52 protein-coding genes, 1 tRNA gene, 1 other RNA gene and 2 pseudogenes (2 of these 56 cut by a window edge) are annotated in these 57,671 nt (G+C 38.2%); 11 read left to right on the forward strand and 45 right to left on the reverse strand.

Translation table 11 applies throughout. From position 1 onward, the window contains the following. Positions 1-668: the start of a DNA helicase PcrA gene (gene pcrA / locus HMPREF2542_RS07370; RefSeq protein ID WP_058670355.1), read on the reverse strand. Its footprint begins 1,615 nt before the window's first position; 668 of the gene's 2,283 nt are visible here — the first part of the coding sequence; it begins with the start codon at positions 666-668; its stop codon lies beyond the left edge, outside the window. 151 nt (positions 669-819) lie between these two features. Between pcrA and HMPREF2542_RS07375 the strand changes: the two genes are divergently transcribed. Then, complete coding sequence (locus tag HMPREF2542_RS07375; protein WP_058670354.1) at positions 820-2,016, forward strand: cation diffusion facilitator family transporter; 1,197 nt, start codon at positions 820-822, stop codon at positions 2,014-2,016. A 31-nt stretch (positions 2,017-2,047) separates the two neighbouring features. On the opposite strand, the gene lepB is transcribed toward HMPREF2542_RS07375, so the two are convergent. The 4 genes from lepB to HMPREF2542_RS07395 all read right to left on the reverse strand — a co-directional run bounded on the left by lepB (position 2,048) and on the right by HMPREF2542_RS07395 (position 8,522). After that, positions 2,048-2,605, reverse strand: a complete 558-nt coding sequence (gene lepB / locus HMPREF2542_RS07380; protein WP_058670353.1) for a signal peptidase I — start codon at positions 2,603-2,605, stop codon at positions 2,048-2,050. A gap of 160 nt (positions 2,606-2,765) precedes the next feature. Further along, the gene (gene pyk, locus HMPREF2542_RS07385) at positions 2,766-4,268 is read right to left on the reverse strand and encodes a pyruvate kinase (RefSeq protein ID WP_003069673.1); all 1,503 of its coding nucleotides are present in this window, start codon (positions 4,266-4,268) and stop codon (positions 2,766-2,768) included. Positions 4,269-4,327: 59 nt separating this feature from the next. Next, complete coding sequence (gene pfkA, locus HMPREF2542_RS07390) at positions 4,328-5,338, reverse strand: 6-phosphofructokinase (RefSeq protein WP_003069674.1); 1,011 nt, start codon at positions 5,336-5,338, stop codon at positions 4,328-4,330. A gap of 82 nt (positions 5,339-5,420) precedes the next feature. Continuing rightward, positions 5,421-8,522 carry a DNA polymerase III subunit alpha gene (locus tag HMPREF2542_RS07395; RefSeq protein ID WP_058670352.1) on the reverse strand — a complete coding sequence of 1,034 codons (3,102 nt, stop codon included), beginning with the start codon at positions 8,520-8,522 and terminating at the stop codon, positions 5,421-5,423. A 151-nt stretch (positions 8,523-8,673) separates the two neighbouring features. Between HMPREF2542_RS07395 and HMPREF2542_RS07400 the strand changes: the two genes are divergently transcribed. From HMPREF2542_RS07400 to HMPREF2542_RS07410, 3 genes are read left to right on the forward strand one after another with little or no spacing between them, the layout of a single operon-like run. Further along, a complete protein-coding gene (locus tag HMPREF2542_RS07400) occupies positions 8,674-9,039 on the forward strand; it encodes a GntR family transcriptional regulator (protein ID WP_003069676.1) in 366 nt (121 codons plus the stop codon). A 3-nt stretch (positions 9,040-9,042) separates the two neighbouring features. After that, entirely contained in the window at positions 9,043-9,738 is a 696-nt protein-coding gene (locus HMPREF2542_RS07405) for an ABC transporter ATP-binding protein (protein ID WP_003069677.1), read from the forward strand. Between the two features lie 21 nt (positions 9,739-9,759). Then, on the forward strand, positions 9,760-10,554 hold the full coding sequence (locus HMPREF2542_RS07410) for an ABC-2 transporter permease (RefSeq protein WP_058670351.1): 795 nt from the start codon (positions 9,760-9,762) through the stop codon (positions 10,552-10,554). A 146-nt stretch (positions 10,555-10,700) separates the two neighbouring features. On the opposite strand, the gene recJ is transcribed toward HMPREF2542_RS07410, so the two are convergent. The 9 genes from recJ to miaA form a co-directional block, all read right to left on the reverse strand. Further along, positions 10,701-12,935 (reverse strand): single-stranded-DNA-specific exonuclease RecJ, encoded by a 2,235-nt coding sequence (gene recJ, locus HMPREF2542_RS07415; protein WP_070484670.1) that lies wholly within the window; start codon positions 12,933-12,935, stop codon positions 10,701-10,703. Between the two features lie 98 nt (positions 12,936-13,033). Further along, on the reverse strand, positions 13,034-13,441 hold the full coding sequence (locus HMPREF2542_RS07420; protein WP_058670349.1) for a GNAT family N-acetyltransferase: 408 nt from the start codon (positions 13,439-13,441) through the stop codon (positions 13,034-13,036). Next, on the reverse strand, positions 13,425-14,156 hold the full coding sequence (locus tag HMPREF2542_RS07425) for a class I SAM-dependent methyltransferase (protein ID WP_058670348.1): 732 nt from the start codon (positions 14,154-14,156) through the stop codon (positions 13,425-13,427). The genes HMPREF2542_RS07420 and HMPREF2542_RS07425 overlap by 17 nt, the downstream gene beginning before the upstream one ends. Positions 14,157-14,165: 9 nt before the next feature. Continuing rightward, positions 14,166-14,921 carry an SDR family NAD(P)-dependent oxidoreductase gene (locus HMPREF2542_RS07430; protein ID WP_058670347.1) on the reverse strand — a complete coding sequence of 252 codons (756 nt, stop codon included), beginning with the start codon at positions 14,919-14,921 and terminating at the stop codon, positions 14,166-14,168. 9 nt (positions 14,922-14,930) lie between these two features. Next, the gene (locus HMPREF2542_RS07435) at positions 14,931-15,539 is read right to left on the reverse strand and encodes a histidine phosphatase family protein (RefSeq protein ID WP_058670346.1); all 609 of its coding nucleotides are present in this window, start codon (positions 15,537-15,539) and stop codon (positions 14,931-14,933) included. Positions 15,540-15,571: 32 nt separating this feature from the next. Continuing rightward, a complete protein-coding gene (gene rnz / locus HMPREF2542_RS07440; RefSeq protein ID WP_058670345.1) occupies positions 15,572-16,501 on the reverse strand; it encodes a ribonuclease Z in 930 nt (309 codons plus the stop codon). Positions 16,502-16,511: 10 nt separating this feature from the next. Further along, positions 16,512-17,141 (reverse strand): hypothetical protein, encoded by a 630-nt coding sequence (locus HMPREF2542_RS07445; RefSeq protein ID WP_058670344.1) that lies wholly within the window; start codon positions 17,139-17,141, stop codon positions 16,512-16,514. Continuing rightward, complete coding sequence (hflX, locus tag HMPREF2542_RS07450) at positions 17,134-18,372, reverse strand: GTPase HflX (RefSeq protein ID WP_003069688.1); 1,239 nt, start codon at positions 18,370-18,372, stop codon at positions 17,134-17,136. Before hflX ends, HMPREF2542_RS07445 begins: the two co-directional genes overlap by 8 nt. Further along, on the reverse strand, positions 18,365-19,249 hold the full coding sequence (miaA, locus tag HMPREF2542_RS07455; protein WP_070484672.1) for a tRNA (adenosine(37)-N6)-dimethylallyltransferase MiaA: 885 nt from the start codon (positions 19,247-19,249) through the stop codon (positions 18,365-18,367). Before miaA ends, hflX begins: the two co-directional genes overlap by 8 nt. Positions 19,250-19,326: 77 nt before the next feature. Here miaA and HMPREF2542_RS07460 point away from each other — a divergent pair, with 77 nt between their 5' ends. Next, positions 19,327-19,497: a DUF3042 family protein gene (locus tag HMPREF2542_RS07460; RefSeq protein WP_003024081.1), complete on the forward strand. Its 171-nt coding sequence runs from the start codon at positions 19,327-19,329 to the stop codon at positions 19,495-19,497. A gap of 107 nt (positions 19,498-19,604) precedes the next feature. Here the strand turns inward: HMPREF2542_RS07460 and HMPREF2542_RS07465 are convergent, their stop codons facing one another. Genes HMPREF2542_RS07465 through HMPREF2542_RS07475 form a run of 3 tightly spaced genes read right to left on the reverse strand, consistent with a single transcriptional unit; the run spans position 19,605 to position 22,706 of the window. Next, positions 19,605-20,882 carry an ABC transporter permease gene (locus HMPREF2542_RS07465; protein ID WP_058670342.1) on the reverse strand — a complete coding sequence of 426 codons (1,278 nt, stop codon included), beginning with the start codon at positions 20,880-20,882 and terminating at the stop codon, positions 19,605-19,607. Continuing rightward, positions 20,882-21,574: an ABC transporter ATP-binding protein gene (locus HMPREF2542_RS07470; RefSeq protein ID WP_049481103.1), complete on the reverse strand. Its 693-nt coding sequence runs from the start codon at positions 21,572-21,574 to the stop codon at positions 20,882-20,884. The genes HMPREF2542_RS07465 and HMPREF2542_RS07470 overlap by 1 nt, the downstream gene beginning before the upstream one ends. Then, positions 21,558-22,706, reverse strand: a complete 1,149-nt coding sequence (locus HMPREF2542_RS07475) for an efflux RND transporter periplasmic adaptor subunit (RefSeq protein ID WP_058670341.1) — start codon at positions 22,704-22,706, stop codon at positions 21,558-21,560. Before HMPREF2542_RS07475 ends, HMPREF2542_RS07470 begins: the two co-directional genes overlap by 17 nt. 269 nt (positions 22,707-22,975) lie before the next feature. Here HMPREF2542_RS07475 and gorA point away from each other — a divergent pair, with 269 nt between their 5' ends. From gorA to HMPREF2542_RS07495, 4 genes are all read left to right on the forward strand, one after another. Continuing rightward, complete coding sequence (gene gorA, locus HMPREF2542_RS07480; protein ID WP_070484674.1) at positions 22,976-24,325, forward strand: glutathione-disulfide reductase; 1,350 nt, start codon at positions 22,976-22,978, stop codon at positions 24,323-24,325. 230 nt (positions 24,326-24,555) lie between these two features. Then, a complete protein-coding gene (locus HMPREF2542_RS07485) occupies positions 24,556-24,855 on the forward strand; it encodes a hypothetical protein (protein WP_127502343.1) in 300 nt (99 codons plus the stop codon). Between the two features lie 114 nt (positions 24,856-24,969). Beyond that, positions 24,970-25,512: a biotin transporter BioY gene (locus tag HMPREF2542_RS07490; RefSeq protein WP_058670339.1), complete on the forward strand. Its 543-nt coding sequence runs from the start codon at positions 24,970-24,972 to the stop codon at positions 25,510-25,512. A 148-nt stretch (positions 25,513-25,660) separates the two neighbouring features. Next, complete coding sequence (locus tag HMPREF2542_RS07495) at positions 25,661-26,134, forward strand: GNAT family N-acetyltransferase (RefSeq protein WP_003069702.1); 474 nt, start codon at positions 25,661-25,663, stop codon at positions 26,132-26,134. Between the two features lie 203 nt (positions 26,135-26,337). Here HMPREF2542_RS07495 and HMPREF2542_RS07500 read toward each other — a convergent pair whose 3' ends face one another. The 12 genes from HMPREF2542_RS07500 to HMPREF2542_RS07555 all read right to left on the reverse strand — a co-directional run bounded on the left by HMPREF2542_RS07500 (position 26,338) and on the right by HMPREF2542_RS07555 (position 42,719). Further along, the gene (locus HMPREF2542_RS07500) at positions 26,338-27,120 is read right to left on the reverse strand and encodes a nucleotidyltransferase domain-containing protein (protein WP_049476670.1); all 783 of its coding nucleotides are present in this window, start codon (positions 27,118-27,120) and stop codon (positions 26,338-26,340) included. A 145-nt stretch (positions 27,121-27,265) separates the two neighbouring features. Then, positions 27,266-29,671, reverse strand: a complete 2,406-nt coding sequence (gene pheT, locus HMPREF2542_RS07505; protein WP_058670337.1) for a phenylalanine--tRNA ligase subunit beta — start codon at positions 29,669-29,671, stop codon at positions 27,266-27,268. 136 nt (positions 29,672-29,807) lie between these two features. Continuing rightward, entirely contained in the window at positions 29,808-30,335 is a 528-nt protein-coding gene (locus tag HMPREF2542_RS07510; protein ID WP_058670336.1) for a GNAT family N-acetyltransferase, read from the reverse strand. Positions 30,336-30,339: 4 nt separating this feature from the next. Then, the gene (gene pheS, locus HMPREF2542_RS07515) at positions 30,340-31,386 is read right to left on the reverse strand and encodes a phenylalanine--tRNA ligase subunit alpha (RefSeq protein ID WP_058670335.1); all 1,047 of its coding nucleotides are present in this window, start codon (positions 31,384-31,386) and stop codon (positions 30,340-30,342) included. 305 nt (positions 31,387-31,691) lie between these two features. Continuing rightward, on the reverse strand, positions 31,692-33,557 hold the full coding sequence (locus tag HMPREF2542_RS07520; RefSeq protein WP_058670334.1) for an ABC-F family ATP-binding cassette domain-containing protein: 1,866 nt from the start codon (positions 33,555-33,557) through the stop codon (positions 31,692-31,694). Continuing rightward, complete coding sequence (locus HMPREF2542_RS07525; protein WP_058670333.1) at positions 33,554-34,753, reverse strand: CCA tRNA nucleotidyltransferase; 1,200 nt, start codon at positions 34,751-34,753, stop codon at positions 33,554-33,556. The genes HMPREF2542_RS07520 and HMPREF2542_RS07525 overlap by 4 nt, the downstream gene beginning before the upstream one ends. 280 nt (positions 34,754-35,033) lie before the next feature. Continuing rightward, positions 35,034-35,882 carry a DegV family protein gene (locus HMPREF2542_RS07530; protein WP_048800074.1) on the reverse strand — a complete coding sequence of 283 codons (849 nt, stop codon included), beginning with the start codon at positions 35,880-35,882 and terminating at the stop codon, positions 35,034-35,036. A 3-nt stretch (positions 35,883-35,885) separates the two neighbouring features. Beyond that, positions 35,886-36,260 (reverse strand): DUF1149 family protein, encoded by a 375-nt coding sequence (locus tag HMPREF2542_RS07535; RefSeq protein ID WP_006267440.1) that lies wholly within the window; start codon positions 36,258-36,260, stop codon positions 35,886-35,888. A gap of 161 nt (positions 36,261-36,421) precedes the next feature. Then, positions 36,422-38,371, reverse strand: a complete 1,950-nt coding sequence (locus HMPREF2542_RS07540; protein ID WP_058670332.1) for a PTS fructose transporter subunit IIABC — start codon at positions 38,369-38,371, stop codon at positions 36,422-36,424. Next, positions 38,368-39,279 carry a 1-phosphofructokinase gene (pfkB, locus tag HMPREF2542_RS07545; RefSeq protein ID WP_058670331.1) on the reverse strand — a complete coding sequence of 304 codons (912 nt, stop codon included), beginning with the start codon at positions 39,277-39,279 and terminating at the stop codon, positions 38,368-38,370. The genes HMPREF2542_RS07540 and pfkB overlap by 4 nt, the downstream gene beginning before the upstream one ends. Beyond that, a complete protein-coding gene (locus HMPREF2542_RS07550) occupies positions 39,276-40,019 on the reverse strand; it encodes a DeoR/GlpR family DNA-binding transcription regulator (protein ID WP_037566155.1) in 744 nt (247 codons plus the stop codon). The genes pfkB and HMPREF2542_RS07550 overlap by 4 nt, the downstream gene beginning before the upstream one ends. Positions 40,020-40,175: 156 nt before the next feature. Continuing rightward, entirely contained in the window at positions 40,176-42,719 is a 2,544-nt protein-coding gene (locus HMPREF2542_RS07555) for a M1 family metallopeptidase (protein WP_058670330.1), read from the reverse strand. A gap of 131 nt (positions 42,720-42,850) precedes the next feature. On the opposite strand from HMPREF2542_RS07555, the gene HMPREF2542_RS07560 reads away from it, so the two are divergent. Further along, on the forward strand, positions 42,851-43,819 hold the full coding sequence (locus HMPREF2542_RS07560) for an NAD(P)/FAD-dependent oxidoreductase (protein ID WP_058670329.1): 969 nt from the start codon (positions 42,851-42,853) through the stop codon (positions 43,817-43,819). A 54-nt stretch (positions 43,820-43,873) separates the two neighbouring features. Here the strand turns inward: HMPREF2542_RS07560 and HMPREF2542_RS07565 are convergent, their stop codons facing one another. From HMPREF2542_RS07565 to ssrA, 9 genes and pseudogenes are all read right to left on the reverse strand, one after another. Further along, a complete protein-coding gene (locus HMPREF2542_RS07565; RefSeq protein ID WP_058670328.1) occupies positions 43,874-45,565 on the reverse strand; it encodes a phospho-sugar mutase in 1,692 nt (563 codons plus the stop codon). 408 nt (positions 45,566-45,973) lie between these two features. Beyond that, positions 45,974-46,648 (reverse strand): DnaD domain-containing protein, encoded by a 675-nt coding sequence (locus HMPREF2542_RS07570; RefSeq protein ID WP_006270564.1) that lies wholly within the window; start codon positions 46,646-46,648, stop codon positions 45,974-45,976. Between the two features lie 8 nt (positions 46,649-46,656). Continuing rightward, a pseudogene (locus tag HMPREF2542_RS10190) lies at positions 46,657-46,791 on the reverse strand (homoserine O-succinyltransferase); the annotation flags it as partial. 25 nt (positions 46,792-46,816) lie between these two features. Further along, positions 46,817-46,927, reverse strand: a pseudogene (locus tag HMPREF2542_RS10295) (homoserine O-succinyltransferase); the annotation flags it as partial. Between the two features lie 35 nt (positions 46,928-46,962). Beyond that, a complete protein-coding gene (locus HMPREF2542_RS07575; protein ID WP_006267445.1) occupies positions 46,963-47,475 on the reverse strand; it encodes an adenine phosphoribosyltransferase in 513 nt (170 codons plus the stop codon). 125 nt (positions 47,476-47,600) lie between these two features. Further along, positions 47,601-48,296 (reverse strand): LrgB family protein, encoded by a 696-nt coding sequence (locus HMPREF2542_RS07580; RefSeq protein ID WP_003040138.1) that lies wholly within the window; start codon positions 48,294-48,296, stop codon positions 47,601-47,603. Continuing rightward, positions 48,289-48,669, reverse strand: coding sequence for a CidA/LrgA family protein (locus tag HMPREF2542_RS07585; protein ID WP_003069732.1), 381 nt, complete (start codon positions 48,667-48,669; stop codon positions 48,289-48,291). Before HMPREF2542_RS07585 ends, HMPREF2542_RS07580 begins: the two co-directional genes overlap by 8 nt. A 144-nt stretch (positions 48,670-48,813) precedes the next feature. Further along, positions 48,814-48,901 (reverse strand) — tRNA-Ser (locus tag HMPREF2542_RS07590). An 8-nt stretch (positions 48,902-48,909) separates the two neighbouring features. Beyond that, positions 48,910-49,259, reverse strand: a transfer-messenger RNA (tmRNA) gene (gene ssrA, locus HMPREF2542_RS07595). A 136-nt stretch (positions 49,260-49,395) separates the two neighbouring features. On the opposite strand from ssrA, the gene HMPREF2542_RS07600 reads away from it, so the two are divergent. Beyond that, positions 49,396-50,397: a YdcF family protein gene (locus tag HMPREF2542_RS07600; RefSeq protein ID WP_058670326.1), complete on the forward strand. Its 1,002-nt coding sequence runs from the start codon at positions 49,396-49,398 to the stop codon at positions 50,395-50,397. A 456-nt stretch (positions 50,398-50,853) separates the two neighbouring features. Here the strand turns inward: HMPREF2542_RS07600 and HMPREF2542_RS07605 are convergent, their stop codons facing one another. The 7 genes from HMPREF2542_RS07605 to HMPREF2542_RS07630 form a co-directional block, all read right to left on the reverse strand. Next, positions 50,854-52,623: an ABC transporter ATP-binding protein gene (locus HMPREF2542_RS07605; RefSeq protein ID WP_058670325.1), complete on the reverse strand. Its 1,770-nt coding sequence runs from the start codon at positions 52,621-52,623 to the stop codon at positions 50,854-50,856. 9 nt (positions 52,624-52,632) lie between these two features. Beyond that, positions 52,633-54,369: an ABC transporter ATP-binding protein gene (locus tag HMPREF2542_RS07610; RefSeq protein ID WP_058670324.1), complete on the reverse strand. Its 1,737-nt coding sequence runs from the start codon at positions 54,367-54,369 to the stop codon at positions 52,633-52,635. Between the two features lie 153 nt (positions 54,370-54,522). Then, positions 54,523-55,374, reverse strand: a complete 852-nt coding sequence (locus tag HMPREF2542_RS07615; RefSeq protein WP_003069740.1) for a DNA/RNA non-specific endonuclease — start codon at positions 55,372-55,374, stop codon at positions 54,523-54,525. Positions 55,375-55,581: 207 nt separating this feature from the next. Continuing rightward, positions 55,582-55,758 carry a DNA-directed RNA polymerase subunit beta gene (locus HMPREF2542_RS07620; RefSeq protein ID WP_049481332.1) on the reverse strand — a complete coding sequence of 59 codons (177 nt, stop codon included), beginning with the start codon at positions 55,756-55,758 and terminating at the stop codon, positions 55,582-55,584. Next, entirely contained in the window at positions 55,751-57,031 is a 1,281-nt protein-coding gene (murA, locus tag HMPREF2542_RS07625; protein ID WP_058670323.1) for a UDP-N-acetylglucosamine 1-carboxyvinyltransferase, read from the reverse strand. The genes HMPREF2542_RS07620 and murA overlap by 8 nt, the downstream gene beginning before the upstream one ends. A gap of 37 nt (positions 57,032-57,068) precedes the next feature. Beyond that, complete coding sequence (locus HMPREF2542_RS09635) at positions 57,069-57,299, reverse strand: DUF1146 family protein (protein ID WP_080983109.1); 231 nt, start codon at positions 57,297-57,299, stop codon at positions 57,069-57,071. 103 nt (positions 57,300-57,402) lie between these two features. After that, on the reverse strand, positions 57,403-57,671 hold the 3' portion of the coding sequence (locus tag HMPREF2542_RS07630) for a F0F1 ATP synthase subunit epsilon (protein ID WP_058670322.1). It continues 151 nt past the right edge of the window; only the last 269 of its 420 coding nucleotides appear in the window; its start codon lies off the right edge, out of view; its stop codon occupies positions 57,403-57,405.

A 57,671-nucleotide genomic window follows, 5' to 3' on the forward strand; every position in this document is an offset into this window, starting at 1 on the left:
GTATCCTGATACTCATCGACATGGATATACTGATAGCGCTGCTGGTAGTAGGTTAAAACATCAGAATTGTTGTCAAAAAGTCGCAGAGTCAGCATGATCAGGTCGTCAAAGTCCATCGCTTCTGACTGACGGAGTTCTTTTTGGTACATCTCATAGCACTTAGCTACAATTTCTGTATACATGTCACCAGCTTGAGCTGCATAAGCAATCTCATCAATCAAATCATTTTTCGCATTGGAAATGGTGCCCAGAATGGCGCGCTCATTCCACTTTTTAGGATCTAGATTGAGGTTTTTGAGAATCCGTTTCATCAGTGTTCGCTGCTCACTAGGATCGACAATCGTAAAATTGCGGTTATAGCCGATATGGTCAGCTTCCCTACGCAAAATCCGCACGCACATCGAGTGAAAAGTCGCAATTAAACAATCTTCTGTTGCGGGATTTAAGGAAAATGCCCGCTCCTTCATTTCTCGAGCAGCCTTATTGGTAAAGGTGATTGCCAAGATATTCCAAGGATTGACTAACTTTTCATCAATCAAATAGGCAATACGGTGGGTTAAAACACGTGTTTTTCCAGACCCAGCTCCTGCCATAATCAGCAAAGGACCTTCCGTTGTTTGAACTGCCTCCATTTGACGGTTATTCATACCTGTTAATAAGGGATTCATCTTTTTTCCTCTTTCAAAGTCAATGGTTCTATTATAACAAAAATAACTCATAAGCTAAACTAGAAAGAGAAGTCTTCATACCATTTCGTCCTATAAAAGTTTGAAAAATCACGTAAAAAGCGTTATAATAAACTTTCTGAAAGGAAAACTCATGAATAATCCAGCAAAAAATCTTAAACTCGCAGAGCGCGGTGCTATTTTAGCTATTGTAACCTACATCATCTTATCAATTGCTAAAATTATTGCTGGCTCTACCTTACAATCCTCCAGTTTGACAGCCGATGGTTTTAACAATGTTTCAGATATTGTGGCTAATATTGCCGTCTTGATTGGACTACGTATGGCACGCAAGCCAGCTGACACTGATCATAAATTTGGCCACTGGAAAATTGAAGACTTGGCTAGTCTTGTCACTTCTCTTATCATGTTTTTTGTTGGCTTTGATGTTCTGATTGATACCGTTCAAAAAATTATCTCTCGCCAAGAAACAATCATTGATCCTTTGGGTGCGTTAGTTGGAATGGTCTCCGCTTTGATTATGACTGGTGTTTACTTTTATAATAAATCCTTAGCAAAAAAAGCACATTCTAAAGCTCTTGATGCTGCTGCCAAAGATAATTTATCTGATGCTATCACTTCTCTTGGTACAACGATTGCAATCATCGCAAGTGCCTTAAATTTCCCGATTGTGGATAAACTTATTGCTATCATTATCACCTTTTTCATTCTTAAAACGGCTTACGAAATTTTTATGGAATCCTCTTTTAGTTTATCAGACGGTTTTGATGAAAATCTTTTAAAAGAATACAAAGAAGCCATTTTAGAAATCCCTAAAATTTCCCGTGTTAAATCTCAAAGAGGTCGTACTTATGGTAGTAACATCTATCTTGACCTCATTTTAGAAATGAATCCCGACTTATCTGTCTATGAAAGTCATGAAATTGCCGATCAAGTTGAATTTATGCTCAAAGATCGATTTGGAGTTTTTGATATTGACATCCACATTGAGCCCGCACCTATCCCAGAGGATGAAATTTTGGACAATGTTTATCGAAAATTATTTATGAGAGAACAATTAGTCGAGCAGGGAAGCCAATTAGAGGACTTACTAGCTCCTGAATTTGTTTACATTTCCCAAGATGGCTACCAAATGAACAAAAAAGAATTTCAAATCGAAAAAGGAAAGCAATCTCCTATTAAAAATTTCCATTTAACTTCTATCAGTCAAAAAACAAAATTAATTTGTTATGAAGAAGATGGAATTATCCATACCAGTCTTTGGCGTCGTCACGAAACATGGCAAAATGTTTTTCATCAGGAAACACGAAAAAGCGAAACTGAAACATAAATTTTCAGTTTCGCTTTTTTAACATTTAATGCTACTTCATTTTAATAAAACCAAATTGATCCAAGGGGAGCACTCTAAAAGAGATAACTCCCTTAATTTGTTTCTCTGCAATCAAACCAAATTTCCGACTATCTTCCATATTTTGTCGATTATCATTTAAGATCAAATAAGATTTTGCTGGGATTATATTTGTATTTGATTTTGTTAATGTCTGAATAGTAAAGTCATGAGTGAAATAGCCTGTATTAGTAGCCTTCGCTAAATATTTTTCCTTATCTTTCGTTAAATAATCTTCTGACTTAATTTTATTATTTAAGTACAGTACATCATCCATATAAACGACAGAGTCATTTCCTAAACCAACGACACGTCCGACATATTCTTTTCCATCCACCTCATACAATACAAAATCATCTCTTTTGATTTTTTTGTTCTTATTGGCAATAACAATATCTCTGTCTTTCAAAAAATGATTCGCTTCTTTTGCGGTAATGCCATATGGTGTAAAAATAAAAATTCGCAAACAAGCGATAATTATTACAATGACGGATAAAATAATAATGTTCCTAATTAAATCTCTCTTTACCATTCTCTCTCCTCTTCTTTTATTTATTATATCATGTTTTCAGAAAATAAACAAAGGCGGAAAAAGTAAATTGCTATTCCTATTTTTATCTGCAACTAAAAAACCTACCAATCAAGCTAGAAAAACGTTGATTGATAAGCTTCTTTTCTTTTAGTAATACAAATTAACGTACTGTACGGATACGCATTGTGTTTGTTCCACCAGTTCCGACCGGAACACCAGCTACAATCACAATATTGTCGCCAGATTCCACAAGACCACTTTCAAGAGCAACTTTTTCAGCAACTTCAAACATATCATCAGTAGATGCAGGTTTTTCAGTTACTACTGGAATAACACCCCAGTTCAACATCAATGAACGTTGTGTCAATTCATCAAATGTAATTGCCAAGATGTCAGCATCTGGACGATATTTAGAAATCAAACGAGCCGTATTTCCTGATTCAGTCATTGTTACGACCAATTTGATGTCCATTGAGTTTGTAGCATCTTTCACTGCTGAAGCAACAACTTCTGTTTTAGAACTACGAGCGTAGTCAACTGATGACAAACGTCCATATTCATTCAATAGAGTTTGAGCGTTTTTATCAATTGTAGCCATAGTTGTTACAGATTCAAGTGGGTATTTACCATTTGCAGATTCACCTGAAAGCATTGTTGCATCTGTTCCGTCAATAACAGCGTTAAACACGTCTGATACTTCTGAACGAGTAGCACGCGGTTTTTCAGTCATTGTTTCAAGCATGTTTGTTGCGGTAATCGCAATTTTACCAGCTGCATTGACTTTTGTGATAATCATTTTTTGGTAAACTGGAACCATTTCAAATGGAACTTCAATACCCATGTCACCACGAGCAATCATGATACCATCAGCTACTTCAAGGATTTCATCCAAGTTTTCAATACCTTGTTGGTTTTCGATTTTAGCGAACAATTTCACATGTCCATTACCAGTTTCTTCACAGATTGCACGAACTTCATTAACATCTTTTGCAGTACGTACGAATGAAATAGCGATAAAGTTGATTCCTTGTTCCAAACCGAAACGAATATCATCATTGTCGCGTTCAGCAAGCGCTGGGAAAGGAATTTTTGTATTTGGAATATTCACACCTTTTTGTTTTGCGATAATTCCATCATTTTCAACCTCTACTTCAAATTCACGTGTAGCAGGATCTTTTGCAATAACGCGCAGACCAAGTTTACCATCATCAACAAGAACTTGTTTCCCAACTTCAACGTCATCAAAGATGTCAAGTGCACCTGCTACGTTCAAAGCAATAACTTCGCGAGTTGATTTGATACCTTGTTTCGTTGCAACACGGATTTGTTCACCCGTTTTGTAAGAGTATTCTTTAGCGTCACCTTCAAATAATTCTGTACGAATTTCAGGTCCTTTTGTATCAAGAAGATAACCAACTTTTTGACCAGCAATTTCTTCTGCACGGTGCACAGTAGCCATACGATCACCTTGTTCTGCATGATCACCATGCGAGAAGTTGAAACGGAATGTATTTGCACCAGCTTGGATTAATTTTGCAATATTTTGAGCCGATGCTTCAACATCTAATTTTTCGCTCCAATAGCCATCTTCACCAAATCTTTTACCACCACGGATTTCTACCGCAGGACCTAAAGTTGCAACGATTTTTACACGTTTATTCATGATATATGAAAACTCCTTTTTATTTAAATGGTCTTTATGACCAGAATAACAAATTAAAATTACATTGAAATGCTACGGTTTAATTTAGCAAGATCAAGATCAGCTTTATGTGGATTATTAACAATAATCTTACCGTCTTCTGTTAAACTAAATAAAGCACCCTCTTCTGCTGTACCAAGGATTGGATTTTCAACCATTTGTTCATTACGAATACCAACCGCAACACCACCAATACCCTTCTTAAGAAGGGTAACGGCATGAGCACCCATACGAGAAGCAAGAACACGGTCACGAGCAGTTGGGGAACCACCACGTTGAATATGTCCAAGTTCCGTCACACGAAGATCGCTCACATCACCAGCTTCTTTCAACTTCTTACCAAATTCATCGGCCGACATAACACCCTCTGCAAGAACAATAATATTATGTTTCTTACCTTCTTCATAGCCACGTTTAATACTTGCAACGATATCTTCGATTTTGAAGTCTTCTTCAGGAACGATGATTTCATCGGCACCTGTAGCAATACCAGCCCAGAGAGCGATGTCTCCAGCGTTACGTCCCATTACTTCAACAACAAAAGTACGACGGTGACTAGATGAGGTATCGCGAATCTTATCAATGGCATCCATCGCAGTTGTAACAGCTGTGTCAAAACCGATTGTAAAATCTGTACCAACGATATCATTGTCAATCGTGCCAGGAAGTCCGACAGCTGGGAAGCCATGTTCTGTCAATCGCATAGCGCCATGATAAGAACCGTCTCCACCGATAACCACAACTCCTTCAATACCATGTTTTTTAAGTTGCTCAATTCCTTTTAATTGTCCTTCTAATTGGGCAAATTCTGGATAACGAGCTGAGTGAAGGAAAGTACCACCACGTGAAATAATATCTCCAACTGATGCGGCATCAAGCGGATAAATTTCACCAGCAACCATGCCGGCATAACCGTCATAGATACCGTAAACTTCCATTCCTTCTGAAATTGCTTTACGAACAACTGCACGGATAGCAGCATTCATACCAGGGGCGTCTCCACCACTAGTCAAAACAGCAATACGTTTCATTCGTTTGTGCTCCTTTTTCTTTTTACATTCACCCTTGATTATACCACAATCAAAATCAAAATTCTTCTTTTTTCCTAATTTTTTATTGATAAATCGTTTTCATGGTTATTTTTTTCAATTCTTCTTGTAATTTATCTGATTTTTGAACACGATATTGCGTAATTGCTACTGTCTTTCTTTCATTTTCATAACGGATAACGACTGGAATATCTCCTCGAAATTGCTGTAAAATAGCGGATATTTCTGCATCACTTTCATGATTTTCTACTTGTATCCAAAAACGTTCTGTGTTAGCTTCCTGCAAATGGTTTAAAATCATCTGCAAACGATTCTCTCGTTTCTGAATCCGACCAGTCAGATAATAGAAACCTTTTTCATGCAAACCTTTGCCGAACTGTTTAAAGGCATCTGGAAACACTGTCACTTCCATTTTTCTTTTAGTATCACTTACTTGTAAGAACGCCATATTTTCACCCGTTTTGGTACGAATGACACGAATAGACAAAATTTCTACTAAAATCGTCGCATGAGTGTTTTCAACTAACTCTTGAATAGGAGTAAAGGATTGAGTAGCAGCTTTTGCAAGCTTTACCAAAGGATGCTCGCTCAAACCAACACCGATAATTTCCTTTTCTAGCTCAAATTTCTCTGCTTCTGTATAATTCTCCGCTTCTGTCCAACTATAATTTGTATCTGCAAAAAGGCTGCCTAATTCATCTGCAAAGACAAACAAATTGGGAAGATTTTGCAGGATTTTTTGACGATTTTTTTCAAATACATCAAATAAGCCGATTTGTACTAAGGGGGTTAGTAACTGAACCTTATGATATTGTGTTGGTAATTTCAAAACGAAGTCTTCTACATTTGAAAACGGACGATTTTCAATAATCCAATAAGCAACATCGCGTGGCAATCCTTTAATGTTTTTCAAGCCTAAATATATCTGATTGTCTTGGAATTTATCTCGATAAGGAATGTTATTGATATTTAAAGAAGCGACTTGAAAGTCGAACTCTAACGCATCTGTGATGTAATCACTGCTTGAATAATTCAGCATAATATCAAAGAAAATATCAGGATAGTGCGCTTTGAAATATGCCAACTGAAAAGCAAGGGCGGAGTATGCATAAGCGTGGCTGCGATTAAATCCGTAACCTGCAAACTTTTCCATAACCGCAAACACTTCTTTTGCTTTGATTTCAGAATGTCCAAGATCAAGTGCTCCTGTAACAAATTCTGCTTCCATTCGATGCATTTCAGTAGCATCTTTTTTCCCCATAGCTCTCCGCAAAATATCGGCTTTGCCTAAGCTAAAACCAGCAAAACGCTGAGCAACCTGCATTACCTGCTCTTGATACAGCATAATACCGTAAGTTGGAGCTAAAATAGCTTCCAAACTTGAATCCAGCATTTCTACCTTTTCTTGTCCGTGCTTTCTTTTCACAAAATTATCTATGTAATCACTAGCTCCTGGACGGTTGAGTGATGTAGTGGCGACGATTTCTTCGAATTGCACAGGCTGAACACGCTTCAAAAGGTTAATAGCGCCCGCTTGCTCAAATTGAAAAATACCCTTGGTTCTGCCCGCTGCAAAAAGCTGCAAGGTTATAGTATCCTCCAGATCAATCTTTGCAATGTTAATAGCAACACCGTACTTCTCCAAAACTGCTTCTTTCATTCGTTGAACAAAGGTCAGGTTGCGCAAGCCAAGAAAATCCATTTTGAGCAGGCCATTGCTTTCAACCCCATGTGCATCATATTGCGTGATGTACATATCTTCCCCATATTTAAGTGGAATGTGCTCTGTCAGATCATTATCACTCATCACCACACCTGCTGCATGAATCGAGGTCTGACGTGGATTTCCTTCAATTTTTTTCGCAATTTCAAAAGCTTTTTGATACTCCAGTTTACTGTTAATAATCTGACGAAAAGACATATTTTTTTCATAAGCTGAAGTCAATGTATCACGAAAACTGATTTTACGAGTAATGTTGGTCAATTCATATTCTGGCACCCCGTAGCGTTTAAAAACGTCACGAATTGCTTGCTTAGCCCCAAAAGTAGAATAGGTCACGATTTGCGCTGTATGCATCGTCCCGTAACGATCGCGGACATAGCGGATAAATTCTGGACGATAGACATCGGGAATATCAATATCAATATCAGGCATAGTATAACGTTCCAGATTTAAAAATCGCTCAAAAATTAGATTTTTCTCAACAGGATCAATCCCTGTAATTTCAAGAGCATAGGCAACTAGGCTTCCAACTGCAGATCCACGACCCATGCCCATATAATAACCCTGACTGCGACCAAAGCGCAGCAAATCCCAGACAATCAAAAAATAATCATCGAAACCCATTTGATGAATGATAGCCAATTCTTGATTCAAGCGTTCTTGATACGCTTCTGTCCATAATTTTTTTGCTTTTAATCCAGCCTCAGCTCGTTCTCGTAGCTCTTCTACTGCCGGTCGTTCTGGATTAAAACGCGGTAATTTTAACTCTGTATTAATTTCATAATGTACACCTGAGACTAACTGCTCCAGGTTATCCAGACTCTCTGGAAAATTTTTCTGAAAAGCCTGTGTAAACTGCTTAGACGATAATAAATACTCATTGCTTGGCAAATGTCCAACTTCTCGCAAACTACTGTTTTCCCGAATGGCCCGTAGCATCTGCAATGTTTCTAAATCTCCAGTATCAAAGTAACGAACCGTATGCAAGGGTACAGTTTTATGCATGAAATCTTGTTGAGGAGTATCTGGAAATACACCTATATAAAAATCTTTTCCCAAATCCAAGTCTCGAATTCCATCAAATACAGGAACAATAATCGCTATCCCTTCCAATAAATGCTGCAACTCTTCCCACTTGCTCTTTCCTATCATTTTTAATGTAGAAAGTTTCATTAAATTGCGATACCCTTGACTATCAAGAGCTAGAAAACGGAGATTAAGAGGAACCCCTGCATAATCCAAGGTCATTTCTATACCTAAAATCGGCTGAATTTTTTGCGCAGTCGCAATTTCCATGAAATGATAAGCTCCATAGAGATTGTCAATATCCATCATCCCTAGAGTTTGATATCCTAATGCTTTAGCTGTTTTCACATATTTCTTTATAGAAATCAAACTATCCATAAATGTATAAACAGTTTTCGTATCTAATTGAGCAACCACGGCATTCTCCTTTGTTTCTTCTCTTTTCTATTATACTAAATTTCTATTTTGCTTGCCGAAGAAAAAATACAGAATTTTTTTCTAAAAACTTGCTATTTTTTCAAAAATATTGTATTGTTTAATTAGTACAAAGATACAAAAAGGAGAAATCATGAGTTGGACTTTTGATAACAATCTTCCCATTTATTTACAGATTATGGATAAGATTAAATTGCAAATCATCTCCAACCAGCTACAAGCTGGTGAGAAATTACCTGCCGTTAGAGAATTAGCTGCAGAAGCCGGTGTGAATCCAAATACTATCCAACGAGCTTTATCTGACTTGGAAAAAGATGGTTTTGTCTATTCTCAACGCACAGCAGGACGTTTTGTCACTGATAATCATGACTTGATTTTAAAAACCAGACAAAAACTTTCTAAGGAGGAAGTGGAGAAATTTGTAAATGGTATGATTCATTTTGGTTATCAGAAAGAAGAATTACCAACAATTGTTGAAGATTATATAAAAGGAGTTTAGGAAATGGTTTTACTTGCATTTGAAAATGTCTCAAAATCCTACGGCAGCACACCTGCTTTAGAACACATCAATTTTGAAATCGAAGCTGGAAAAATTATCGGCTTGCTCGGTCCAAATGGCTCTGGAAAGACAACTATAATTAAACTTATCAATGGTTTGCTCCAGCCAAATGATGGGAAAGTTCTCATCAATGGGCTTCAACCGTCACCAGAAACCAAAAAAATCGTATCTTATTTACCAGATACGACCTACCTGAATGAAAAAATGAAAGTCAAAGATGCTTTGCAGTACTTTCAATCTTTCTATGCAGATTTTGAGATGGAGCGTGCTCAAGCCTTGTTACAAGATCTTCACATTGACGAAAATCTAGCATTCAAAAAATTATCCAAAGGAAACAAAGAAAAAGTTCAGTTGATTTTGGTCATGAGCCGCCAAGCCAAACTTTATGTTCTTGATGAACCAATTGGAGGAGTTGATCCAGCAGCACGAGACTACATTTTACAGACGATTATCAACAATTATTCACCTAGTGCTTCTGTTCTCATTTCAACACATTTGATTTCAGATATTGAACCAATCTTAGATGAAATTATCTTTATTGATAATGGCAAGGTCGTTCGGCAAGGCAATGTAGATGATATTCGTTATGAGTCTGGTGGATCCATTGACCAACTCTTCCGACAAGAATTTAAAGCTTAAGATAAATGAAGGAGATTAACTATGTTTTGGAATTTATTAAAATATGAATTTAAAAATGTAAATAAGTGGTATTTAGGATTATATGGAATCGTACTCTTTCTATCTATTAGTATTGGACTTTGGCTAAGACATTTTGCAAACGGAAGGAACTTTTTCGACCGTTTGCAGTCTTCTACTAATGAAGCAGGGAGTATAACAAGTACTTTCTTCGGTTTTACAATGCTGATTTTCTCAGGTCTCCTTGTGGCACTTGCAATTTCAACACTCTTTCTGATTATTCGTCGTTTTAAAAATAGTGTTTATGAAAGAGAAGGATACCTAACGCTCACCTTACCAGTTAATGAACACCAAATTATCCTTTCAAAATTACTTGGCGCTATTATATGGACGATTCTTAGTACCATTGCATTATTTCTTAGTTTTTTCATCATTGCCCTTATTGTGGGAACTGCTTTTCATACACAATCTGAAATTGAAACAGTTGTTCGATTACTTGGTAAACACTTTTGGGAAATGACTGGTGAAGCCTTGAAATCATTTGGATACTATCTTGTAGTCCTTATCCCAAATATCCTATTGATTTATCTTTCTATCTCTATCGGTCAACTCTTCCAAGATCACCGCACTGCAATAGCCTTTCTAACTTATTTTGGAATTCATTTTTCTCTGCTTATCGTCGCTAATTTGAGCGTTTCGGCTTTCCCATCACTTAATACTTTAGGTAGTTTTGGTGAGATAGTCGTATCTCTTCTTTTAGGTCTGATTTACTATGCTGGAACTTATTATATCCTCAAACATAAAGTAAATTTACAGTAGATAATACCATCTAATAGCAATACTCACAAAAAATAAAGTCATGAGTTCATCTTACTCATGACTTTTTCATTACTCAAAGCTTCATAGCCCATTTCATAGCTTGACTACAAAGGCTAACTCCTCAAAATAAATGGTTCATCTAACTTCTAGTTTGAACATTCATCTTTTTCCATCAGATAATCATAAATTTCTTGAACAGTTCCTAGAGCCATCAGCTCCTGCTCCTTGACCATTTTTTTGAGTTCTTGATAAATATGGCTACTCTCAATAGCTTTTTTTTCTGCGTTTTTATTTACCTGCATAACCCCATCTTGAATCGTCACAAAGCCTAGCTCTTCAAAAATTTGAATCATCTTAATGAGTAGGATGGGATCAATTTTGAGATAAGCAGCTAGTTCTTTCAATTTGTAGCGTATATCAAACTCTGGAAACTGATAAATCGTTTTATAGAGTTTAGCAAACTGCTCTCTTGTTCCGAAACCTGTCAAATAATAGGGCTGAACAATCTCATTTTTAAAGTAGATTGCTTCAAAATTGCCCTGTTGAATAATTGCTTTGAGCTGATTTAGGTGCTCAGGTAAGTCATACACTACAACTGCTCTGCTCTTTTTCAAATCAGGAATTTCTCCTGAAAAACGTAAAACAGGAACATTTTCAGGCAACCGAGCATTTTTACCTCGAATATTAAAGAGCTGAATTCCGTTGACTCGAGCGTCTACCAACATAAGTTGCAGACTAGTCTGACCATTCCATTTGTTGACCGACAGAGTGACTGCTAGCTCTAAGTTTTTAGTTTGGGAAAATTCTGTCGCAAGCTCACCTAGACCAAAAGCCACTACTTCAAGAACTGCGCTAGCCTGAGAAATTTTCAGCTTAAGGTGCGCATTCCCCATCCCCATAGTGCGGACATTTTCAACATTAAAATCTTTCAAATAGAAAATAGGCTTTTTATTGTCCATGCCGAAAGGAGCTAACTTTTCAAAGTTTTTGAGGGTCTCTAATGTCAGATCTGGCAAAGCTAATTCTTCATCCAAAAAGAGTTCATTCTTAGTTGACAAATCAACTTGATTATCTTCAATATAAGCCTCCAAAACCTGACTGAGTTCTTCTAATCGACTGACTTCAAGGGTCATGCCAGCTGCCCCTGCATGCCCACCAAAAGCTACAAATAACTCTCGGTGAGGATCTAGAGCTTCAAAAATATCAACTGCTTCAATGCTGCGAGCACTACCTTTGGCTAAACCATTTTCAATATTCAGCACAATGATCGGCTGATGTAACTCTTCTAAAAGTCGCCCTGCTACAATTCCCAAAACACCTGGATTCCAACCCTTGCCAGCTAGAACCTGAACAGGCTTCTTAGGATCAATCATAAACTTAGCTTCATCATAGATATGCTGCACCATCTCCTTGCGTTCGTCATTTTTCTGATTAATCATCAGGGCAATGTCACGCGCTTCTTCTTCATCAAAGCCGGTCAGAAGTTCAATAGCAGGATTGGGATCATCCAATCGACCTAGAGCATTGAGTCTAGGGGCTATTTGAAAACCGACTGTTTCTTCGTTCAGCTCGTCAGACTGTATATCTGCTATTTTGAAAAGTTCCTGCAAACCGATGCGCTGGGTGTTTTTCAAAACAGACAAGCCATATTTGACCAAAATCCGATTTTCCCCTGTCAAGCTGACCATATCTGCAATAGTCCCAATAGCTACTAAATCCAGCAACTCTACTTGAACTTCCTCTAAAAGGGCAGTTGCTAGCTTAAAAGCCACGCCGCAGCCAGCTAAGTGCTTAAAAGGATAATCAGCTTCTGGATGTTCCGGGTGAACAATTGCATAAGCATCAGGAAGTATTTCCGGCATAGAGTGGTGATCCGTCACAATCACATCCACTCCCATAGACTGAGCTAGCTCAATAGCTTCCAATCCTGCAACTCCATTATCCACTGTAATGAAGAGGGAAATACCCTGATTATCAATAAAATACTTATAAACGCTCGCGTTAGGACCATAACCATCTGTAAATCGATTGGGCAGATAGACCTGACACTCTGCTCCAAGTTGCTCTAACGCTTCTTTAACAATGGAAGCTGAAGTCATTCCATCCGCATCGTAATCTCCATAAATCAAGATTTGTTCATCATTTTCAATCGCTTGACGAATGCGCGTCACTGCCTTATCCATATCATGCAATTCATAAGGATCATACAGCTGGTCCAAACTAGGCTCTAGAAAGTCTCGCAATGCTTCTTCTGTCTGGATACCTCTCTGGTAGACTAGATTAGCTACCGAAGTCTCCAAGCCCAGTTTTTTAGCTTTTTTAATAAAGTCCTCATCTGAAAAATTTGTAGCAATTTGCCAATCATATTTTGATGTAATCATGAAATCATCTTTCTTTTACAATATAACTTTTATTATAACACGAAAAGACTAGCTTTCACTAGTCTGAACTTCTAATTTTATACATATAGCATCTTAGGTTATCCTACATAAATCAAACCTGTACAATTCGAATCAGACAGTTTTCGAAATCCAAGGCATTGATAAAGAGATAGCGTCTTATCAGATTGATCTATCACTAACTCCATCTGATAAACATCTGACCATTCTTCCAAAGTAGTCTGTAAGAGTTTACGTCCGATGCCTTGTCTCTGATAATTTGGTAGAACCAGTAGGTCTTGGATAAAAAGAACAGAAGCTCCATCTCCTACTGCTCTAAGAAGACCGACAAGACAGTCATTGTCATACGCTGCCACAGTGTAAAGAGAATTTTGAAAGACCTGCTCTAGTCGCTCTGGATAATCCGTATAGTTACTCCAACCAACAGATTGATAAAGCAGAAGCAATTCCTCAACAGTTATTTGTTTATTTTCAACATAATGAATCATTCTTGAATCCTTTTTGCAGCCAAATATGTTGAAAAGCAGCAATATCACGATAAGGAGACTGTTGGCAAACTGCAAGCTCTATCTTCAACATCTTTTCCTGCCAAGTGACTGCTGTTTTAACTGCATTGTCTTGCAAGCCATAAAAAATTCGAATTCCTTGATAATTCTGAACAGTCAATTCAGACGTGACCTTTTGTAATAAGTCTGCTAAATCATAATAGGTTGCTTGTCCCATTGTATGCGATTGATAAGACTGCCCTGATAATAAATCTAATGCTAAATTCATATCATTTGCAAACACTACTGTCTGCATAATTCGCCCCACTTCATTGTGCTTAACGAGCGAAATTTGTCCGCCTTTTTTCAACAATCTGCTAAATTCAGCTAGATAAAGAGCTGGAGTATCCACATACTCCAGAACATTGTGGCAAATGATAAGGTCAAAACGAGCACTTGGAATTCCCTTCAACAATTCCAGACTACCTTGTAGTTGATGATAATGAAAATTCCTCTTCCGTTCTGCAATCATTTCACCATTTGGCTCTATGGCTGTCACCTGATTGTTTTGTGCTAAAAAATCCGCTACCAAGCCAAAACCACTACCGAAATCTAGTACTTCCTTATTTTTTATATGAGTTAGCTGAGCAAAGAGAATATCATAATAAAGCTTGCCCCATGGTTGGTTTAAAAATGCCTTGTAAGCTGTCACATCCATAAATTTCTCCTACTTATAATTGAACATTTTACTAGCTAGTTTGTCACCAACATTTGGAAAAAGCGTGTAAAGTTTGTGGGCTGCTTTCAGAGCGAAAGGCATCGTCAGCTCCCGCTTCTTTTTTCCAAAATTGTCCACAATTTGCTTAGCAACAGTATCTGCTTCCAAAATGTATTTATCAACCGCCTTAACATAACTACCATCGGGGTCAGCTTTGTCAAAGAAAGCCGTCTTAATCGGTCCTGGATTAACCGTCGTCACATAGACATTGTAAGGCATCAACTCTAAACGCAAAGCATTTGAAAAACCAATTCCAGCAAATTTAGTAGCTGAGTAGAGACTAGATTTAGCACTAGCAATCAACCCAGCTGTACTAACAATATTGACAATATGCCCACGTCCCACTTGCTTCATTCTCTCCCCAAAGAGACGAGATAGATTCATAAGAGCAAAGGTATTAACTTCAAACATGGCATGAATGTCCTCGTTGCTAATCTTGTCAAATTCTTCAAAAATCCCATAACCAGCATTGTTAACGAGAACATCTACCTGTGCATACTTACTGTATAGTTCTTTAGTAAAGGTTTCTAAAGATTGGTCATTCGTAATATCTAACTCAACGAATTCGCAATGTGCATGATTTGAATAAAGCTTTACTAATTTTTCCCGACTGCGTCCTACTAAAATCAGCTGATCATTTGGCAACAGCTTCACCATTTCCTGAGCCACACCGCCACTGGCTCCTGTGATAACGATTGTTCGCATGTGTTCTCCTTACTTTTCTTTCAAAAAATCCGTTTGGTTTTCAATCTCAAAAACAAGCGTTTCTGTATTCAATAAACTAATGCTGCAATGTTTCACAAGAAAAAGCCGACTCTTATTTGTCCACTCTCTCTTGTTCACCAAATGATAGATAATGTTTATCACTCCACCATGTGTAACCACAATTTGTGTCTCATCTGAGTCGTTATTCTCTTGCAAAAACAATTGAAACCATGTTTTTATCCGTTGATAAAATTCTATCGGGCTTTCTCCATTTGGATAATGCTCGTCCATTGCAAGACTTCTAAAATAAAGATGAGGAAATTTTTGATCAGCCTCGCTATTTAATATTCCTGCTAAATCACCATTATTCGTTTCTCGTAAGGTACTTTCTTTTTCTACTGGCAACTGAAGTTTTCTTGCCAAAATCTCCGCTGTAGTCTCGGCTCTTTTTAAATCACTCGTAATAATTTTCGTAAGGTGATAGGCTTCTTTGTATCGGACTAAGTAATCCACCAACTCTTCTGCTTCCCTTTTTCCCTCAGGAAGAAGATCAAGCTGACTCCAGCCACCTCTATGTTGAGCAGAATCTTTCCCATGTCTTACAAATAGTATTTTCATGCGTTCCTTTCATTTTGCTCTTCTATTTAGATTTATATCTCTACTTCCTCTAAATCCTTGACTAAGTGGACATTTTCAAAAACAGAACTGGCATCGCTACGCATTTGACCAATATCCTTTGATAGAAAACGCGCGCTGATATGGTTGAGCAGGAGACGCTTAACACCAGCCTCTTTAGCGACTTCTGCTGCTTGTAGATTGGTAGAGTGACCGTGATTGCGAGCAATTTTCTCATCTCCTTTGCCATAAGTGGACTCATGTACCAGGACGTCTGCATTGATAGCAAGTCTTACACTAGCATGCGTTTTACGTGTATCACCCAGAATAGTGATAACCTTACCGGGTCTCGGAGCTGAAATATAATCTGCTGCTATAATTTTCGTTCCGTCTGCTAGCACTACATCTTCCCCGTTTTTTACCTTACCAAAAAGAGGGCCAAAAGGAAGACCAGCAGCTTTCAGCCTCTCAGCATCCAACGTACCTTCCAAATCTTTCTGCATAATGCGATAACCCACACAAAAAATGCTATGGTCTAGTTTCTCTGCATAAACTGTAAATTTATCGGTTTCTAAAATTTTCCCTAAGTGTTTTTCGTCAAATTCGTGAAAATGAATCCGATAAGGCAGGCGCGACCCCGACACACGAAGACTCGTCATGACAAAACTTTTAATACCGACCGGTCCATATATTTCAATATCTGTTTGCTCTTCATTAGCTTGAAATGATCGAGTGGATAAAAAACCCGGTAGACCAAAAATATGATCCCCATGCAAATGAGTGATAAAAATCTTTCTAATCTTTCTGGGACGAATCGTCGTCTCTAAAATGCGATTCTGGGTTCCTTCACCACAATCAAACATCCAAATTTCATTGATTTCATCCAATAGTTTCAAAACCAGACTAGAAACATTACGAGCCTTAGAAGGCTGACCAGCTCCTGTACCTAAAAATTGTAGTTGCATCTTTTTCTTTCTATTTTTTCTTAATATAAATCATCGCAGAGCGATTCTGAGAACGATAATAAAGCTGACCGGAATAGGTTTGAGCCAGCTGACTTAACTCTTCCTGATTATAGCCTTCCAGTTTTATCCTTCCATCCGCCAATTCATAGCAGTCAGTTAGAGCGGAAAGCACCTGCTTTTGCACAATTTCTTCAGGAGCAGCCGGTATCATCCGAATAACTTTTCCATCTTCATAAACTAGATAATGAGGGAAAAGCTGAGCAATTTCAAAGAGTAAATCCGGCTCAATCACCTCTGGAATTTCTGGAAAAATTAATCCAATTCCATCTTCGTTTTCAAAACAAAAACCATAAGATTTACCTGAAAGATTCAGTCGGATAAAAGGCTTTTCCTCCTCAAAATTAGGAGAGCTGTTAAAAAGTAATAATTCCTTACTCAATTCTAAAAAATAATCCGTTGCTGCCTCTGGACTCTTTTTTTGGTAGAGTTCAGAAAAATACGCATTGATTACACTAGGTGGCGGTGTGATAAAAGTCAACTTTTGCGAATTGGACAGCTTATCCAAAATTTTTTCTAGATAAATACGATCTAAACTCGTAAAGCCACCGTATTTAAGCGCTAAATTGATATAATCAGTCATAAAATTCTTCTAGTCTCCATTTATTTTTTTCTGCTATATAGCCAGAAATCATTTCACTTTCTTCCACATACTCTCTCTTATCAATAATTGCTAGACTTTCTAATTCATACAACTTATAGGCCTTGCCAGAGCCAACCTTGATACAAAAAGGAACAAATAATTCTCGCATCTTATCCAACAGAGCTTCTTGTAAGACTGCTCTGCTATTTTCCATCTTTGCCGAAATCAAGACATAGGGAGTTAAAGTTGGAAGAAAATTTCCTGCTTTGTCAGCTTTATTATAAAGGGTCAAGCGAGGAATATCTAGCATATCCAAGTCTTTCATAATTGCCAAGACCGTTTTTTCATGTTCCTCGTGATTCGGATCACTGGCATCAATCACATGAACCAAAAGATCCACATTTTTGCTCTCTTCTAAGGTCGATTTGAAGCTAGATATTAACTCAGTCGGCAAATCCTGAATAAAACCAACCGTATCCGTCAATGTTACATTCAGCCTCCCCGTCAGATTAGCACCTTTAGTTGTCGCATCTAAAGTGGCAAAAAGCTCGTCTGCCTCATATTGATTCTTGTTCGTCAAGGCATTCATAATAGTGGACTTCCCAGCATTAGTATAACCAATCAGACCGATTTTAAAAACACTAGAATCCAAACGTTTTTCCCGCACAGTTGCTCGATTTTTTTCTACAATTTTGAGTTGTCGCTCAATATCATGAATCTGATTACGAACACTACGACGATTGAGTTCTAACTGACTTTCACCGGGGCCACGAGAACCAATTCCCCCAGCCTGACGGCTAAGCATAATACCCTGTCCAACCAGTCGCGGCAATAAGTACTTGAGCTGAGCCAAATGCACTTGAAGCTTCCCTTCATGACTCCTAGCCCGCATAGCAAAAATATCCAAAATTAACTGCATACGATCAATAACCTTGACCCCTAGAATCTCTTCCAAATTGATATTCTGACGAGGTGTCAAACGATTATTGACAATTACGGTGGAGATCTCATCTGCCTCTACCATGTGTTTTATTTCTTCTAATTTTCCAGCACCAATAAAAGTCTTGCTATCATACTTTTCTCGTTTCTGAATGTAAGAAGACACCACTTGAGCACCAGCAGTTCTGGCTAGACTGGCTAATTCTTCCATAGACAGGGAGAAATTATCTATTCCCTGCAATTCTACTCCGATAAGGATGACTCGTTCCTGCTGTTTTTCTGTTTCAATCATTCATAAATTCCTTTATATCCTGCATCAGCCGCTCTTTGTCCTTCGGTTTTGAAACCTGATAAAAGGCTGCATTCATGCGGTTGCGAAACCAAGTTAGCTGGCGTTTGGCAAAGCGACGAGTATGTTGCTTGATTTTATCCGTAGCTTCCTCCAAGGTCAGCTCCCCAGCAAAGTAAGGGAAAAGTTCCTTGTAGCCAATTCCCTTACTAGCTTGAACATGCGGATAATAATCATAAAGCCACTTTGCCTCTTCTAAAAGCCCAGCCTTCAGCATTAGATCCACTCGCTGATTGATACGCTCATAGAGAACTTCTCGGCCATCATCTAGACAAATTAGCAGGGCATCATAATCAGACTGTTTGTTTTCAAGGTCCTTCCCCAAATGAGCAATTTCTAATGTTCGCATAGCTCTCCTACGGTTAATCTGGGGAATAGTCAATCCTAGCTTTGCTATTGTGCTAAACAATTCCTCATCTGTTAAAGTATCTAACTCTGATCGATAGGCTAAAATATCCTCACGAGAAGCTGAACCACCCAAATGATAACCTTCCAGTAGACTTTGAATATAAAGTCCTGTTCCTCCCACAATGATAGGTATTTTCCCTTTTGCTACAATCGTTTTAATAGCAGTTTCTGCCTCCTTTACAAAATCAAAAGCTGAATAAGCTTCACTCACTTCTCGCACATCTATCAAATAATGAGGAATCCCCTCTTGCTCTTCTGGAGTGATTTTAGCCGTTCCTATATCCAGTTTTTTATAGACTTGCTGACTATCACCGCTAATAATCTCACCATTAAAACGTTTTGCAATTTCTACACTAAGAGCTGTCTTTCCTACTGCTGTAGGGCCTATAATCACAATTACCTTTGTTTTCATCTTTTCCCTTGAAAAAAATTTAATTTTTCGTTACTATATATTATAACATAAATAAAGTTCAAAAAAGGAGAAATCTAATGGCTAAAGGATTTGTTAAAGGGGTTGTTACTGGGGTTGCTGGTACTGTTGCTGCTGTTGCAGGTGCAGTTTATACATTTAAGAAAAAAGTGATTGAACCTGAAGAAAAGAAAGCAGCTTTCATCGAAGAAAATCGCAAAAAAGCAGCTCGTAAACGTGTATCACACTAAACTAGCTTATATACCATAAAAACTCCAACAAGTAACTCACTAAAAGATGAGTAGTTGTTGGAGTTTTTTTATAAAACATTCTTTCTTACACTGTGAAGATTATCCATTTATTCATAACGTAAGGATTCAATCGGATCCAATTTGGACGCCTTATTAGCTGGCAAAATACCGAAAATAATCCCGATAGTCGCTGAAAAAAAGACACTTCCAACAGCAGATACTGTTGTAATAGTAGGAGGAGCTCCGAAAAATGAATCTAAGTTATGACCAATAGAGGCTACGATAAGAAATGCTAAAGCAAGCCCAATCAGACCACCGATTGCGGTCAACACCATTGACTCAATGACAAATTGCATCAAGATATTTCCACGAGTGGCTCCAAGCGCTTTTCGAAGACCGATTTCGCGGGTGCGTTCTGTCACCGATACAAGCATGATATTCATCACACCGATACCGCCAACCAGGAGGGCGATTCCTGCAATTGCACCAAAAACTATTTGTACGATAGCAATCTGGCTTTGAATAGAAGCCAATTGACCAGCTTGGTCCAACATTTGGTACTCGCCTTCTTTCACGCCAGATAACTTTGTCATCAAACGCGCTGCTGCACTTCCATCTTTCAATACATTATCTAATTTTTTGACGTGCACCACGACATTCATAATCTCGGCAGCATTGTATTCCACCGCCAACTGGGTGTTAGCCATTAGCAAATTTCCGTTGTTCATATTGGCTAAACGATTTCGTGTTTCATTTGGATCTTTATAAACACCAATTACACGGTAGTTATTATTTTCTAGCTGAACAATCTGATTGAGTGCTTTGTCTGCACCTCCAAAAAGAATATCAGCCAATTTTGTATCTATCAAAACAACTCTTGCAAATGTTTGATAATCATTTGCTGTCAGAATCCGACCTGCAACGATTTGAAATTTCTTTACTGTAAAATAAGTTGAATTAATACCTATTATAGGAATCTTATCCGCTTTTTTCTTACCATAATTTACCGTAGCAGTTGTATTATTTGTGACATAATAGTTATCAATCCCGCTAATCTCATTCACTGCTTGTTTGACCCAAGCTTCTTTGATTTCGGGCTCTACTTCAGTCGAAACCGTATCATCGCTATTTCCACTGTCAGCATCTTCACGCATTTCTTGATAACTTCTAACCCCATCTCCATTTTTACTTCTTTTATGTGAATAAAATATGGAGACATCTTGCTGAGCGCCACCTAAGACATCTGTGAAAGCTTTTGACATACCACTTCCTAGAGCCACAATCACCATGACAGACATAACACCAATAATAATGCCCAACATCGTTAAGAAAGAACGCATTTTATGCCCCATAATGGAGTTAATTGCAAATTTCCAATTCTGCATCATGCTTCTCCTTTCTTAGTATCCGATGAAATGACACCATCACGAATGACAATTTGGCGCTTTGCAAAGGCTGCAATTTCTGGTTCATGAGTGACCATGATAATCGTTTTCCCTTCACGGTTTAGCTCCGTCAGCAATTCCATAATTTGCTCACCTGTCTTGGTATCCAAAGCACCAGTTGGTTCATCTGCTAAGATAATGGAAGGATGATTAACTAAGGCACGCGCAATGGCTACCCTCTGTTTTTGACCGCCAGAAAGTTCTGACGGTAAATGGTGCATACGCGCTTCTAGCTCAACTTTTTTAAGATATTGCTCCGCTAAAGCTTTTCGTTTGGATTGAGAAACTCCGGCATAAATCAAAGGAAGTTCTACATTTTGAAGAGCATTTAATTTTGACAACAAGAAGAATTGTTGAAACACAAAGCCAATCTGCTGATTGCGGACTTTTGCTAACTTCTTTTCACCTAGTTTGGCGACTTCTTCTCCTTCTAAATAATACTCTCCACTCGTTGGTCTATCGAGCATACCAATGATATTCATTAGCGTTGACTTACCTGAACCAGAAGGCCCCATAATTGCAACAAACTCACCTTCTTCAACAGCCAAATGAATATCTTTCAAGACCTGAAGTTCTTGATCTCCATTGCGATAACTTTTATTCACATTTTTTAAATCAATGAGTTTCTTCATATGATTTCACCTCTTGACCATCTTTCAAGCTATCTGTCGGATTGGTGATAACTTTACTATCTTTTGTCAAACCAGATGAGATTTCTTGATGTTTAGCATCTGCATTTCCAAGTGTCACTTGAACTTTTTTCGCAGTTCCTTTTTCTATTGTCCAAATATAGCTCTTATTGCTTTCAGAAACGATACTGCTGACTGGCACAAGAATACCTCTTGTCCTATTTTTCACTTCAATATTAATGGAGAAACCTTGCTTCAAATCACCAATTTCACTTGTAATATCAACTGTATATGGATATTTTGCTCCTGAGCTCGCATTCCCTGCACCAGCTGCTGCTGTATTTTGGTTGTCTTTCGGATAATTGGAGATATAGCTGATTTTTCCAGTCCATTTCTTGTCTGGATAAACCTTGGACGTCATCGTCACTTCCTGTCCAACGGAAAGATTTGCTAAATTGTACTCTGATAGCTCCCCTTTTACTTGAAGGTTGCCGTTATTAACAATATGAACAAGTGTTTGATTTGCTCCTGTTGTAGACTTAGAAACATCGCGATTTACTTCTACTACGGTTCCATCATTTGCACTCGTTACAGTCGTCGCATTTAGCTGGGCTTGTGCTTTATTGACATTAGCTTCTGCATCTGCACGATTGTCTTGCAAATCCTTTAGTTGGGAATCAACAGACCGTTGTGCAGATGCAGTTGTTTTATCATCCGTAGCTGCATCACCTGTCGTTTCAATAGTTGTTCCATACGTTTTTAAATCATAAATTTGGCGATCGATTTTATTTAACGCGCGAACAGCAGTATCGTAAGCAGCTTGTGCTTCCACACTCTTGTATTGTACCAAAGCTTGACCAGCTGTTACTTTATCTCCAACATTTACAAGAACACTATCCAAATCACCTTTGGTACTATCATAATAGACGTACTGCTCATTAGTAGCTGCAATATTTCCTGACAATAAGACAGACGAAGCAACTGATCCTTCCCTCACTTTTTGCACTTGGATCGTTTTCTCTTTATCAGCGACATTATTACCATTGAACAAGAGAATCGTACCTATCGCTCCTAAAATAACAACCGTAGTTACACCAATTAGGCTAAACAACTGCCATTTTTTCAATTTTTTCATCTCTTTCTCCTCCTGATGAAAATCGTCCATTATTTTTTATATTATAACATACACAATTAGAAATAAGAAAACATTTACAAACAATTTCTTTACTCTTTTATCATTCTTCTATCTTCTATCTTCTATTCTTTATTCTTTTTGTATTAAATATATAATACAATAATACAATTAAATAGTCAAATCTTCTATCAATTTTTGTAGCAGATTTTTGCAATCATTTTCTAAAAACGTTACAATAATTTCATACTACAGATAAAAAGGAGACTCGTATGAGAACATTTGACATCATCGCCATTGGTGGCGGTAGCGGAGGAATAGCAACCATGAACCGTGCTGGAGAACATGGTGCAAAAGCTGCCGTTATTGAAGAAAAGAAATTAGGAGGCACCTGTGTCAACGTCGGTTGCGTTCCAAAAAAAATCATGTGGTATGGTGCACAAATTGCCGAAGCTATTCAAGACTATGGACCAGATTATGGATTTACTTCAGATAATCAGCAATTTGATTTTAGGACACTTCGAAAGAATCGCGAAGCATATATTGACCGTGCACGCCATTCTTACCATAATAGTTTCACTCGGAATGGAGTTGAGCTGATTGAAGGTCGTGCCAAATTCATAGACCGCCATACAGTTGAAGTAAATGGCGAGATCATTCAAGCTAAACATATTGTTATCGCAACTGGTGCTCATCCTCATATTCCAGCAATCCCCGGAGCAGAATTAGGTGAAACTTCTGACGATGTCTTTGCATGGGAAGAACTCCCGCAATCCGTTGCCATTCTTGGTGCAGGCTATATCGCAGTTGAACTAGCTGGACTTCTGCATGCTTTAGGTGTACAAACCGATCTCTTTGTCCGTCGAGAACGTCCTCTCCGTAATTTTGATGCTTATATCATAGAAGGTCTTGTAGAAGAAATGAAGAAATCAGGTCCTACTCTACACACCCACAAAATACCAAAAAAGCTTGAAAAAGTTGAAAACGATTTGCTTCGCATCACTTTTGAGGACGGAACGAGCCACGTCGCCCAACACGTCATCTGGGCAACAGGGCGGACTGCCAACACCGAAGGATTAAATTTAGAAGCTGCTGGTGTTACCCTTGATACTCGTGGCTTTATCACAGTCGATGAGTTTCAGAATACAGCAACACAAGGTATTTATGCTCTAGGAGATGTTACAGGAGAAAAAGAATTAACCCCTGTTGCTATCAAGGCAGGGCGTACCTTAGCAGAGCGCTTATTTAATGGAAAAACTGAAGCTAAAATGGATTATTCTAACATTCCAACTGTTGTCTTCTCTCACCCAGCAATTGGGACAGTTGGCTTGACTGAAGAACAAGCCATTCAACAATATGGAGCAGAAAACCTTCACATTTATACCTCTGGTTTCACTTCCATGTATTCAGCTGTCACCCAACACAGACAACAAGCTAAGTTCAAACTGATTACAACAGGAACAGATGAGAAAGTCATTGGTCTCCACGGAATCGGTTACGGAGTTGATGAAATGATTCAAGGCTTTGCAGTTGCTATTAAAATGGGAGCGACCAAAGCAGATTTTGATGCGACCGTTGCCATCCATCCTACTGGATCAGAAGAATTTGTTACCATGCGCTGAGAGTGGAAACAATTCCCATAAATGTCTTACTCTTAAAATTTTTCCAGCCTTATCTCAAGAGTCAGAAATGCAGCCAGCATTTCTGACTCTTTTAGTTTACACGATAACTTCTTCTCATTCCATAACTTATTCCTTCATTTTATCCGCTGGGAGTGGGACAGAACTCAAAATTAAAAATTTTAAGTTCGTAGTTCCACCCCCCGCAAAGATGATTAGGAACTCTTGTGAGCTTGAACAGCGAAGAAAGAGTCCAATCAGCTACTGCGTCATTTGTTTATCACGAAACTCTTTCAGAAGTTGAAAACTTTTGTCCCAGCCTCTCTTTTTTCTTTGATTTTTTAGTCGATAAAGATGTAAATCTTTGTTCTGATCATATCAAACCTATTTTAGGAGGTTTTCCTATGAAAAAAGTAAAAATAATTCTTGTAACTATCTTACTTATCTTTTTAAATATCTTTGGACTAATTGCATTTTTGATATTATACTTTCGCAACAAAAATAAAGGAAAAGTAATATACCACAAAAAATAACTACTTCGACAAAAGGTGAATTCAGTTTATGCTTTCACCTTTTTATTTATTACTTGACATTTTTCGTATTTACTTTATAATGGTTACCATATTATAAAGTAAAGGGTTACAATAATGAAAAAATCATTCACTGTTGTTTTACCAGCTGTTGGTGCAGCTTTAATAGCCGTCCTTGCTCAAATTACCATTCCTATCGGTCCAGTTCCTTTTGCTCTGCAAAATATGGCAGTTGGCTTAGTAGCCACCATTTTTCATCGAAAAGAAGCCCTATTAGCAGTTACACTTTATCTTCTTTTAGGTGCTATTGGACTCCCTGTTTTTGCAGGCGGAAGCGGCGGATTACAAGCACTTGTCGGCCCAAATGCAGGTTATCTCTGGTTTTATTTGTTTTATGCTCTGGTAACTGCCAGTCTAACATCAAAAAATAGCAGCTTTTTGACGATATTCTTAGCCAATCTACTTGGAGATGCTTTGGTTTTTATCGGCGGAGTACTTGGTTTAATGTTATTAACAAGATTTAGTTTGGATAAAGCTATCACTGTTGGAATTAGTCCTTTTATCCTACCAGATCTCATAAAACTCATCGTAATTAGTCTTGTTACTATTCCTATTTTTAAAAATTTAAAAAACCATCCTTACTTTAAGCTAATAAAATAAATATTGTACAAACAATCTTAAAACTCGCTCATAGCAGGTTATTTTTATATGACTCAAAAATTTTTTGAATTTTGTTCTTAACAAAAATGACTGATAGTCATATAATATTTTATATAAAAATGACCGGCGGTCACAAAAGGAGTTCACTATGCCTATTAGAAAAGCAATCCCAAGCGATATTCCAGTACTCAATCATCTTTTAGAGCAAGTCTTGCTTGTTCATCATAAAGTCCGACCAGATATTTTCAAAGAGAGTGGTCGCAAATTCAACGATGAACAGTTGAAAACACTGATGTCTCAGGAAAATACACCAATCTTTGTCTTTGAAAATGAAGAAGGAAAAATCTTAGGTCATCTCTTTTGTATCATTAAAGAACCACAAAGTCTCGCACAAACACCTATCAAAACGCTTTTTATTGAAGACCTTTGCGTTGATGAAAATGCTCGTGGTCAAAAAATTGGTGAGCAACTCTGCCATTTTGCAGAAGAATTTGCCCAAGAAATTGGCTGTTACAACTTAACCCTTGATGTATGGAATGATAATGTCGCTGCCTTGCGCTTTTATGAACGTTTAGATCTAAAGCCCCAACAAACAATCATGGAAAAAATTTTAAAGAAATAGGAAAAATTCATGAGTCAGAGAGAAAAAAACTGCAATCCGAAAAACATGACTAGCCACAACCAAACAATAAGACTGCCCAAAATATTTTTGACTCTCTCTGCAGAAGAAACTACTAAAGGAGCTTTTTATAATGATTTCAAGAAAAATCTACTAAATACAAAAAACGGCTTAAACCGTTTTTTTATACTCAATTCCAGCCGATTTTATGATAAAATTCTCTCTAAATTTACAATTATTTCTCTTAATTGTTTTTCAAGAATTTCAGGACTAGCAGTGATGCTCATTAATAAGGCATTTAAAGATTTCTCAAATTGATTGGGAAGAAGGCTTGCATGAGCTTTTGCATACGACATCATTCTCTTTTCGCCGGGGTGGGTCAATTCATTAACTGCAAAAATAATGTCAAAATAGGATTCTAAAAAAGCTGTAACACGGTGATTAACGCTAACAAAGTCTTTTCGTTTTGCTGCTTTTAAAATCTGCGTATCGTAGGACGGCAAATGTCCGGTTAACAAACTAAGATTTCGTGAAATGATATTGTCTTTTAATTTCGGAGGAAAAGGAACGTTAAACCGTTCTTGCAATTTACCTAATTCTCCATCCGCATCATACAGAATCTTGCAAGTTTTTAAATTGTGCCAAAAGCAGGTAGTGTAGCCATTCCCGGCTTGGTATTTTTCTATAACATTTTCAAGATCTGTTGCAAAATGACAGATATTCCTGTAAAGAATATCAATATCAACACCATTATTTAAGGTACAATCATCTTCCAATTCCCAAAACTGATTGCTCATTTCCATGTAAGAACAATATTTAGTTAAAATCGACTCTCGGCTATTTTCATCTGGAATGCTTGTGCAATAAATATATAAATCATAGTCCGAAGTCTCATCATAAGTTTCTCCACTACGAGAACCTCCTAAAGCAATAGCTGTCACTTCTGGCAAGTCAGAAAATGCTTTCCAAAGTTTCGCAAAAACTGTCATTATTTTCTCCTATGTCAACTTATTTATAAAAAACTTTGCCCCTATTATACACCATATTTTTTGAAGAAGAAAGATTTACAAGATAAAAATAGGGGTGAGACTAAGAACTAAAATTTTTAGTTCTGTCTCACTCCTAGTTCTAGTATTACCGCACTTCTGCACCAATCGTTTCTTCAAGAGACTTTTGGATTTTTTCCATATAACGAGCTACTTCCTCATCTTCCAGAGTATCCTCTGGATTTTGGAAAGTTAAGGTGTAAGCCATTGATTTCATGCCGAGTCCCAGTTTTTCACCTGAGAAGACGTCAAATAATTTGATATCTGTCAAACGCTTCACACGAGCAGCTTCAATAGCTGCAACCACCTCTTTGTGGCTGATTTCTGCTTTCAGAAGCAGTGCTATATCACGTGTTACAGCTGGGAATTTAGTAATTTCTACAAATGGTTTTGCTGGTTGAATCGCTTTTTCAATAGCTGTTAAGTTGATTTCTGCTACATACGTTTCTGGGATATTATAATCCTTAGCAGTTACTGGATGAACTTGACCAACAAAGCCAATAACTTGTCCGTCCAGCAAAATGGCTGCTGTACGTCCCGGATGCATGCTGGCTAATGCTTGCGTCACTGTGTATTCTACTTTCAGTCCAAGGCGGTCAAACAGTGCTTCCAGAACTCCTTTTGCATAAAAGAAATCAACTGGTACAGCAGAAGTTTGAAAATCTTTTTCAGCTACCAAACCTGTCAAAGCAAAGGCAAAGCTATTGATTTCAGTTGGCAATTCTGCTGTTGGATTTCCAGCTTGCTCGAAGACTTTTCCGATTTCGTACAGTGCTAAATCTTTATTTTTCCGTGCAATATTATAAGCAACAGTATCCAAAATACCAGCTACCATATTTTGCCGAAGAACACTGCGTTCTACTGTCATCGGCCACATCAATTCTGTCAAGTTACTTGGCTTCATACTAAATTGCATAGCTTTTTCAGGAGTGGTTAGGGCGTAGCTGATGACTTCCGTCAGACCAGCACCTTCTGCAACAGTACGAACTTTGCGACGAAGTTTTTGGGTTTCTGTTAATTCGCCAGCAGTTCCATCATCTTTAGGCAATGTTGCCGGCAATCTATCATAACCATAAATACGTGCAATTTCTTCATAAAGGTCAGCTTCAATATGAATATCCCAACGACGAGGTGGTACACTCACTGTGAATTTCTCTGCATTACCAGTAAGACCAAAATCAAGACGGCGAAAAACATCTTCAATATCAGTATAAGTCAATTCTGTTCCAAGCACACGATTGACATCTGCCAATGTTGAAGCAACTTCAACATCCGATGTGTCCACTTGACCTGCTGAAACGATACCAGCTTGTACATTTGCTCCTGTAAGATCTGCAATCATGCTAGCTGCCGCATCGAGGGCTTCTGTTACTGTTGCTAGGTTAATTCCTTTTTCAAAACGAGAGGATGATTCTGAGCGAAGATTGAGACGCCCACTCGTCTGACGAATGGAAGTTCCATCAAAAACTGCTGCCTCAAGCACTACACGCCTTGATTTAGGGGAGATTTCCGTTTCACTTCCACCCATAATACCAGCCAATGCTACAGGCTTATCTGCTACGGTAATAACAAGATCACTCGTTTCTAAATCACGCTCTTCATCATCAAGAGTTACTAACTTTTCACCTGCACGTGCTTCACGTACGACAATTTGATTATCTTCGAAAGTATCTAAATCAAAGGCATGCATTGGTTGACCAAAATATAGCAACATATAATTTGTCACATCTACTACATTATTGATTGGGCGAATTCCCTCATTCATAAGTAGATTTTGAAGCCACTGCGGACTTGGAGTAATGGTAACATTCTCTAAAATACGCACTGCATAAAAAGGCGCCTTTTCTGTTTCAATGGCAACAGATAGTTGTTCTGCTGCTTGCCTATCTGTCTCTAGTAACGGAAAATCTTGAAAATGAACTGATTTGTCATAAATCGCTGCCACCTCATATGCTACCCCACGCATTGAAAGAGCATCCGCACGGTTCGGCGTAATAGAAAGCTCAATAATTTCATCATCCAAGTCAAGATAAGGAAAAACGGAATCTCCTGGTACAGCTTCTTCTGGCAAAATTTGAATCCCTTCAGAAAATTCTTTTGGGACAATCGAGTCAGAGATACCTAATTCTCCAAGAGAACAAATCATTCCAAGAGATTCTAAACCGCGGATTTTTCCTTTTTTAATCTTGTAATTATCCGCAATACGAGCTCCGGGAAGAGCTACCATAACCTTGATTCCTGCTCGTACATTTGGAGCGCCACAAACGATTTGTCGAAGTGCTTCTTCTCCCACGTTCACTTGACATACATGCAAGTGCGTCTCAGGCACCTCTTCACAGCTGACCACTTCACCAACGACAATGTTTGACAATCCCTCAGCAGGTGAACTAACCCCTTCTACTTCTATTCCTGTTGTTGACATTTTTTCAGCTAATTCTTCACTTAGCACATCTACATCAACTAGTTCTTTTAACCATTTATAACTTACTAGCATAATTCATCTATATGAGTACATCAAAATCTTTGAGAATTTTTTGCTTTTTCTCAAAAATTTCACCTCATATTTATTTCCTTTCTTTTAATTCGCAGAGCTATTGAGAACACGAAAACAGTGCTCAACGCTTTCTCAATTATTTTAATTTTTTCCGTATGAGCCAATCAATGTCAACCGTTTCACCTGTCACATATTTATGCTCACTAAAACGCTCAAAACCATATTTAAAGTAAAAGTTTTGGGCCTTAAAATTCTTTTCCCAAACGCCTAGCCACACCCATGAACATTTTCGTTTCATGGCTTCCTGCAGGGCAAATTCAAACATTTCCTTGCCAAAACCTTGTCCTTGATACGGTTTCAAAACATAGATACGATGCACCTCAAAAGCATTCCTCATTGAATAGTCTGACTCTACTGGTTCAGTCTGTTCCTGCCCCCAGTTAAATTTGAGAAAACCAACAATCTTCTCTGTTTCATCTAACGCAAAATAGGTCTCTGACTCTACCAGTGCCAAATCCTTCTGAATCCGCTCAAGTGAGAGCTTATGCGCAAAATAATCTTGCATGTCTTCTGCCTTGATGTAAGGGCCAAAAGTTTCTAGATAAGTCTGCACTTCTAGTGCTCTTAGAACTTCAACCTGTTCTTCTTTTACTTTTATTAACATACATTTATTTAAATTGTTCTGAGAACCGAACATCTCCTTGATAAAATCCGCGAATATCATTGATTCCGTAGCGCAACATAGCCACACGTTCTTGCCCAAGGCCAAAGGCAAAACCAGAATAAACATCCGGATCAATGCCACTCATTTCAAGAACACGAGGGTGCACCATTCCGGCTCCCATAATTTCAATCCAGCCAGTCTTTTTGCAAACATTGCACCCTTGACCACCGCATTTGAAGCAGGAAACATCCACCTCAACAGAAGGCTCTGTGAATGGGAAGTAAGATGGACGCAGACGGATCTGACGCTCTTCACCAAACATTTTTTGCACAATGAGCTCCAATGTTCCTTGAAGATCTGCCATAGAAATATTTTTTCCGACAACTAAACCTTCAATTTGATGAAATTGATGAGAATGCGTTGCATCATCCGTATCCCGTCGGAACACACGCCCTGGCGAAATCATCTTCAAAGGTCCTTTAGAAAAATCATGTGCATCCATCGCTCGAGCTTGAACCGGACTAGTGTGAGTCCGTAGTAAAATTTCTTCTGTAATATAGAAAGTATCCTGCATATCACGCGCTGGGTGGTCTTTTGGTAAATTCATCCGCTCAAAGTTGTAATAGTCTGTTTCGACTTCAAAACCATCTACAACTTGATAACCCATCCCAATAAAAATATCTTCAATTTCTTCACTTGTCTGGCTAAGAACATGACGATTCCCAGCAAGAATTTTCCGCCCCGGAAGTGTTACATCTATTGACTCCCTAGCCAGCTGATTGGCAACTTTTTGCTCTTCCAATAGTTTTGCAGATTCTTCAAAAGCAGCGGTCAATACATCCCGTGCTTCATTGACATGTTTCCCGATAATCGGACGCATATCAGCAGAGACATCTTTCATACCTTTTAAAATTTCTGTTAAAGAGCCTTTCTTTCCAAGGACAGAAACACGCAGATTCTGCATTTCTTTTTCATTTTCAGTTGAAATTTTTTTCAGCGACGCCAGAGTTTCTTCTCTAAGCTTATTTAATTGTTCTTCAATGGTTGACATAATTCCTCCAAATATAAAAAACCGCTTGTCAGACTCCATAAGCGGAGCGTTGACACGCGGTACCATCCGTTTTCATCTGGTTTTCCAGACCTTAATTCTAAATCCCTTTGCAAGTGAATTTACCTAGTTTTCATCTAAAGAACTCTCAGTCTCTGGTTCTTCTCCCTGTCAAACTTCCCCTAAGCTACTAGTCTTGCGGATTCTTATTTAATTAATTGGTATTATACCAAATTTTATAGGATTTGTAAATAGACCTTGTTTAAAAATGTAAAGATGCTCGTGATACATATATGTAGCTGTTAACTCTATACTAATGTACTCAAGTATTCATAGCGTTCATATTTTTCCAAAAGGAAATCATTTTTGGCATCCAGTTCTTTTTGGAGTTCAGCGAGTTGACCGAAGTCCGAAGCATATTCCAGCATTTTCCGCTCAATAGTTGCAATTTCCTCTTCAAGTTTCTCTATATCACCCTCAATAGACTCCCACTCCTGCTTTTCAAAATAGCTCATGCGCTTCTTCTCTTCACGCACCTTCACTGTCTTTTCCTTTCCAGTCTTTTTGGAAATGGCAGAACTCTCAGCCAGAAAAGCTTTTTCATCTAAATAATCCGTGTAATTCCCGAAGTACTCTCTGATAGTTCCCACTTCAAAAGCTAAAATCTTATCTGCTACTTTATCAAGGAAATAGCGATCATGGCTGACTGTAATGACTGGTCCAGCAAAACCTTGCAGAAAATTCTCCAATACCGTCAGAGTTGCAATGTCCAAATCATTGGTTGGCTCATCAAGAAGCAAGACATTAGGTTTTTCCAAGAGAAGTTTCAGTAGATAAAGACGCTTTTTCTCTCCACCAGAAAGCTGTTCAATCAAAGTACCATGAGTAGAGCGTGGGAAGAGGAATTGCTCCAATAGTTCCGCAATTGATGTTGTTCCATTGCCTATTTTAACCTCCTCAGCCACTTCTTGCAAGAAATTGATAACACGTTTAGACCCATCTAATCCTTCAATTTGCTGTGAAAAATAAGCCACACGAACTGTCTCACCAATCATAAGTTGACCAGATTGAGGTGCTAATTTCCCAGCAATCAGATTGAGCAAAGTAGATTTTCCAACACCGTTATCACCCACAATTCCAAGCCGATCCTTATTTTGAATCAATAAGTTAAAATGAGAAAGAATCTTCTTGTCACCATAAGCAAAGTCAACATCTTTAAATTCAATCACTTTCTTACCAATACGACTGGTTTCGAAATTCATTTCCAAACTACTGTCAGTTGCCTGACCCGCTAAATCTTTCTTAAGGTCATGGAAACGATTGATTCGTGCTTGCTGCTTGGTTGCTCTGGCCTGTGGCTGACGGCGCATCCAGGACAATTCTTGCTTATACAGTTGCTGCTTTTTATGTAAAAGAGCAGCATCACGCTCATCCTGTTCGGCTTTCAAACGAACATAATCCTGATAATTTCCTTGATATTCAACTAAACTACCACTGTCTAACTCAAAAATTCGAGTTGAAACAGAATCTAAAAAATAACGATCATGGGTAATAAAAAGAACTGTCTTTTTGGAATTCTTCAAAAAATTCGTCAGCCATTCAATGCTATCAATATCCAAATGGTTGGTTGGTTCATCAAGGAGCAATAAGTCATCATCTCCTAACAGAACTTGTGCTAATTGAACTCGACGTCGCAAACCTCCTGACAAATCGCCAACCTTAGCAGATAAGTCGTTCAACCCCAGCTTAGACAAAACTGTCTTAACTTGACTTTCGATTTCCCAGACCTGAAGAGCATCCATTTCAGCCATCACTTTCTCTAAACGAGACTGATTATTTTCATCATAGTTAGATAGTAGTAGCTCATACTCACGAATGAGCTGCATTTCTCGTAAATTACTAGACAAAACTGTATCTAGCACCGTTTTATTGTCATCAAAGTGCGGTTCTTGAGTTAAGTAACCGATTTTATAGTCTGAATGAGCAGAAAAGGGATTGACATCCCCGTCAAATCCAGATTTTCCAGACAGAACGTTCAAAAGAGTTGTTTTTCCAGTTCCATTAACCCCAATCAAGCCAATGCGATCCAAACCATGAATAATAAAGGAAATATTTTTAAAAACAGTCTTATCTCCTACCGTTTTAGTCAACTTTTCAACAATAAAGTCACTCATCTTCTCTCCTCTACAAAAGCTAAAATAGCTTCAAGGCAGTTGTCCAAGACGCCATTCACAATAGCCATCTCAATCTCAGTCAAGAGCTGTCCTAAAGCAGGTCCAGGCTTAAAACCAAACTTTTTGATTAACAGGCCACCATTGACGACAATCTCATGTTTATCATGAATCGTTAGTGAATTATAAGTAAGATAAATCTTTTCAAAATCAACAGCTAATCCCTGTGCTTGACGAATTTCTTCTGCTTGTATCATCAGGTCCAATTCAAAACGATAGCATTCTTCCTTATTCAGAAAATGCGTTTGGCGAATAGTATAAATCATAACAATTTGCTCTACACGCTTTTGAAATTCATTTGAAGTTTTCCAATGCTTTAGGAATTTTTTAACATTTTTTACTTGAAGAACCATTAGAAGAGCAGCCCAGGCTTGCTCTGAACTCGTAAATTTAAAATCTGCTTCAACATCAAACATCGTTTCCAATTGTGATTGGCTGCTGCGCATGTCAGGTAAATAATCCGTTGCACCACTGGCAATCAGACTTTTCAATCCTTTACGCCAATAAAACGCTGTCAGTAATTTATCAAATTCAATAAAAGTCCGCTCTACAGAAATTTTTTCTAATAGCGGAGCACACATTTTCATGGCATTGAATGTGTCTTTGTCTAACGCAAAACCCAGAGTAGCCTGAAAACGAAATCCTCGCATGATACGCAAGGCATCTTCGGTGAAACGCTCCGAAGGTGTTCCTACAGCACGTAAAATCTGATGTTTTAGATCATTCAATCCTTCAAATAAATCAATCACATTCCCTGTTTCATCCAAAGCCAAAGCATTGATCGTAAAATCGCGCCGCTTTAAATCTTCTTTTAGAGAACGAACAAAGGTAACATGACTAGGTCTACGATAATCTACATAAATATCCTCGGTCCGAAAAGTCGTCACTTCGTATTCATGATTGTCCTCTAATACTAAAACTGTCCCGTGCTCAATCCCAACATCAATCGTTCGTTCAAAAATACGTTTGGTTTCTTCTGGATAACTGGAACTCGCGATATCCACATCATGAATCGGTCGATTCAATAAAGCATCGCGGACTGACCCACCGACAAAATACGCCTCAAAACCGGCATTCTTGATCTTCTTTAATACTGGTAAAGCCTCCTGAAATTCAGAAGGCAGATTTTCTAATCTCATAATAAATATTCCAATCGTCATATTTTTCTAATCATGATGTGGCTCATTTGAAAATTATTTACTACTTAAACTTAATTGAACACACTATCAGGAAAATCTATCCCTTAGCAAAATTAGGAGCAAGCATATCTCCTAGCCATCTTGCCTGTGAAGGTTCGATGAACTTTGTAATTTCATCCCAATCACTCTAACCACAGAAGCAAAGCCATGCTCTTAATACACTCTATCACCAACTTATAGGCATTTCCCATAAAGCCTTTTAGGATAGGCGAATTGCACCTTAGACAATCGGGATATAAGCAAGAGCAATACTTCCTGCTCCCAAATGAGTTCCAATCACACTGCCAAATGTTGCAATGGGAATTTCTCCAGTAACTCGTTCTTCTACTAATAATTTATGTAGAAGTTCTGCTTTTTCCCGTGCATTTCCATGAATAATCATCACCTGGTAATTTCCTTGTGCAGTCTGTTCTTTGACAATCTCAACCAGACGTTTCGTAGCTTTTTTCTCGGTACGAATTTTTTCATAAACCTCAATGACTCCCTCGTCATTAAAGTAAAGAATTGGTTTGATACTGAGCAAGTTTCCAAGAATTGCAGCACCGTTAGACAAACGACCACCCTTCACCAAGTGATTTAAGTCATCTACCATGATGAAAGCACCAATTCCCTTAATTTGAACTTCAAGATTGTTTAAAATTTGTTCAAACAATAATCCCTGTTTAGTCCAGTTCAAAATATGCTCCACCATCATTCCAAGTGGCGCACTTGTGATTTTTGAATCCGGAAAAGCAATTTCTAAACTTGGAAATTCATCTTTCAAATACTGGATATTTTGATAAAAACCAGAAATTCCACTCGATAAAAACAAACCAATGACATGAGTATAACCTTGTCCTTCTACTAAAGAAAGGATATTTACTAAGCTAGCAATACTCGGTTGGCTCGTCTTTGGCAATTCACTAGAAGCTGCCATTTTTTGATAAAATTCACTAGCAGAAAGATTTTTTCCTTCAATATACTCAACCCCGTCTATACTAACGGGAATATCTAGGACAAATAAATGCTCATTTTCGGCTACTTTATTATTTAAATATGCTGACGAATCAGTAATTACAGCTAATTTCATGCATTAAAACTCCAAATTGATGCCTGGTAAATCTAAGGCGATTTCTGTTACTTCATAGGTCAAACGATTTAATACAGCCAAACTTGGCTGAGCTAATTGCTCCACCTCATCCTGCTCAAACTCACTCGGTTCGTTCACAATTCGCCCAAGAATATGATTGACTTGCGAGATTGTTCCACTAATGACAAAAGAATCAAAGACAATCATAAAGCTCACAATTACAACAATAGAGGTCACTTGCCCTTCCTGATCTTGATTTAACAATTGAAAATTGACGTCCACTTTTGTTTCTGGAGTTCCATTTTCTTTTTCCCATTCTAAATTACGAGCATCATAGTGATATTGACTAACAAATTCTTTTTCACGTTGTAATTCCATTTCGTTTCTCCTCAAAATATGCGTTAGTAAAATTATATCATATTTTCCAGCACCTGACTATTTTAATCAGTATGAAAATCATCTTCTGCCAATGTTTCTTTTAGGATTAAAAAGGAGTCAGAGAATTTTTTCTCCAACTCCTAGAATGATGAAACTCATCATTATTTATTCAATGGTTTACGAAGTGCTCCGAATAGCACACCACTTACAATTGCGCCAATCAAGATAAAGATGATATAGAGAAGAGCATTTGAAGTAAGTGCAATAACAAAGATACCTCCGTGCGGTGCGATTAGTTTAATACCAGCCATGCCGACAAGGGCACCTGCTAAGGCAGAGCCAACCATAAAGCTTGGAATAGCGCGAGCAGGGTCAGCAGCACCAAATGGAATGGCACCTTCAGTGATGAATGATAGCCCCATAACAATGTTTGTCAAACCTGAATTACGTTCTTCTTCGGTGAATTTGTCTTTGAATAAAAGCGTTGCAACAAAGACTGCTAGAGGAGGAACCATACCACCAGCCATAACTGCTGCCATCACAACTGAACCACCTGTTGAAACAGTTGCTGCAAGAGTTCCTGTACCAAAGATATAGGCCGCCTTATTGAAAGGACCACCCATATCAATAGCCATCATACCACCTACAACGAGTCCAAGAAGGACAGCTGAACTACCAGATAAACCTTCTAGGAAACTATTCAATCCAGTATTGATAGCTGCCATTGGAATATTCACCAATAACATCAAGAAGCCAGTTAGCAAGATTCCCAACAGCGGGTAAAGTAGAATGGACTTGATGCCCTCTAGTGATTTTGGAAGACCACTCAAGGCTTTTTTAAGAAAGTTTACAACGTAACCTGCAAGGAAACCACCCACTAGGGCTCCAAGGAAACCAGAAGGGACGCCAGCAAGAGCAAGGGTTGCTTTCCCGCCTGCTGCAAATGGAATTTTTCCAAAAGCAAGACCTGCCGAAGCCATGCTACCTGCTACAAACCCTGGTGCCAAACCTGGCTTTTCAGCAATAGAATAAGCGATATAACCAGCAAGAACAGGAAGCATAAAGCCAAAAGCCAAACCACCAATATTCTTAAACATAGCTGCAAGCTCATGGTAAGTTCCAAGATTTGCCAATTGATCTTTTGGAACTCCCATCGCTTGGTCAATCAAGAAGGCAATAGCAATCATAATACCACCACCAATAACAAATGGAAGCATTTGGCTAACACCACTCATTAAGTGTTTGTAGAAACCGCCTGCTGCATTCGCTGAAGAGGACGCAGCTGCTTTATTGGCTGCATGATATACTTCTGCTTTTCCTGACAATGCCAAGTTAATCAATTCTTCTGTTTTACGAATACCATCAGCAACCGGACGATTAATCAGTGGTTTCCCATCAAATCGATCCATTTCTACAGCTTTATCAGCTGCAATAATAACTGCTTTTGCTTTTTGAATATCTTCTGCTGTCAGTTTGTTTCCGATACCACTAGCACCATTGGTTTCGACTTTGATACCAACTCCCATTTCGGCGGCTACCTTTTGAAGCGCTTCTTGAGCCATATAAGTATGTGCAATACCTGTTGTACATGCTGTAACTGCAACAAGAAAATCACCATCTTTGCTTGCCGTTTCTACCGTTGCAGACTCTGCTGCTTTATCAGACGCTTGGTCAAATAACGCAATCACTTCGTCTGGTGAAGTCACTTGACGAAGTTTATCTGCAAATCCATCTTTCATCAGGTATTGGGACAATTCTGCAAGTGCAGCCAAGTGGGTATCATTCGCTCCTTCTGGTGCAGCAATCATGAAGAACAAATCTGTCGGTTGCCCGTCTAAACTTTCATAATCCACACCTTTGTTTGATTTTGCAAAAAGAACGGTTGCTTCTTTGACTGCGGCATTTTTGCTGTGTGGCATGGCAATTCCGTCCCCTAAGCCTGTTGACGTTAAAGCTTCACGAGCCAAGATTCCTTCTTTGAATGTTTCAAAATCTGTCACATAACCACTGTCAACTAAACGATGAATCATTTCATCAATAGCAGCTGTTTTTCCAGTCGCTTGTAAATCAAGCAACATTACATCTTTTCTCAGTAATTCCTGAATCTTCATATTTTTTCTACCTCTACTTTTTCATACGTTTTGTTAATGAAATCGGCTGTCGCCAAATCATCAGAGAAGGTTGTTGCAGTCCCGCAAGCTACTCCCCACTTAAAAGCTTCAACAGGATTTCCTGAACGAACAAATTCACCAGTAAAGCCTGCAACCATGGAGTCACCAGCCCCAACAGAATTTTTTACGATTCCTTTGATTGGCTTTGCAAAATATGCTCCGTCCTTTGTTACCAAAAGTGCTCCATCACCTGCCATAGAAATAATGACATGTTGGGCTCCCTTGACTAGAATTTCACGAGCATATTTTTCAATCTCATCCAGCTTTTCCAGCTTCACTCCAAAAATATCACCAAGTTCATGATTATTCGGCTTAACCAACAATGGCTGAAATTCCAGTGAATCAATAAGGGTTTGTCCTTCAAAGTCACAAACAACCTGTGCACCAGTTTGTCTCGTTAAACGAATCAACTCTTTATAGACGATATTCCCCAGATTTTTGTTGCTTGATCCTGCAAACACCACTGTATCTTGCTCTGACAGTCCTGAAAGGATTTCTTTCAATTCTGCTAATTGCTCTGATGTGACGATCGGACCCGTTCCATTGATTTCTGTTTCAGCATCTGCTTTAATTTTCACATTGATGCGCGTATCCTCTAACACTTGAACAAAATTAGTCGCAATCGCTTCATTTTCCAAGGTATCAGTAATAAATTTTCCAGTAAAACCACCTATAAAGCCAGTCGCTGTGTTATCAATTCCCAAACGTTTGAGCACACGACTGACATTGATACCTTTGCCACCAGCAAATTTATCATCGCTCTCCATACGATTCACGCTTCCAACATTGACCTTATCCAAACGGACAATATAGTCTATAGAAGGGTTAAGCGTAACAGTATAAATCATACTTCAATAACCTCCGTTTTTTCTTTTATCTTTTCCAATTGCTCATTGGCACATGCACTCGTAATAATGCTAGCACGTTTGATAGGGGCGACTTTCACGAAAGAGGAATGACCGATTTTTGAAGCATCAGCTAAGATGTAGGTCTGCTTGGCGTTTTCAAGAATCGCTCGTTTGACTGCTCCTTCTTCCATATCAGGTGTTGTATAGAAATTTTCATCAATTCCATTCATACCAATAAAGGCTTTGTTGAAATTCAACTGGCCGATTTGATTCAAAGCAACCCCCCCGATACTAGCGTCTGTTGAGCTTTTAACCACCCCTCCGATAATAACTGTTGGAATGTTTTTCTCAACTAATTTTGTCGCATGGTGAATAGAATTGGTCACAACCGTCATATGTTTATTTGAAAGTTCATTCACTAACAATTCATTTGTCGTTCCAGCATCAATAAAAATAACATCTTGTTCTTGAATCAATTCCGCTGCTTTTTGAGCAATTCGTAATTTATCTTGAACGTTTTTGATAGATTTTTCTTGATTGCTTTCTTCCTCTTGAAGGAAATGAATATTTTCTGCACCACCGTGAATTCGGCGCAGTTTTCTTTCACTCTCCAATTCATCTAAATCTCTACGAACTGTCGATTCAGACGTATCTAATAGACGAACTAAAGTATCTAGTGAAACAACTTGATGACGATTAATTTCCTCTAAAATTACCTGTTTTCGCTCTGATTTTAAGATAATCCCACCCCTTCCTGCAATCGTTTACAGATTTATTATACACCAATTTATTTCAAAGTCAAGCATTTTCTTTCAAAAACTATCATTTTTAATAAAATATCGAAATACAATAAGAAAAGGCTGAAATTCGCATTCAACCTTTTCTTTTCTATACTGTTATACTGTCGCTTTGATTGCTGCTTCAACAGCTGCTTTTTCTTTGTCAATCAAATCAATACGAGCGGAAATTTCTTTGATTCCCATACTAATGTTACGGCTAATTGCCAAATCAGATAATTGTGGTTCAAAGAAGGCTTTGTATTCTGCTAAACGTTCATGCGTCTTGAAAGCACTTGCTGGATAAATGACAAATTTATCAAAACTCATATCTCCACCAAGAGCGGCCTTAATCCAATCCCAATTGTCACGCGCCCAAGTCCAGACAGTTCCTTGTGTGAAATCATGTTGTAAGAAAGTAAAATACCAGCTCATTGCTAAATCCTGCGGTTTTACAATATCTTTATTTTTCCATTCTTCTAAAAGATGAGTGAGTGTTGTTTCGTTCTTCGTATAAGAAAGAGCCGAAGCCAATTGACGTTGGAAGTTGCCGTCAACCGTTGTAATGTATTTTGCTAAATATTTATCGGTCAATTCTTTTGTCTCATGGCGTTTGATTTGGTTAATCAAAATTTGCAAGCGAGTGGCTGCAGGAAGTTTTTCCAAAGTATCGTGATAAGCTTCAAAAATTTGGCTAGCTTTTTGACTCGCTTTTTCATCATCAGCCGCAATCATATTCGCTACAACGATTTGACGAACCAATTCATCTTCATCTGTTTCGCCTGCTTTAGCTTCAAAACCAAGTCGGTCAAAGTTAGCTTGATTCAACTTAACAAGTAATTTCTTAAAAGCAACCTCTGTTTCTGTCCCTTCGTCCACAAAAGTCTTCAAACTATTTAGCACAGCTTTCACAGCAGATACTACAAGATAAGATCTTTCATTGGTCAATTTTTTAACCACTGGAATCAAGTCTGCAAATGAAACGAAACCAGCTTCAGCCAACAAACGACGTTCTTGCACCACTTGCAGCTTACTTGTATTATCTAAGTCTGTAATAGTTGCCAAAATATTGTCTAGCAATTCGCCTTGATAATCAGTAATGTAATGCGCTGTATTTTCTGTATTAAAACGAAGCGCTCCTTCATTTTGAGCTGCAAGAGCTGTATAATTTGGAATTTCAAGCGTTTCTGTTTCTAGAGTATCTGGGATACCAGTCCAATTACTATTCAATGGTACAACCCATAGACGACCTTTTTCTTCTTTTTCACCAATAAAGAATTGTTTTTGAGAAATTTTGAGAGTGTCATTTTCCACAATCGCTGTCAAAACAGGATAGCCTGGTTGTTCTAGCCACGAATCCATAAAGGCTGCTACGTCACGTCCTGAAGCTGCACCAAGAGCATTCCATAAGTCACGACCAATTGTATTACCATATTGATGTTTGGCAAAATAAGCATTCAAGCCTTTTGCAAAAGCTTCATCTCCTAGCCAACGACGAAGCATGTGCATGAGACGACTTCCTTTAGCGTAAACAATCGCAGGATCAAATAAGGTATTGATTTCGTCTGGATGTTTTACTTCCACATGGACAGATTGAACACCGTCAGTCGCATCCCGTTTTAGAGCCAGAGGAACGCCACTTGTTTGGAAATCCTCAAAGATGTTCCAAGTTGGTTCAATGGCATTCACACAGACATATTCCATCATGTTAGCAAAGCTTTCATTGAGCCAAAGATCATCCCACCATTTCATTGTGACCAAGTTACCAAACCATTGGTGCGCCAATTCGTGAGCAATCACAAGAGCTACTTGCTGACGACTAGTAACAGTTGAATTTTCGTCTACTAAGAGGTAAACCTCACGATAAGTGACCAAGCCCCAATTTTCCATAGCACCTGCAGAGAAATCTGGTAAAGCTACATGTAAGGATTGAGGAATTGGATACTTCACCCCATAATATTCTTCATAAAAGTCAATAGAGCGAACTGCAATATCTAGGGCAAACTCTAAGTTTGAAGCAGGGTGGGCTTTAGTAGAGTATACCCCCACCAAAGTGCCATTCTTTGTTTTAGCTGTAACACCTTGCAAATCGCCGGCTGCAAATGCTAAGAGGTAAGAAGACATACGAGGCGTTGTTGCAAATGTCCAGATACCAGTTGCTTTCCGATTTTCTACATCAATTTCCGGCATATTTGAAAGCGCTATTTCTCCTGCTACTTGGTCGAATTTCAAAGAAAGATCAAAAGTTGCTTTTGCTTCTGGCTCATCTACGCTTGGAAAAGCTTCACGCGCAAAATGACTTTCAAACTGAGTAGAAAGCACTTCTTTTTTAACTCCATCAACAGTATAGTAAGAAGGATAAATTCCTGTCATATTATCTGTAATTTTACCTGTATAAGAGAGAGTTACTTCAACAGTTCCTGAATGACCAAGCTCAATATAAACTGCTTCATTTTCATTATCTACAGAGAATGGGCGTGATTGACCAGCTACTTCGACAGATTGAATCACTAAATCTTTCTGATGAAGTGAGATTTTTTCACCTTTTGCTTCTCCGCTAATAGTTACCTTACCTGTAAATGTTTTTTGCTCCCGATTCAAATCTAAAAAAATCGTATAGTGATTTGGAACAAATGTTTCAATAAAATGTGCAACTGCTTGCATGTATTTCTCCTTAATTAATAATATAATCTGTAACTATTGTATCATAATTCATGCCTGCTAACACGTATTCTTTATAGTTTTCCTACATTTTGTGATAAAATAGAAATACGTTATCATTTTAAGGAGAAATCATGTCTGAAATTTTTGATATTACGATCATTGGTGGAGGTCCCGTGGGACTTTTTGCTGCTTTTTATGCACACATGCGTCAAGCAAAGGTGAATGTGATTGATTCACTTCCTCAGCTCGGTGGACAGCCCGCCATTCTCTATCCTGAAAAGAAAATTCTGGATGTTCCTGGTTTTACTGATTTAACTGGTGAAGAACTGACTGAACGTTTAATTGAGCAACTGAAAACGTTTGAAACAAGCATTCACCTTGATGAGACAGTATTAGATATTGAAAAAAATGATGGATTGTTTTCCTTGACGACAAGTAAAGGAAAACACATTTCAAGAGCAATTTTAATTGCCATGGGAGGTGGAGCTTTTAAACCTCGCTCACTTGATTTGGACAATGTAGAACAATTTGAAAACATTCATTATCACGTTTCCAATATCAATCAATACGCTGGACAAAACATTGTGGTTCTAGGAGGTGGTGATTCTGCAGTGGATTGGGCACTTGCTTTTGATAAAATCGCTCCGACACATATCATCCATCGTCGAGACACCTTCCGAGCTTTAGAACATAGTGTGAATGAATTAAAAGCTTCAAATGTAACAATCAAAACACCATTTGTACCAAATAAGCTTATCGGCGAAGGAAACAAACTTACTCATCTTGAAATCACTAAAGTAAAGAGTGATGAAAAGGAGCTTCTTCCGCTGGATCAACTTTTCGTCAATTATGGCTTTAAATCATCTGTTGGGAACTTAAAAAAATGGGGATTGGAGCTTAATCGTCATAAGATTATTGTGAACAGCAAACAAGAAACTTCTGTTGTAGGGATCTATGCTGCTGGAGATTGTTGCAGCTATGATGGTAAAATTGATTTGATTGCAACTGGTCTTGGGGAAGCTCCTACAGCCATCAACAATGCTATGAATTATATCTATCCAGAACAAAAAGTACAACCAAAACATTCGACTAGTCTTTAAAACGCAAAAAAACTTGAGGTTCTCAAAAGAGAACTTCAAGTTTTTTATATGTGCTTATTTTACACTATCCATTTTTTCTCGGCAAGCCTTTTCGATGAGATCGAGTTTTTCAACACTTTCCTTTTCGTCTTTACCAATTGAATAGATGTATAGTTTGATTTTAGGTTCGGTCCCTGACGGTCTGAGTGCATACCATGAACCATCTTTAAAGTAATATTTCAAGCAGTTTTGTTTTGGAAAATCAAGATAGCCATCTTTAAAGTCAATCACTTTTTCAAGTTCCATTGCTCCAATTGTTGTCAACGGATGTTCTCTAAATTCTTCCATCATTCGAGCGATTCTCTCTTGACCTTCTACACCTTCTAACTCAAGAGAAACTTGTCTTTCATTATAGAAACCAAATTCTGCATAAATATCATTTAAAACATCTAACAGAGTCTTACCCTGTTTCTTAAAGTAAGCAGCCATCTCCACGATCATCATAGAAGCACTGACAGCATCTTTATCTCTAACAAATGTTCCATAACAGAAACCGATACTTTCTTCGTAACCGAAAACATACGTTTTTTCTTTAGTACGATCATACTCGTTGGCTTTGCCACAAATATTTTTAAATCCAGTCAGGGTTTCTACTGTTTCAATACCATATTTCTTCGCAATCGCTCTAGATAAATCACCTGTAACAATAGATTTCACCATGACAGGATTTTCAGGTAAATTATTGAGAGCAGAACGTTGTGAGAAAATATAATAAGAAAGCAAAGCACCAATCTTATTTCCATTTAAAAAGACATAATCACCGTTTGCATTTCTTACTTCCAGCGCAACACGATCGCAGTCTGGGTCATTGGCAATCAAAATATCACAATCATTTTCTTTTCCAAGTTTTTCAGAATAGGCAAATGCTTTTGGAAATTCTGGATTGGGATAACCAACTGTTGTAAAATCTGGATCAGGAAATTCTTGTTCCTTCACGACGTAGATATTTTCAAAACCTCTTCTTTTTAAAATTTCTCTAACCGGAATGTTTCCTGTACCATTCAAAGGCGTATAGCCAACTTTGATAGATTTATCAACATCTTCATTGATGGTCAAGTTAAGAACTTCTTTGTAGTAATCTTCTTCGACAGATGCATCAATATAATTTGCAAGACCACTTTCCAAGGCTTCTTCAAAAGGAATAGATTTGATGTCTTCAAAGTTGACAATTTCATCCATGTGACCTGCAATTTGGCCTGCAATGTCATCTAAAATTTGTGACCCTTCTTCCCAATATGCTTTATAGCCATTGTATTCTTGTGGATTATGACTAGCTGTCACCATCACACCAGCCTTACAGTGCAATTTTCTAATCGCATATGAGCACATTGGTGTAGGATGAATGCCATTGTAAATATAAGTTTTGATGCCATGAGCAGCCATGATAGAGCAGGTCAACTCAGCAAATTCTTTTGATTTATATCTAACATCATAGCTGATTGCAACACCTCTTTTAACAGCTTCTTCACCATGATCTTTTAGTGTTTCAGCCAATGCTTGTGCTGCTTTTCCTACCATATATTTATTCATGCGGTTGGTACCAGCACCCAATTTCCCACGAAGACCGGCTGTCCCAAATTCAAGTCCCTTATAAAATCGATCTTCAATTTCAGCTTCATCATCCTTAATAGATAACAAATCAGCTTTTGTTTCTTCATCGAAAAAATCATTGTTTAGCCATTGTTCATAAACTTCTTTATAGTTCATATAACGACTCCTTTTATTATATTATTTCTCACTAATTCCATTCTATACTACCTTTTCATTTTTAGCAATCCTTTTTCTAATTTTTATCTAAAACGCTTGCATTTTTAGTTTTAATGGAAAAATCTAAAATGCTTTTAGAAGGAATAACTAAATATTTTTCTGAAAAATTTAAAAATTTCTCTCGTCCAAATGATTAGGCATTGGCATTTTTATACTCAGTTTTCTATATTCTCCTACTATTTCAATCATTGGCTAGAGACTCAACTTTGGGTAAATCAGCATCAAAAATGAGCTCTATCATCTCTGAAGTAGATTTTATCACTACAGAAATTATAGAGCCTTCATTATCATTTTTTTACTATTACTTATTTCATGCTCAATTTTTCATGAAAAATAAACTTCGACATCTTAATCACGCCACAAATCCATAGCATTCAAAAAATCATCTGAAACGGTGATATTTTGCGGATTGGTTGTTTCACGTTCCTCTCGCTTCGCTTCGACTTGGCTTACTGTTGTAATACCTTCACGACGCCAATTTCGTAAGATGGCTTGGATATACTTCCAATTTGCTTTGCCGTTAAAAACAGCTTCTCGAAGAGCAGCTGTGACGAGTTCTGGGCTGGTCTTATCATCTTGAATTGTTTTTGTTAAATCTTCTATTTCAAATGGTGTCAAGAGACGACCTAATTCTCTTTGGAAAGTCTCAACCAAGTCTTTTAAATTATTTTGAGAAATAGGCTGTACGACCGTTGAGTGACTTTCTACAATTTCATCCAATCGTTCAAGTGCTGGCAGTGCATCAAAAACAGCCTCAATCTCACCATTAAGTACAATCGTTTTGTACTGCAACAACCCTTTTTCTGTCAAATTTGACATAGAACGATTGACCTCTGTGACTGACTTCCCAATACTTTCCGCAATCCGATTAGGAGAAATCTCTTCTAATGACGTTGTATTTTGTAAATAGAAAAACTGCCAAACCAAAAAGTCGTCACTATTATCAAATATCTCATGAAAATGAAAAAGAAGCTCTGTTGGCAATACTAAATTGCCCGTCTTATACGCTGATAAATAAGTCATAACACCTCTTATAAATAAGCAAACAAGAAAGCGACATTAGCTGCATTTTTCCAGTCAAATGGCGTTTCTTGGTAAACAGCATAGTTGATACAATTGTTGAAGAACAGTGCCTCAGCTAGATTCCATCGCAAACATAGAGTTGAAATAATTTTCTGGGATGGGGATCTAGCGCAACAACTGCGTTTCCGTCACTATTTTTTGCGGCATTAAATTCAAAATCAAGATATTCTCAGATCTTAAAATGTCAACAGTTAATAATTTCTTAATTTTAAATGACATTTTCGCTTAAAGAGGATCTGACTTTCACTTATATCTTAATAGTGCATGAGAACCTTATAATCGTAGTCGCCAATTGCTTCGCGACCTTTAAGCTCATCTAATTCAATAAGGAAAGCACAGCCTGCAACGATACCACCTAGTCGTTCAACCATCTCAATCGTTGCCTTAACCGTTCCGCCCGTTGCAAGGAGGTCGTCAACAATCAGTACACGTTGTCCAGATTTGATGGAGTCTGCATGCATTGTTAAGGTATCTATACCGTACTCTTTTTCATAACTAGCTGAGATAACCTCACGGGGTAATTTCCCAGGCTTACGTACTGGAGCAAAACCAACACCAAGCTCATAAGCTACTGGACATCCAACAATAAAACCACGCGCTTCTGGACCAACAATCATGTCAATTTTCTTGTCTGTAGCATATTGAACAATTTCTCGAATGGCATAGCTGTATGCATTCCCATCTGCCATCAATGGGCTAATATCACGAAATAAAATTCCTTCTTGTGGATAATTTTCAATGGTTGCAATATAATCTTTTAAATCCATAACTGTCTTTCTATCAAAAAGTTTTTACTCCCTATTATACCATGTTTTTTAGGAAATAGGGCAGAAAAGTTTTTTAGTACAAGATTTTTTATTCTATTAAAAATGACAAGTCGTTCTAACTCTTTCTATTTCAAAATAATACTTGCGACAATCGGACTGACAATGACATACATAATCCCTGTCACTCCAATAGCCAGACCAGCCATAGCTCCTGCAACTTGTCCGTATTTAAAAGCTGTTCCAGTGCCAACAGCGTGACCCGTTCCTCCAAGAGCTAAACCTACTGCAACTGGATCTTTGATTTTTAAAATTCTTAAAACAGTCGGGCCTATCACACTTGTCAAGATTCCTGTTGCTACTACGACCACCAAAGTCACTGTCGTTAGCCCTTGCATTTTATCCGTAATTCCAACCGCCATAGCTGTTGTGACTGATTTTGGAAAGAGTGAAATGGCTAAGAAAAAATCCATTCCAAAAGCCTTTGCGACCAAAGCTGTAAAACTGGTATTAACCACTACTGCTACAAAAGTACCAAGCAGAATGCTTCTGGCGTGGTGTTTCATGAGATGAAATGTTTTATACAAAGGAATTCCTAACGCAACCGTTGATGGCACAATGAGATTATTTAAATAGGCCCCACCAACATAGTAATTCTTGTAGGAAATTCCTGTCAATTTTAAAAATACAATTACAAATATGGTGGCGAGCAACAAAGGAGTTGTCAATGGATGAGGAAATCTGCGAAATATCAGCATTCCTACTAAATAAGCAAAGATCGATAAAGCCAAACCAAATAAGGGATTGCCCCACAAATTAGACATTTCTTGTTTCTCCTTCTCCGTAGTCGCCTTCAAAGCGATTTTTAATCAAATGAACAACCACAGCAATGACAATCACATTAATGACAATCGCTCCGACAATAATCAAAACAATCGGCAATAAATAAGGAGCAATGACATGAAATTTATCCATAATTCCTACAGCCGGCGGCAAAAATAGAATCGTCATATTGGCTAATAAAAAGTTTCCCACCATGCTCACATGCCGCAATCTTAAAATCTTAAATTGCAAAGCCAAAAAAAGAAAAATTAAACCGATAATACTTCCTGGAATCGGCAAATGAAAAAGATAGGAAATCCCTTCTCCTATCAAAGAAATCGAAAAAATAATCATCAATTGTACATATAATTTCACAAGAAACCTCCAAACTTTCTAGTAACAGTCTACTACTTTTCAGAAAAATTTCAATATTTTTCAAAAAATAAATGAGTGAATTCGTTTCTCACTCATTTTATCTTCTAGTAAAAAAACGCCACCAATGAGCGTTTTGTACCAAAACGGAAGACATGGGATTCGAACCCACGCACGCTTTTACACGCCTACTGCGTTTCCAACACAGCCTCTTAAACCTCTTGAGTAATCTTCCACGTTTATAAATGGAGCCGGTGGGAATCGAACCCACGTCCAAACACCTGCCAACACATTTGTCTACAACCATAGGTTATGTATTGGATTTAACTTCGCTTTGACACATAACTCAAGCCCAAGCCAAGCGAGTCTATCAGTCTCTTATCAAGCCCCTAGACAAGGCTTAATCGTATCTCGCTATTATTAAGACCGGTCATCGAACACGAGCGATCCGAATCTGGTCACGCTGGCTGTTTTTTAGGCAGCTAAAGCGTAAGAATTATTATTTTTTGCAGTTATGTTTAACTGGCGCTTTACATCCGCTCGATGAGTCGCAAAATGTGCCTCATAATGCCTGTCGAATCCGTAACGACCCCAAGACATAAAAACATTATACCATATTTTTTAATAATATTTCAATTTTTAAGTCCATTGTTTTTTAAATCTACTTTTTTACAGGAACTTTTATGCTATACTAAAAAGGAATCTGTTTGAAAGGATTGTTATCACATTATGGTATTGCATCTTATTTGGCTTCTTCCTGCTCTTCTTTTTCTTGTCTTGTTTTATATAGAGCCAAGGCTACTCTTCAATGCGTATTTGCTTAGTATCGTTTTAATTTTATTTGCCGCTATCGTTTCTGGTTTGTTTGTGATGCATATGGAACAACTTGTCAATAGAAATCTGGCAATGCTTTTTTTGCTCATCTTAGCACTTTTCATTCCTTTGAGTGTTATAATTTCAACCATTTATCTCATTTTTAATGGCAGACAGATGATGACCTTTGAAGGCAGGCGTTTAGCAAACCTCCTCTCCCTCTTTTATGGACTCGCTATTGCTCTTTCCCTAGCGCTTACTTTTTTCTTTCCCCATTTTATTGTTCTTCGTAAAATGCTTTCCCTCACAAATGGACTTCTAATTTATGGTAGCTATCTTTATGTGACCTATATCCTTTACGGTTTTGTTTATAATGTATTGCCCGTCATAAAACATCCAGACTACATCATCATCTTAGGATCTGGTTTGATAGGAGACAAGGTTCCACCTCTTCTCGCTCAACGGCTCGAAAAAGGAAAAATGATGTATGAAAAATTTAATCATACTCCTAAAATTGTCGTGTCTGGCGGTCAAGGTACGGACGAAACATTAACCGAAGCAGATGCCATGGCACAGTATTTAATGGAATCTGGTATTTCAGAGGAAGATATTATCGTTGAACGGCAGTCAACAACTACCTTAGAAAATCTGCGTTTTAGTAAAGCAATTTTGGATGAGAAACGTGAGAAAAACTACCGCTGCTTGGTCGTCACCAACTCTTTCCACTCTTTGCGAGCAGGCATTTACATGCGAAAGCTTGGTTTAAAAGGACGTAGTATAGGTTCCCGAACAGCACTTTATTTTCTCCCATCATCTTGGATACGTGAAACGCTTGGACTGATTGTGCTTTATTGGAAATGGCATGCCGTTTTTCTTGGATTGTATTTCATTGTTTGGCTTACTAGCCTCTTTCGATAAGGCGTAATTTTACTTAACGGAATGAACAATTCGTAGAAAACGATTGAAGCTGTCGACCGGGGCGACAAAGTAAACTAAAACTCATTCGCCTCGTCCGCTCGGCTGACACTATAAACCAAAACTCATTCACTTCGTCCGCCCAGCTGACACAATAAACCAAAACTAGTTCACTTCGTCCGCCGGGCTGACAGTATAAATCAAAACTAATCCACCCCATCCGCTCGGCTGACAATATAAATCAAAACTAGTTCACTTCGTCCGCTGGGCGGACGGAAGAAATGTCATGCAGTTTTGAAGATTTAGCAAAAAATAGTTGTGAGACAGAGCAATTGCATTTTAGCTTTATGTCACCAAAGATAAAAAAACACGAACTCGTCCAGATTAGCTAGCAACTAGTCAAAGACAGAGTTCGTGTTTTTATTGTTTAATTGGAGTTTTCTTTTGCTCCTTTATTCGTTAGGCTTCTTTCTTAGCAAATTGGCTCGTATATAAATCATAATAGAAGCCTCTATCAGCTAGAAGTGATTCATGAGTTCCTTGTTCAATAATTTGTCCGTCTTTAAGCACTAAAATTTTATCAGCTTCTTGAATTGTCGATAAGCGATGAGCAATGACAAAGCTTGTCCGTCCTTGCATGAGGTTCTTCATCGCTTTTTGAATCAAGAGCTCTAAGCGCGTATCAACCGACGAGGTTGCTTCATCCAAAATTAAGATTTTGGGATTTGCCAATAGTGCGCGCGCAATGGTCAATAATTGTTTTTGCCCCAGCGAGATATTGCTAGACTCCTGATTCATTTCCATATTATAGCCACCTGGAAGTGTCCGAATGAAATGATCTACATTAGCAGCTTTGGCAGCATCCACAATTTCCTCATCTGTTGCACTCAGATTTCCAAAACGCAAGTTATCCTTTACTGTTCCTTCATAGAGCCAAGCGTCTTGCAAGACCATGCCAAATTGCTTGCGGTAATCTTGGCGCGATAAGTTGCGAATATCGTGACCATCAACAGAAATTGAACCTGCTGTTACATCGTAAAAGCGCATGAGTAGATTGATGAGGGTGGTCTTTCCAGCACCGGTCGGACCGACAATCGCTACCATTTCACCCGGCTTTACCTCCAAATTGAAGTCGCGAATGAGCGGTTTGTTTTCCACATATTGAAAATCAACATGTTGAAAACTAACCTGTCCTGTCAAATCATGTTCTAATTGCTCTTTTATATCCGTTACTTCGTCTGGTTCATCTAAGACTTGGAAAATACGATCCAGCGAAGACTTAGCACTTTGTAATTGCCCAGCTAACTGCGTTAAATTTTGAATTGGTTGGTTTACTTGCCATACATATTGTACAAAAGCTTGCATGTTCCCAATTGTTAATTGTCCAGAAATGACTTGCAAACCACCAACAACTGCTACAAGCAGATAAGTTAAATCTGAAATTGCGTTCAAAATTGGCATCATCAAGCCAGAAATAAAACTAGCTTTGAACCCGACTTCTTGGAGGTTTTGCGTGATTTCTCGAAAATCGTCTGAAGATGTTTCTTCACGACCATAGAGTTTCAGCACATTAAAACCAGTTAGATTTTCTTGAACAAATCCATTCATGACACCTAGCGTATCTGCTTGCTTTTTAAAATATGGTTGTGATTTTTTCAAAATAAAGGTCGCCCCAAAATAGGTCAACGGAATGCTAGCAATCACTATCAAAGCCAGTTGAAAATTAAGATACAAGACCATTCCGATAACTAAGGTAATAGTCAAAACCGCATTTACAACTTGTAAGAATGATTGTTGAAGCGCATTTGAAACAGTCTCTACATCACTGGTAAAGCGTCCTAGCAAATCTCCAAATTGATGCTTATCAAAGTAAGAAACTGGAATTTGATTAATTTTAGAACTCAACTCATTGCGCATGTCACGTACTGTATTTTGCACTGCATTGGTCATAAAATAATTAGAATAGTAAGCCCCAATTTCATAGAACAAACCACGCAAAAGGTAAAGTGCCATTACCCAAAAGACATATGTTGTGTTTATACTGGCGCCTTCGACTCCTTTTGCTATGTCCAGCACATTTCGTGTCAATTCTGTAATAGCAAGACCAAGTACAAAAGGCTCTAGCACGCTCATCACAATACTCACCACCTTCAAAAAGATAGCAAGGATTACTGAGAGTTTATAAACTTTTAAGTAACTCCACAAGCGCATAAAACTATGTTGTTTCATCTTTCCCTCCTATTCTTCTGTTAGTGATTGACTATTAAACTGAGAATTAGCAATTTCGCGATAGATGTCGTTTTGTTGCAACAATTCTTCATGTGTTCCGCGCCCAACGATTTCTCCCTTATCCAGAACAATAATCTGATCTGCATCCATAATGGTTCCCACACGTTGTGCTACAATCAATACAGTAGCATTTTGCGTAACTTCTTTGAGTCGACTTCGAAGAATGGCATCGGTCTTATAGTCCAACGCAGAAAATGAATCATCAAAGATATAAATATCTGGTTCTTTCACGACAGCACGTGCGATAGAAAGGCGTTGCTTTTGCCCACCTGAGAGATTGCTTCCCCCTTCAGCTAAATGGGTTTCAAAGCGTTCTTCCTTACTTTCGATAAAATCTCTAGCTTGTGCTACATCTGCCGCTTGTGTCAATTCTTCATAACTGGCATGTTCTTTCCCATACCGCAGATTTTCTGCGATTGTTCCCGTAAACAGCAAAGCCTTTTGTGGAATGAAGCCTATCTTCTGCCGCAATGCTTTTAGATTATAAGAGCGCACATCTACCCCATCCACTAAAATTTTTCCTAAAGTTACATCATAGAAGCGTGGAATTAACTGCACCAGAGATGATTTCCCTGAACCTGTTGAACCAATAAAGGCAATTGTTTCACCAGGTTTTGCTTTGAAGGAAATATTATGCAAGACTGGACTCTCTGTTTCACCAGGATATGCAAAGGTAACATTGTCAAACTCTAAATAACCATGACTGTCTGTCTCAGTCACACCATCTTCGTTTGGATTGATCGAAATGGGCATTTCCATTACTTCTTTTAACCGTTCACTCGAAACAGCAGTTCTAGGATACATAGTAAACAAGCTAGACAGCAACAGAAATGACAGCAATGCATGAAAACTGTATTCGATAAAAGCAACCAAATCTCCAATTTGCAAGTCTCCTGTACCTAGTGGTTTTAAAGCAAAGCAGACAATAGCAACAATCATCGCGATGATAATTTGAACAAAAAGAGGTTCTGTCAAACCAGTTAACTTGAACAGACGATTCGAATTATTCGCATAAATATCATTTTGTGAAGCGAAACGCTCTTCTTGAAATTCTTCTCGAGCAAAAGCACGAATAACGCGCAGCCCCATTAAATTCTCACGTGCGTATTGATTGATTTTATCTAAAGTTTTTTGTTGTTTTTCTGATAAAGGACGAGTCTTGACTGCTATATACCAAACGACAATGCCGAGGAAAGGAACAGAAATTGCAACAATCCAAGCCAAGGAAGGACTAGTGAAAAAAATCATCACCACACTAGAAATCATCATCATTGGTGTAATGACACCCATTTTTAGGGATTGTTCTGCGAACTGCATCAAAACAAAAGCATCACTGGTAATCCGTGTCACTAAGGATGAAACACCAATCTGCTCGTATTCATGATGGGAATACTCTTGCAATTTGTCGTAGATGTCATTACGCATATCACGCACCATACTCGTTGTCAACTTACCAGCTGCATAAGAAAGCACGATCCGCCCCAAAATTCCCAACAAAATCACAATAAGCATCACAAGCGCCCAATAATACAAACGGTTGTTGTCTTCTTGGTTAATCCCTTCATCAATCATCCGTGCTAAAACAGTCGGTAAACCGAGATTCACCACAACAAAGAAGACAGCACCAAAGAAATCCAATAGCAACCATTTGGGATATTTTTTCAAATAAGACCAAATATACTTCATGTTTCTCCTCCCTACATCATAAAATAATCCGCAATAAAAAAGCACTTATACACTTTTTAGACAAAATAGAGCGTGCCAAAGCACGCCTATGCAAAAACAGTATAACAAAAAGATGATAAAAATGCAAAAGCATATGGGCTATTAACTCCAAATTTAGTTGGTGACCGTCACTTCTCCTGTCTGATAATTTAATCGAATTCCTGTCTGTACGTTTGGCACAAAGACATTTATTTCCAAACTACCGTCGCTAGACTTGGCTTCAATATGTGAACCAACCGGTACTAAATCCTGCTCACTTGCGTAAATCAAGGTCACTCGATACCGAACTCGTTTATTTTTATCAAGAGCTTTACGTACTTTCGTTTCATAAAAATTTTGACCTGTAGAATGGCTAGCATTTGCTTGATTCGCCCAAGCCGTTTGCACCGCAATATTTTTAGGATTGCTAGTCGAAGCATCAAAGCCTTTCAAGTTACCAATCAAGGCATAACCTAGCAGATGTCCACGGTCAACTGCATGATGATATTCACCCGATAAATGCTTCACCTGATGCCAGCCAGCAGGTGTCCAAGTTGTTGAACCATTACCTGTTTCTTCACGATTCCTATACTGACGAGTAGCTTTGGACAAAAGAGCATTTGCTACCGTTGGAACAGTTCGACCTCTGACCAATTTTGTCTTATTATCCGCATAAGGAATACTTCCCACTTTAGCATCTAAATCATTTTTATTCTCATTGACAATAAAAGCCCCTGCGCCATTCCACTCGATTTTCCCTTTGAGCTGTCGTTTGACAGATTCTGTTAAAACGCTCTGTGCTAATTCTTGACTGGGTGCTGCATAATTCTTACGAATACTCCTGTTAATAGCAGTGCTGTCAGAATGCTTCGTACTGCTATGATTATGATAATTGCTAAAAGAATAACCTCCCAGCGCAAGAACAAGTGCAAGAAATACGCCTGCTACACTTTGCGCTACTTTCTGGTTGGATTTCTTTCTCGCCATTTCTACTCCCCTTTAAATAAATAGGAGGGGGTGGGACTACAAAGTCAATTTCTACGAAATCACGACTTTTGTCTCACTCCCTCAAAGTTATTGCCCTCTAAAAACTGATACACTCGACAACTAGAAGTCACGCAATTACTGCGTCTTGTAATCGAACATTTTTGAATAAGAAGTTAGTTTTTATTTTGCCTCTTTTTGCTATTAAGATTATCGTCCTGTAAATTTGCTGATAATGGTATGCCATTTATCTAGTGATAAAATTGACCACGGATCCTTACCACCATATCCTACCACTAATCCAACTGCAAACAAAATCAAACCAAACAATAAGACTGTCAAAACAATTCCGACTTGTTTTTTAACGTATTTCAAATTATTATTCATCGTCTTCTTCCTTCACTCGCTTAATATTTGCACCCAAATTAGCCAGTTTTTTATGAAATTGATAATAACCTCTATCCAAATGAGTTAGTTGTCCTACTTTTGTTTCCCCATCTGCAACCAAACCTGTCAAAATTAGCGCGGCACTCGCACGCAAGTCCGTTGACATCACTTCAGCTCCTTGCAAAGCTTGACCACCAACGATACGAGCTGTATCTCGCATAATTTCCGAGTGTAGACCCATTCGACGCATTTCTTCCAGATGTTGGAAACGATTCTCAAAAACAGTCTCAATCATAGTGGATTCGCCCTTAGCAACCGTCATCAAAGCTGTAAATTGTGCCTGCATATCTGTTGGGAAACCAGGATGAGGAAGAGTTTTGACATTGACTGCTCTTAGTTTAGAAATGTCAGATTGAATACGGATACCCTCATCTTCCTCCGTAACAGACACACCCATTTCTAGCAATTTCGCAATAAGTGGACGATTATGCTCCCAAATAGCATCTTGCACAAGGACATTACCGCCAGTCATAGCAGCGGCTACCATAAAAGTCCCGGCTTCAATGCGGTCTTGTACTACACTGTGGCTTGTCCCCATCAGCTCCTCAACTCCAGTAATGGTTAATGTTTCTGTACCAGCACCACGAACTTTCGCCCCCATTTTGTTCAATAAAACAGCTAAATCAACAATCTCCGGTTCGCGCGCTGCATTTTCAATCACAGTTACACCATCCGCTAAAGTTGCTGCCATCATGATATTTTGCGTTGCACCCACGCTTGGAAAATCCATGTAAATATGAGCTCCATGCAATCGGTTAGCTTTGGCCTCAATAAATCCAGCCGTCTGCTTAATTTCAGCTCCCATTGCCTCCAATCCTTTCAAATGAAGGTCAATAGGACGACTTCCAATCGTACAGCCACCAGGCATAGAAACTTTGGCATAACCATTTCTTGCCAAAATCGGACCTAATACCACGATAGAAGCACGCATTTTACTCACATATTTATAAGGAGCTTCTTCGCTCAACGGCTGTGTAGCATCCACCGTAATCCTGTTCTCTTCTTGTTCAAAAGTCACTTTTGTATTCAATCCACGAACCACATTGTTCATCGTAAATACATCAGATAGAACCGGAACATTGGTTAGAGTTGTTTTCCCTGTCGTCGCTAGAATAGTTGCTGCAACCAAAGGCAAAACAGCATTTTTGGCACCTTCAATTTTAACCGAACCGACTAATGGATTCGAACTGCCTTGTATAATAATTTTATCCATATTTCTCCAAAACACCTATTATATTTCTTTTCTTATCCTATAAATTACTATTAAACACATCTCGTCCCAATGTATAGAGACTGAGGAAGAAAGAACTGAGCAAAAACCCTAACGCAATACTAAACAATAAAATTAGAAATCGAATCTTAAGAGCATTGTCAGCATTCACCTTTAATAGTTTTTCCCAATTCACAACAGTAGAAAGCAAGTGAAATGAAAGAAAAATAAAAATCATGTGGCTACTAAGCGTAAAAATTAACTGAATCATATCCCCATTATACCAAAAAAATAGATGAGAGCAAACTATCGGACACAAATCAGGTACTGATAGCAAAAAAGCCATTATAAAAAGGCCAATTGGCCTTTTCGTATTATAATCTTGTTCCAACGTTAATTCGATTAATGGCACGTTGAAGGGCAATTCTGGCACGACGTTCTTGGTCAATTAAATGCTTTTCCTGTGCTTCTTCAATGGCACGCTCGGCACGCAATTTTGCTCTTTCAGCACGACTGATGTCAATATCACGAGCGCGTTCAGCAGAGTCTGCAACGATGGTAATCAAATTATCAGCCACTTCGACAATTCCACCATTCACAGCAATCCAATTGACATGATCTTCATCATCAATCCGCTTCACTT

It is taken from the genome of Streptococcus sp. HMSC034B05, assembly GCF_001809055.1.
GTDB classification, from domain to species: Bacteria; Bacillota; Bacilli; order Lactobacillales; family Streptococcaceae; genus Streptococcus; species Streptococcus constellatus.

What these genes read in the sequence shown, in the direction of transcription:
- HMPREF2542_RS07375 (WP_058670354.1), top strand. Translation starts at nt 820, where the DNA reads ATGAATAATCCAGCAAAAAATCTTAAACTCGCAGAGCGCGGTGCTATT.
- lepB (WP_058670353.1), bottom strand. Translation starts at nt 2,605, where the DNA reads ATGGTAAAGAGAGATTTAATTAGGAACATTATTATTTTATCCGTCATT.
- pyk (WP_003069673.1), bottom strand. Translation starts at nt 4,268, where the DNA reads ATGAATAAACGTGTAAAAATCGTTGCAACTTTAGGTCCTGCGGTAGAA.
- pfkA (WP_003069674.1), bottom strand. Translation starts at nt 5,338, where the DNA reads ATGAAACGTATTGCTGTTTTGACTAGTGGTGGAGACGCCCCTGGTATG.
- HMPREF2542_RS07400 (WP_003069676.1), top strand. Translation starts at nt 8,674, where the DNA reads ATGAGTTGGACTTTTGATAACAATCTTCCCATTTATTTACAGATTATG.
- HMPREF2542_RS07405 (WP_003069677.1), top strand. Translation starts at nt 9,043, where the DNA reads ATGGTTTTACTTGCATTTGAAAATGTCTCAAAATCCTACGGCAGCACA.
- HMPREF2542_RS07410 (WP_058670351.1), top strand. Translation starts at nt 9,760, where the DNA reads ATGTTTTGGAATTTATTAAAATATGAATTTAAAAATGTAAATAAGTGG.
- recJ (WP_070484670.1), bottom strand. Translation starts at nt 12,935, where the DNA reads ATGATTACATCAAAATATGATTGGCAAATTGCTACAAATTTTTCAGAT.
- HMPREF2542_RS07420 (WP_058670349.1), bottom strand. Translation starts at nt 13,441, where the DNA reads ATGATTCATTATGTTGAAAATAAACAAATAACTGTTGAGGAATTGCTT.
- HMPREF2542_RS07425 (WP_058670348.1), bottom strand. Translation starts at nt 14,156, where the DNA reads ATGGATGTGACAGCTTACAAGGCATTTTTAAACCAACCATGGGGCAAG.
- HMPREF2542_RS07430 (WP_058670347.1), bottom strand. Translation starts at nt 14,921, where the DNA reads ATGCGAACAATCGTTATCACAGGAGCCAGTGGCGGTGTGGCTCAGGAA.
- HMPREF2542_RS07435 (WP_058670346.1), bottom strand. Translation starts at nt 15,539, where the DNA reads ATGAAAATACTATTTGTAAGACATGGGAAAGATTCTGCTCAACATAGA.
- rnz (WP_058670345.1), bottom strand. Translation starts at nt 16,501, where the DNA reads ATGCAACTACAATTTTTAGGTACAGGAGCTGGTCAGCCTTCTAAGGCT.
- HMPREF2542_RS07445 (WP_058670344.1), bottom strand. Translation starts at nt 17,141, where the DNA reads ATGACTGATTATATCAATTTAGCGCTTAAATACGGTGGCTTTACGAGT.
- hflX (WP_003069688.1), bottom strand. Translation starts at nt 18,372, where the DNA reads ATGATTGAAACAGAAAAACAGCAGGAACGAGTCATCCTTATCGGAGTA.
- miaA (WP_070484672.1), bottom strand. Translation starts at nt 19,249, where the DNA reads ATGAAAACAAAGGTAATTGTGATTATAGGCCCTACAGCAGTAGGAAAG.
- HMPREF2542_RS07460 (WP_003024081.1), top strand. Translation starts at nt 19,327, where the DNA reads ATGGCTAAAGGATTTGTTAAAGGGGTTGTTACTGGGGTTGCTGGTACT.
- HMPREF2542_RS07465 (WP_058670342.1), bottom strand. Translation starts at nt 20,882, where the DNA reads ATGCAGAATTGGAAATTTGCAATTAACTCCATTATGGGGCATAAAATG.
- HMPREF2542_RS07470 (WP_049481103.1), bottom strand. Translation starts at nt 21,574, where the DNA reads ATGAAGAAACTCATTGATTTAAAAAATGTGAATAAAAGTTATCGCAAT.
- HMPREF2542_RS07475 (WP_058670341.1), bottom strand. Translation starts at nt 22,706, where the DNA reads ATGAAAAAATTGAAAAAATGGCAGTTGTTTAGCCTAATTGGTGTAACT.
- gorA (WP_070484674.1), top strand. Translation starts at nt 22,976, where the DNA reads ATGAGAACATTTGACATCATCGCCATTGGTGGCGGTAGCGGAGGAATA.
- HMPREF2542_RS07490 (WP_058670339.1), top strand. Translation starts at nt 24,970, where the DNA reads ATGAAAAAATCATTCACTGTTGTTTTACCAGCTGTTGGTGCAGCTTTA.
- HMPREF2542_RS07495 (WP_003069702.1), top strand. Translation starts at nt 25,661, where the DNA reads ATGCCTATTAGAAAAGCAATCCCAAGCGATATTCCAGTACTCAATCAT.
- HMPREF2542_RS07500 (WP_049476670.1), bottom strand. Translation starts at nt 27,120, where the DNA reads ATGACAGTTTTTGCGAAACTTTGGAAAGCATTTTCTGACTTGCCAGAA.
- pheT (WP_058670337.1), bottom strand. Translation starts at nt 29,671, where the DNA reads ATGCTAGTAAGTTATAAATGGTTAAAAGAACTAGTTGATGTAGATGTG.
- HMPREF2542_RS07510 (WP_058670336.1), bottom strand. Translation starts at nt 30,335, where the DNA reads ATGTTAATAAAAGTAAAAGAAGAACAGGTTGAAGTTCTAAGAGCACTA.
- pheS (WP_058670335.1), bottom strand. Translation starts at nt 31,386, where the DNA reads ATGTCAACCATTGAAGAACAATTAAATAAGCTTAGAGAAGAAACTCTG.
- HMPREF2542_RS07520 (WP_058670334.1), bottom strand. Translation starts at nt 33,557, where the DNA reads ATGAGTGACTTTATTGTTGAAAAGTTGACTAAAACGGTAGGAGATAAG.
- HMPREF2542_RS07525 (WP_058670333.1), bottom strand. Translation starts at nt 34,753, where the DNA reads ATGAGATTAGAAAATCTGCCTTCTGAATTTCAGGAGGCTTTACCAGTA.
- HMPREF2542_RS07530 (WP_048800074.1), bottom strand. Translation starts at nt 35,882, where the DNA reads ATGAAATTAGCTGTAATTACTGATTCGTCAGCATATTTAAATAATAAA.
- HMPREF2542_RS07535 (WP_006267440.1), bottom strand. Translation starts at nt 36,260, where the DNA reads ATGGAATTACAACGTGAAAAAGAATTTGTTAGTCAATATCACTATGAT.
- HMPREF2542_RS07540 (WP_058670332.1), bottom strand. Translation starts at nt 38,371, where the DNA reads ATGAAGATTCAGGAATTACTGAGAAAAGATGTAATGTTGCTTGATTTA.
- pfkB (WP_058670331.1), bottom strand. Translation starts at nt 39,279, where the DNA reads ATGATTTATACTGTTACGCTTAACCCTTCTATAGACTATATTGTCCGT.
- HMPREF2542_RS07555 (WP_058670330.1), bottom strand. Translation starts at nt 42,719, where the DNA reads ATGCAAGCAGTTGCACATTTTATTGAAACATTTGTTCCAAATCACTAT.
- HMPREF2542_RS07560 (WP_058670329.1), top strand. Translation starts at nt 42,851, where the DNA reads ATGTCTGAAATTTTTGATATTACGATCATTGGTGGAGGTCCCGTGGGA.
- HMPREF2542_RS07565 (WP_058670328.1), bottom strand. Translation starts at nt 45,565, where the DNA reads ATGAACTATAAAGAAGTTTATGAACAATGGCTAAACAATGATTTTTTC.
- HMPREF2542_RS07570 (WP_006270564.1), bottom strand. Translation starts at nt 46,648, where the DNA reads ATGACTTATTTATCAGCGTATAAGACGGGCAATTTAGTATTGCCAACA.
- HMPREF2542_RS07575 (WP_006267445.1), bottom strand. Translation starts at nt 47,475, where the DNA reads ATGGATTTAAAAGATTATATTGCAACCATTGAAAATTATCCACAAGAA.
- HMPREF2542_RS07580 (WP_003040138.1), bottom strand. Translation starts at nt 48,296, where the DNA reads ATGTCTAATTTGTGGGGCAATCCCTTATTTGGTTTGGCTTTATCGATC.
- HMPREF2542_RS07600 (WP_058670326.1), top strand. Translation starts at nt 49,396, where the DNA reads ATGGTATTGCATCTTATTTGGCTTCTTCCTGCTCTTCTTTTTCTTGTC.
- HMPREF2542_RS07605 (WP_058670325.1), bottom strand. Translation starts at nt 52,623, where the DNA reads ATGAAACAACATAGTTTTATGCGCTTGTGGAGTTACTTAAAAGTTTAT.
- HMPREF2542_RS07610 (WP_058670324.1), bottom strand. Translation starts at nt 54,369, where the DNA reads ATGAAGTATATTTGGTCTTATTTGAAAAAATATCCCAAATGGTTGCTA.
- HMPREF2542_RS07615 (WP_003069740.1), bottom strand. Translation starts at nt 55,374, where the DNA reads ATGGCGAGAAAGAAATCCAACCAGAAAGTAGCGCAAAGTGTAGCAGGC.
- HMPREF2542_RS07620 (WP_049481332.1), bottom strand. Translation starts at nt 55,758, where the DNA reads ATGAATAATAATTTGAAATACGTTAAAAAACAAGTCGGAATTGTTTTG.
- murA (WP_058670323.1), bottom strand. Translation starts at nt 57,031, where the DNA reads ATGGATAAAATTATTATACAAGGCAGTTCGAATCCATTAGTCGGTTCG.
- HMPREF2542_RS09635 (WP_080983109.1), bottom strand. Translation starts at nt 57,299, where the DNA reads ATGATTCAGTTAATTTTTACGCTTAGTAGCCACATGATTTTTATTTTT.